Origin of the sequence: Vibrio sp. 1F279 (assembly GCF_041439815.1) — a bacterium.
Lineage (GTDB): Bacteria > Pseudomonadota > Gammaproteobacteria > Enterobacterales > Vibrionaceae > Vibrio > Vibrio tasmaniensis_A.
This window is the reverse complement of sequence record NZ_JBGOOU010000038.1, coordinates 1-45498: the sequence shown is the minus strand read 5'-3', so window position 1 is coordinate 45498 and position 45498 is coordinate 1. Positions and strand designations below refer to the sequence as shown.

Here is a 45498-nt window from a genome sequence, read left to right as displayed (position 1 = left end):
TTACCTCAGCCTTCCAAGCTGATGATGCGGGTTCGATTCCCGCTGCACGCTCCAATTCCTATTTATGTTTCGTTACGTGTTTTCTTCCAGCGATACCCTATTCAAAAAACTTCTCCGCTCGTTAAATCTATAAGCATTAATCCATATAGCTTAAACCCATTTTGTTAAGTCTAACCAACCAACGCTAATTGAGCCGCTAGCGCTATTAACTCCTTAAATCGCTTCGAATTTCTTAAACCTTTCCCATCACATATTGCAGTCTAGCTTTTAACGATTTTCAAAATTGTTCCAATTTAATAATCTTGGTCAATATCTGCAAAAATCATTGTGTTAATGTGCGCGCATTAGCAACAACCAAAAATAATTAAAAATGTTTAAAAGCAATGAGTTAACAATAAACATCGAAGCAATCAATGTCGCACTGTCAAAAGTCGAAAATGCGAACAAAATTCAGCTTAATACGTTGAAAGGTTATGTGAGCAGCGAACCAGAACAGGCCGTGCTTGCGTTTCGTTCTTTGAATGAAGTGGAATCGATCGACGACAAGCTTAAGAAGATCATGTCAGAGCTACCACACCTCAGTGGCGAAGCTCACCACCTACTAGAAACATCGATCCTATTACAGTAGTGGCCAAGAAAGATAAGTCTCAACTAGCGTGATGAACTAAGACTTATCTTTTAGCTTTCTGTTTTTAGTACTTTTCTAGCAGCTATTTCTAGCTCTATTAGATAATGCCTAAAGCGTTATCGACTTCGCCATGCCCGCTTCCGCATGTCCTGGAATATTGCAGGCAAATTCGACTTGATTATCACCGTGGAAATGCCAAAGCATCTGCTTTGCTTTGCCCGGCTTAACTGTAACTGTGCTGCCCGAGTCATGAGCGTGATTACCCATGTTTTTCATCATTTCACGGTGCTCTAACTGCTCTGAAGCAGAACCAATCGAGAATTCGTGATCAATCTTGCCCGTGTTCATAACAACGAACTGCACCACGTCGTTCGGCTCAATATCAACCTTGTTCTTAAAGGTGATTTTCATATCGTCACTTAACAGAACATGAACCACTTTATCCGGCTTTGCGCCTGTCGCAGGCATACCCACTTCAGACATGCCTTCCATATTCATCATTCCATCCATATTCATCATCTTCGAATGGTCCATCTTTCCATCCTTCATCATGCTGTGATCCATTTTTGAATGATCCATCTCTCCACTCTTCATCATCGAATGGTCCATTTCAGCAAAAGCCGTTGCAGTAGTTAACGTCAGTGCAATCGCAATAAGTGTCTTTTTCATGATCGTTCCTTAGATTAATTCAGTTATTTATTTGTTAGTTTCACATGTTCATGTGGTACGCCCTTACTCACTCTGTTTTTGGTCAGTAAGGGCTAATAATCAATACGTTATTTGTTTGGTTCGTTTTGGCTATGCGTAATCTCACGCTGTTTCCAGAGCTTAAAGATTGCAGGCAACACCAGTAGGGTAAGCAATAGTGCAGACGCCATTCCGCCTATCATCGGCGCAGCAATTCGCTGCATCACTTCAGAGCCCGTTCCCTCGCCATACATAATTGGGATGAGGCCAATAATCACAGTAAGTACCGTCATCATCACTGGGCGAACACGCAGTCCTGCGCCCTCACGAATCGCATCCGTTAAGTCTTCACTCTGAAGTGCTTGCTGGTTCTGCTCCGCATCCAATTTTTTGTAGTGCCATGCTTGGTTTAGGTAGACCAACATAATGACGCCTATCTCAACAGCTACCCCGGCAAGGGCGATAAAGCCCACACCCACCGCAATCGAGAAATTGTAATTGAGGACATGCATCAGCCATAGGCCACCAACCATCGCGAGTGGCAATGTCAGCATAATCATCATCACCTCACCAACACGGCGGAAGCTGAGGTAGAGCAACAACATGATGATGGCGATGGTGATTGGCACAACGACACTCAAACGATCCTTCGCACGCTCCATGTATTCGTATTGACCAGACCACGCCAGTGAATAACCCGCAGGTAAGACGATTTGATCTGTAACGACTTTTTGCGCCTCTGCCACGTAAGAGCCAAGGTCGCGACCTTCGATGTCAACGAACACCCAACCATTAGGACGCGCGTTCTCCGTCTTAATCATTGGTGGTCCATCTTCATAGCGAATATCTGCGACATCAGACAAAGCAATTCGCGCTCCATTTGGTGTCACCAACGGCAGGTTCTGCAACTTAACGACAGAATCACGATAGCTTTGTGGATAACGAACATTGATTGGGTAACGCTCTAGCCCCTCAACGGTTTCGCCCACGTTCATGCCGCCAACCGCAGTCGAAATAACCTGTTGCACTTCTTTAATGCTCAAGCCATATCGCGCAGCTGAGCGACGTTTAATGTCTATCGTCACATAACGACCACCCGCAACACGCTCAGCGTAGACAGAAGCCGTACCACTCACGCTATTGAGGATGGGTTCAAGTTGAGAGCCAATATCCTCAATCACGCTCAGATCTGGGCCTGCGATTTTGATGCCGATTGGGGTTTTGATTCCGGTCGCTAACATGTCGATACGGGTTTTGATTGGCATAACCCACGCATTGGTTAAACCTGGGAATTGAATCAGATCATCAAACTCTTTACGCAGAGACTCAGTGGTGACGCCGTCACGCCACTCGTCTCGCGGTTTAAGCTGAATCACGGTTTCAATCATGGTTAACGGTGCAGGATCGGTTGCCGTCTCTGCTCGACCAATTTTGCCCCACGTGGTTTCGACTTCTGGAATGGTTTTGATGAGCTTGTTGGTTTGTTGCAACAACTCTCGAGCCTTACCTATTGAGATACCCGGATACGTGGTTGGCATGTACATCAAATCCCCTTCGTCCAAAGGAGGGATGAATTCACTACCAAGCTTACTGGTTGGGTAATAAGCAGACGCCATTAAGCCAAGTGCGATAACAATCATCACCTTGGGATATTTTAGGCTGAGGTTTAGAAGCGGTTTATACATCGCCACTAGGCTACGGTTTACTGGGTTTTTATGTTCAGGTAGCACGTTACCGCGAATGAAATAACCCATTAACACAGGCACCAGCGTGATTGCCAAACCGGCTGCTGTAGCCATCGCATACGTCTTGGTAAACGCAAGTGGCGAGAACATCTTGCCCTCTTGCCCTTCTAGCGCGAACACAGGCACAAAGCTCAAGGTAATGATAATCAGAGAGAAGAACAGCGGTGCGCCAACTTCTTCAGCTGCCTTACCAATCACCTGCCAACGGTTTTTGTCAGTGAGCGGAGTCCGTTCAATGTGTTTATGAACGTTCTCAATCATCACGATGGCACCATCCACCATGGCGCCAATCGCAATCGCGATCCCGCCAAGAGACATAATGTTGGCGTTAATACCCTGCCAATGCATAACGATGAATGCGCCTAAGATACCGACAGGCAGACTTAGCGCGATAACCAGTGATGATCGGATATGGAACAAGAACAGCGCACACACGACGGCGACCACGATGAACTCTTCAGCCAGCTTCTTCCAAAGGTTTTCAACGGCTGAATCAATCAAAGTAGAACGGTCATAAGTTGCGACAATCTCGACACCATCAGGTAAGCCAGCTTGCAGTTCAGCGAGTTTGGATTTCACCGAGTCGATCACTTCGCTGGCATTTTCACCAAAGCGCATCACGATAACGCCGCCAACCGCTTCTCCTTCACCATTGAGTTCCGAGATACCACGACGCATTTGCGGGCCGAGGTTAATGTCAGCAATGTCACCTAATAGTAGCGGTGTACCTTTGTCTGTCACTTTTAACGGCAGAGATTGAATGTCTTCGATGCTTGTCAGGTAACCCGTCGTACGAACCATGTGCTCGGCTTCGGCAATCTCGACAACAGATGCACCGGTTTCTTGATTACCATCTTGGATTGCCTTGTTGACTTGCTGAAGCGTCAGGTCATATGCACGTAACTTGGCCGGATCAATCTGTACTTGATACTGCTTCACCATGCCGCCAACGGTCGCCACTTCAGACACGCCTTCTACGGTTTGCAACTCATACTTCAAGAACCAATCTTGCAAACTACGAAGTTCCGCTAAGTCGTGCTGACCGGTTTTATCTTGCAACACGTAGCTGTAAACCCAGCCCACACCGGTTGCATCTGGCCCTAGTGTTGGCTTGGCACTCGATGGCAAGTTAGGTGCAACTTGGCTTAAGTACTCCAACACTCGTGAACGCGCCCAGTACATATCAGTATCATCATTGAAGATGATATAGACATAGGAATCACCAAAAAACGAGTAACCACGAACCGTTTCAGCTCCTGGTACGGCTAACATGGCGGTGGTCAATGGATAAGTCACCTGATCTTCGACCACTTGTGGCGCTTGCCCCGGATAACTGGTTTTGATGATCACCTGAACGTCTGACAAATCAGGAATGGCATCGACAGGTGTATTTTTAACACTGTATAAGCCACCAAATACGATAGCGACCGTGGCAACCAGAACCAAGAATCGGTTACTGATGGACCAACGAATGATTGCATTGATCATAACGTGCCCTCACCCGTGCTATTCGTCGGTTCGAGAGATTTGAGCACATAATCAGAACCTTGCTTCGCTACTAGAAACCGAATGCTTTGACCCTCGGTAAACTCGGATAAATCAAGGTCATCACTTGCTTGGAAGTTCATTTCACCCGCCTTCCAATCCCAGTCAGGCACTGGCTTGTGATTTACCGTGACCATTCCGAAGTCTGCCATCAGCATGGTGATGTCTCCCTTTACCCACACTTCGCCCGCCATTTGATGTTCGCTTACCTTGTAGTCAACGACTTCATACTGGCCTGATTCCGTTTTGATCATCTCAAAATCAATAACTTGACCACGCTTAACGTCTCTCATATCTAAGCCTTCAGCGAAGGTAAAGTTCATCACCATGCCCGGCCAATCCCATTCTGGAACGGGTTGATGGTTAATCGTCACCATGCGGCTGCCTTGCATAACATCGGAAATTTCACCGTTCGCCCACACCGTTTCGGCTTCTTCTTCAACACCATTAATGCGTGAAAGATCAGCCGATTGACTCGATTCAGAATCCAACATGAAGTGTGCAGAAGTGACAATGTCCTCACCTTTCTGCAACCCTTGAATCACCTCTATTTTTTCGCCGGCTTCACGACCAACCTCAATACGCGCTGAACGGTATTTTCCATCACCCTCATACAGCACTACTCGTGTCATGCCGCCAGAATGAATCACCGACGATCTTGGGATAGTAAGAACAGATTCATCACTGATCGGTTTCAGTGCAATATTGGCAAACATGTTCGGCTTAAGCTCGCCACGCGGGTTAGAGAACTTCAAACGAACGCGCAAGGTTCGAGTTTTTGGGTCAAGGATTGGGTAAACGTAATCAACATTACCCACCCACTCTTTGCCGGGAATGGCATCTAGCGTCATCACCGCATTGCTGCCTGATGAGATCCAGTGCGCTTGGCGCTCAAACACCTCAGCATCAACCCATACTTCGCCTAGTGGGCCTGCACTGATCACCGCTTGTGCAGGTGAAAGGTAACCACCTTCTCGGATATTCAGACTTGCAATGACACCATCGGCTGGTGCTTTAATTTCAATGGTTTGCGAAGCTTTGCCTTGTCGCGTAATAGCGCGGATTTGCGTCTTATCAACACCCAAGGTAATCAAGCGTTCAGTCGAGCCCTTGATCAAACCTTTACGACCCGTTTTATAAGCACTGATCAACTCTTCTTGTGCTTTAACAATCTCTGGAGAATAGAGTGTGAAAAGCACATCACCTTTGTTTACCTTCTCACCCACTGCGTTGATGTAGAGCTTCTCAACCCAACCAGAAACACGCACGTTGGTTTGCCATAGCGCACTTTCATCAAATGCCACGTAGCCAACCGTTTCAATGCGCGGTGATAGCGCTTCTCGTGTTACTTGTGCGGTTTTAACGCCAAGGTTATTTTCCACGGAAGAATCAATAAACACGGTTCCGGGCTTATCTTTGGCTCCGCCGTTCACATCGTCTGCATACACAGGGATAAGATCCATCCCCATTGGCGATTGGCCCGGCTTATCACGCTGATAATTTGGGTCCATCGGAGCCACCCAATACAAAGGTTCATCCTTGGTTTGTTTACTTACTTCGGCATCTGTACTCGTTGCCATTGCTGACATGTCGTGTGCTGGATTAATTAGAAAATGGTTCACACCAAAACCCAATGCACCACCGACCAATAAAGCGATTGTTGCTACTTTTACTGTACTCATTGTCTATTCCCTTATTGATTGGCTGTGTGTTTAGTTGCGCTTGAGTTGAGTTGTGGTTGGTTTACTTGGTATTCAAAGCCACTGACTAACGCCGCCAGTTTGCTGTTAACGATGTTGAGATCGGTGATCAAACGTTGTTGCTCTAACTTAAGCGCCAGCTCATCGGTCGTTGCTAAAATGACATCGTTAAACTGAGCGGTATTGTTTTGATAGCCCCTCTCAACCGCGCTGATTCGTGCTGCGGTTTGAGGAAGCAAGGACGTTTGATAGCGATCTAATCGCTGGATCAGATTTGATCTGTCCACCAGCAATGCGTTCACTTGCGCGTTCATTTGGGAAAGTAAGGTGTCTTTTTGAGATTTAGCCGCACCAACTTGATACTGAGCAGCCGATAAGTTTTTATCTTGTCGGCTCCCTGTAAACAGCGGGATGTCGACTGTCAGATAAGCACTCACAAGATCAGAAGCTGGTTCACCCGCCATGTTATTGGCTTGACGGTGTGCATACATCACTTCCACCCCAAACTGCGGGGTATAAGCCTGCTCGGCTAACTCAACCTGAGTTTGATTGGAGGAAATACTGACATCGGAGATCTTAACCAAAGGATGGTCAGTCAGTAGCTGGTAGTGCTTAGTTGAATCGATATTGGTCGCTAATTTGCTTTCCAACAACGACCAATCGATTTGGTTAGTTGCACTCAGTGTTCCCTGAGAATCAAGAACCTGAGAGCCTAGCCAATCAGAACCCAACCATTCAGAAAGCTGAGAGATTAAACGGCGCTGAACCTGCTGGTTTGCCTGTAGTTTCTCATCAAGCTTGCTCACTTGAAGCTGAGCATTAAGCAGATCTTGCGCTTCACTTTTACCAATCGAGTAATTGGTTTGTACATAGTTTTCAAGCTCAACCAACAAACGACGATTTTGACGAATCACCGACTCAGCCTTTTGCTGATAACCTAACTCAAGCCAAAGCTGCGTCATGCTATTTGCAACCGTCAATTCTCTTGCTTGTACCTGCAAAGCTAAAGCATCTGCCTGTTGGCCTGCCTTTTTCTGTTGGAGGTTAAGCGTATCGCCACGCTCAAACTGCTGCATCAGCCCTACCGATATATTGGTCATCGGATCTTCGTCGAATTGAAAGCTATCGACAGGCAACCCCCCAAATCCAACTTTCAATTTCGGGTCCATTAAGGTCGAGCTGGCAATGCCCGTTTCTCGCATCGCTTGAGACTGGGCAAAGTACTGTTTGCGATTTCCATCTTCGCTTAAAGCAATCTCAATCAGTGTATTGAGTTGCTGCGTCGAGCTTGATTGGTCATGTGCTGAAATGTGTTGAGCATTTGAAGCTGACGCCGTGGTAGCCGCGAGCGTAGCACTTGAAAACAAGGCTATAGGCAAGGCAGCAGCAACCACTAAGCTCGTGTTCATGACAAACACAGAGGTTGTTGGTTTCATATTCACAATGAATGTCCATATCTAGCGCTAATTAGCGCATAAAAAAGAATGGCTTATCAGATTTATCTTACTGATAGAGCTGTATTTTTAGATATAGATTTATGCGGAAGGTGGGCGTAGCAAAGATTGAGCGCGTGCGACTTTCTGGCCAATCGTGACCGATTGAAAACGAGCTAATGAAAAGGAAAGTTGATCAACGGCTTGAACAGCCTGGATTGGATAGGGACTTGCAGAACACATTGAGGCACAGCAATCGGCACTCGAACAATGGTTACCCATCATCGGACTGCCGTCTTCGCTCATTGAAGACATATCGAATTGAGCCATCAAAGCATGGGCACTCATGTTAGAGTCTTCAGCGTGTACTTCTTCACTCATCACATGACACCCTGCCATTGAATCATTAACCGAAGTATCGCTGTGGTAACAAGCCGACTTGCTCGACCCCATTTCCATCATCATTACTTCAGTCATCAAGGCTGAGGAGCTTGAGGCATAGCTAGACATCAACATCGCAATGATGCTGAAAACAATAATCCAAGTTTTTCGGAATGTGTTTGTCATAGTTTACCTTTGAATTTACAACGCAACTATAAACGTTCCCCTTAGGGTAAGGTCAATGCCATTGTGCCGATATTTACCTGACCGTTGAAAAAGTATTCATCCTCTCTTTCATCAAAATGAGATAATTCTTCGACTTTGCAGTTTTTTCTTTAAAAATTATCCAATTAGCTAGCGAAACCTCTATCTGTGTATTTTACTTAAGATAGTGCAACCACGATTCACGGATGATAAAAATGGCTAACAAAAAAAACGTCGAAACAAACAAGAAAAATACAGAAATCAAAAATAAGAAAAGTAACGAGCTAGAGCAAAAGAAACCAACACAAAAAAAGAAGCGCAGACTGCATTCACATCTAAAAGTGAATATCCCACTTTTTCAGTCACTCATGATGATTTTGCCATCATTGGCTAAACACGCTGCTGCAGAAAGTATAGACAATTCCAGCGACGCAGCAGATCAAGTAACCGCAAATAACGTGACCGAAAAAGATGTCACCGATGACCATAACAAGGCGGACTCATCAGCGGTTGCTCTCCAAGAAGCTCAGACGAGTGACAACGACGTAAACTCAACCTTAAGTGCAAGTCATGCCGCCCATGGTTCGAGCTCTCACTTGGTTCCTTCTCATCATTTATCGACGCTTTCTCACCCGCAAGTCCATTACATTCCTTCGGTATCGATGCCGACTATCTCCTCAGGAAGTAACGGTCAGCCGACTCATTCGAATGCGCCTACGACGCCCGCTTTACCCGTCACCTTTATGCCAGAAGTCATAAAAGGTACGTACGGAGAGCTTCATGTTGATGCAAATGGTCAATACACATTCGTATTGAATCCAAATTCTCCTCAGTACATCCTGTTAAATCAGCACCAACCAGGTACTGACCATTTTGCGTTACATCTATCTAATGGCTCGAGCATCATTGTCCAGATACCAGTAACAGGTAAGCAAGACACGCCAAGTATTTCTGGAGACTTAACTGGCGTTGTCACAGAAGATCACAATATTGATTCACAAGGCTTGTTACATGCGAACGGCAAAATCGATGTCATAGACCCTGACCAAAATGAAAGTTCGGTTACACCGGAAGTTATCTCAGGTAAATATGGTTCATTAACCATCGACGCAGATGGGCATTGGCAGTATCAAGTTGATAACTCTCTTTCGAATGTTCAAGCGTTAACCGCAGCCACCTCATTACACGAAAGCTTCACAATTCACACCAAAGATGGCACACCGCAAACGATCGATATGACGATTGGCGGAAACGACGACAATGCCGTAATTACGGGTGTGGATGCTGGCACGTTAACTGAAGATTTAACGACACAAGTTCAAGGGCAGCTTTCGGTAACAGATTCAGATCTTGGAGAAGATCATTTCCAGGCATCACAAGTAACTAGCAATTTCGGTACGCTAAGCATCACCAAAGACGGTGCGTGGACATACAATTTAGACAACAATAACCCAGTAGTTCAAAGACTTGGCCAAGGTTCAACTGCGACAGACATCGTCACTGTTCACTCTGCCGATGGCACAGCACATCAAGTTACGGTTACGATTAATGGCACCAACGACCATGCGGTAATCACGAGTAGTACAGCAAATTCACCAAGTTCGTTTTTCGCTATCGGGACAAGTAATGGCTCAAGCCAAGTTACTGAAGATAAAGACCTAACGGTTTCAGGCCAACTCAACATCACCGATATCGACTCAAAAGAGGCGCATTTTTCTAATTCCGACCTCAAGGGGACACTGGGTACTTTACACCTTAAAGACAATGGCGATTGGACCTACGATCTAGATAATAAAAATCCACAAGTTCAGGCTCTTGGTCAAGGCTCTGCGACAACAGACATCATAACCATCCACTCCGCCGACGGCACTCCTCATCAAATTGCAATTACCGTTAACGGCACCAATGATAAAGCCGTGATAAGTGGAACCAGTGCCGGCGCGGTAACCGAAGAGTCCCAACTTCAGACCTCGGGCATACTGACTGTTACGGATGTGGATACCGGTGAAGCGCACTTCGCTACTTCATCCACAGGAAGTACCGATATTGCAGGCTCGTTTGGTACGCTTCATCTGACCGATACTGGTTCTTGGACGTACGATCTTGATAACACTAACCCGACCGTTCAAGCATTAGGTAAGGGCTCGACAGCTACTGATACCATCACCGTTCATTCTGCTGATGGCACGCCGCATCAAGTGACTATCACAGTAAATGGCACTAATGACGCAGCTACTGTCAGCAGTGCGACCGTTGCCATCTATGAAACCGACAAAGCGGTAACCACCTCAGGCACACTAACCAGTACTGACGTGGATAACCCAGACAATGCGTTTACGCCGGATTCTATTTCAGGCACCAACGGTGACCTGACTATCGATGCTAATGGTCATTGGGCGTTCACCGCGAACGGTGCGTTTAACCAATTAAACGTCGGCGATAAGGTCGAAGAAACCTTCACGGTGTCGTCTGTTGATGGCACACCGTCCACTATCAAGGTGACAATTAACGGTACTAACGACACCGCAACTGTCAGTAGCGCGACCGTTGCCATCGATGAGACTGACAAAGCAGTAACTACCTCAGGAACCCTAACCAGCACCGATGTGGACAACCCAGACAACACGTTTACTCCGGATTCCATTGCTGGCACCAATGGCGACCTCACCATTGATGCCACAGGCCACTGGGTATTCACTGCCAACAGCGCGTTTAATCAACTAAACGTTGGCGACAAAGTCGAAGAAACCTTTACTGTATCGTCTGTTGATGGCACACCTTCGACCATCAAAATCACTATTAATGGTACCAATGACAAAGCCGTGATAAGCGGAACAAGTGCCGGCGCGGTCACCGAAGAATCTCAACTTCAAACCTCTGGCTCACTGACTGTGACTGATGTTGATGCCGGTCAAGCACACTTCTCCAATACCGATATTGCTGGGACTTTAGGCACCTTACACCTCACTAATTCGGGGACATGGACTTACGACTTAGATAACACCAACCCAACCGTTCAAGCGTTAGGTAAAGGAACAACCGCTACCGATACCATTACTGTTCATTCTGCTGACGGCACACCACATCAAATTACTATTACGGTTAATGGCACTAACGACAAGGCCATCTTTGGCGGTACAAACTCTGGTGCAGTGACTGAAGAATCTCAACTTCAAACCTCTGGTACGTTGACTGTCACTGACGTAGATACCGGCGAAGCACACTTCTCCAACACAGATATCGTAGGCAACATGGGGACGCTGCACCTGACAGATTCTGGTTCTTGGACGTACGCTCTTGACAATACAAACCCTAACGTTCAAGCGCTAGGCAAAGGAGCAACCGCTACCGATACCATCACTGTTCATTCTGCTGATGGCACGCCACATCAAGTGACTATCACAGTAAATGGCACCAATGATACGGCTGTAATTGGCGGTACAAGTGCTGGCGCAGTAACAGAAGAGACACAACTACAAACTACTGGCACATTAACCATTACTGATACCGATAGCGGTGAAGCACACTTTGCTAATACTGATATCCAAGGCTCCTTAGGTACATTACATCTAACAGATAATGGCGCTTGGACCTACGACTTAGATAACACTAACCCAGCAGTTCAAGCGTTAGGTAATGGCGCAACCGCTACTGATACCATTACCGTTCATTCAGCCGATGGCACACCTCATCAAGTCACCATTAAAGTGAACGGCACTAATGATAATGCTGTGGTAGGTGGAGTAGATACTGCAAGTGTCACTGAGAAAGCGGCTGGAGATAATATGTCACCAGATCATGCTCAATCGGGTATGGCGACACTTCGAGTTAGTACACTAAACGCTAATGGACACTTATCTGTGATTGATCCTGACTCTGGTCAGTCTGGCTTTGCTGATAATAATGTGGGGTATAACTATCACGGTACATATGGTGACTTAATTTTAAATCCAAATGGAGATTGGGATTACTATGCCGATGCTGGAAGTCTCAGTCACATTGGTGGAAGGCCCACAACCAGAGGCTCCGCTATCGATAAATTAGGTGAGGGTGAAACACTCACAGACACTATCACCGTTCACACAAAAGATGGAACACCACATAATATAGTCATCACTATCAATGGTAGTAACGACAGGCCTTATTGCTCTTCAGAAGTACAACTCAACGCAGGTACTGAAGATACGAGACAAACCATTACAGCTGCACAACTGTTACAAAATTCAATAGATGTCGATAAAAATGACTCTGGACTGCTTACAGTAGCAAACCTTCATCCAGATCACGGCTCGATTTTAGATAACCAAAATGGTACATACACTTTCACACCAGAAAAAGACTATAACGGTAAAGTTCATTTCACCTATGATGTCAAAGATGCACATGGCGGTGTCACTCATACTGGAGCTACCAGCAGTTTAAGTGCAGTTGCTGATAAAGCGGTTATAAGCGGTAGTGATACCGGAACGATTATTGAAGATCATAATGTGGGTCACAGTTCATTACAGCCTGTCGTTGCATCGGGTTTGCTGAGTGTGACAGATCCTGATGCAGGGCAAGACCATTTTCAGGTCAATCTGTTATTAGGAGAACAGGCGATTCACGATCCCTTTGGTGGTTTTTTACGCATTACACCAAGTGGCGCTTGGGGATATGAAGTAGCCAATAGTCGCTTGCAATCATTAGCTGAAGGTGAAGTAGAAAAAGTTGTATATCGTGTTTATTCTGCAGACCACACTGCTCACGATATAACAATAACGGTGACAGGCACCAATGATCAACCGACCATAACTGCGACGACACTTGCACATGGCACTGAAGATACACATTACCAAATGCAATCTAGTCAGTTTGGATTCAGTGATATCGACACAGGCGATACGTTACATTCCATAGCAATCACAGATCTACCATCAGTAACACAAGGTAAGTTTGTGCTTGATGGACACGATGTTACAACGGGACAACACATCCCTACAGCTGACATCAGTAAGCTTCAGTTCGTTCCTGCGCAAGATTTTAATGGCGATGTTCAGTTTAAATATACTGTTAACGATGGGCATACCGACTCTGCAGAGGCTACCAACACACTTCATATTGATGCGGTGGGAGATAAAGCCGTTATATCAGGTGTGGATACTGGCGATGTTTATGAAAACAGAAACCCTGATATGTCGCCAGACTTTGCCCAGTCAGGTATGGCGCATTTAACTAATAGTATGATTCATGTTGAGGGGCAACTAACAATCATCGATCCAGATACCGGCGAGAATAGTTTTGATTCTAAAGGTATTGGTTATACCTATCATGGAAAATATGGCCATTTGATTCTTAATACAGATGGTAAATGGTTTTATGGTGTTGCGACCGGCACTGCTGATGTAAATGGTGGATTAACAACAAATGTAGGATCGACGATTGATCAACTTGGTGCAAATGAGACACTCACTGATACGATAACGATACAAAGTAAAGACGGTACTACTCATGATATTGTTATCACCATTCATGGCGACAACGACCGTCCATACTGCTCTTCAGAAGTGCAGCTCAACAGCGGTAAAGAAGACCTCGCGCAAACCATCACGGCCACCGAACTCTTAGCAAACACTATAGACGTGGATAGCAACGACCTAGGCAAACTCACCGTTGCGAATCTTCACGCTGATCATGGTTCTATTCAAGATAATCAAGACGGAACATACACTTTTACCCCAACCAAAGACTATAACGGCCAAGTTCATTTTAGCTATGACGTCACAGATGCGCATGGCGGAACGACTCATACGGGGGCGTCTACCACACTCACGGCTACCCCAGACGGCGCCATCATTTCAGAAGTGACAACTGACCACGTCACTGAAGATGGTTCACACAGCAGCCACAATGCAGGGGTTACAACTGAGCTCGCGAATGGAAGACTACAAGTTGTGGATCCAGATAGCGGGGAGAATAAATTCCAATACAGCCAGTTTGGTGAAACAGCAGTTCACGATCCGTTTGGTGGCATGTTACGTATTGATAGCATGGGCAATTGGGGGTACAGCGTTAATAATGCCAATTTGCAACACCTTGCTCAAGGACAAACTGAAACCGTTGTCTACCGTGTTCATAGTTATGATGGAACGACATACGAGTTGCACATAGACGTTGTTGGCACCAATGACGCACCAACCGTTACCCAAGTTGCGCTAAGTAACGGCACTGAAGACACGCATTATCAAATGCAAGCGAGTCAGTTTGGATTTACGGATGTTGATAGTGGCGATACGCTACATTCAGTTGCAATCACAGATCTACCACCAGCAACCCAAGGTAAATTTGTGCTTGATGGACACGATGTTACAGCGGGGCAACACATCCCTACAGCTGACATCAGTAAACTTCAGTTCGTTCCTGCGCAAGATTTTAATGGCGATGTTCAGTTTAAATATACTGTTAACGATGGGCATGATGACTCACAAGAGGCTACTAACACTCTTCATATTGATGCGGTTGGTGACACAGCAGTAATCACTGGAACGACAACTGGCGATGTCGATGAAGGGCATGGTACCTATCATGATCGGTCACCAAACTACGCACAGCTTGGGATGGCTAAATTAACCAATGACCCTTTATATACTGATGGCAAGTTAGAGATTATTGACCCAGACACTGGCGAAGCACAATTTGATACAAAAGGCATAGGCTACTCCTACCATGGCACTTATGGTCAATTAATACTAAATGCCGATGGTAATTGGCATTATAAGGTTACCGTTGGTAGTAACCAACAAAACGTAGCCACAAAGATCGATCAATTAGGCGATGGGCAAGAATTAACAGATACGATTACCATTTATTCTAAAGATGGTACTGCGCAAGACATAGTCATTACCATTCATGGTGATAATGATAGACCTTATATCAGTTCTGAAGTAACACTTTCCACAGGCACAGAAGATACAGCTCTTACTTTCACCAAAGCTGATTTATTAGCCAATACTGTCGACGTGGATGCCAATGACGCAGGTAAGCTTTCCATTGAGAATCTGTTAGTCGATCACGGGTCTGTTGTCGATAACAAAGATGGTACTTATACCTTTACTCCAACCAAAGACTACAACGGCCAAGTGCACTTCACTTATGACGTGACAGATGCTCATGGTGGAACGACTCATACAGGCGCAAACACGTCTCTTGCTGCTGTTAATGATGTCGCCACATTTGCCGGTGACTCCAGCAGCATAAAAGAAGATACAAACATTCACCACAACGCGCATATCACGGGGTCAGCAACTATTCCAGATGCCCTTTCTTGTCATGGGCACCTGATTGTATCTGACGCTGATGGTCATGGCGAAGCTGCATTAGATATCTTAAGGGGCAACCGAAAATATCTCTGGATGGAACCTACGGTCATTTCGACATCACTAGTACTGGGACATGGGTTTATAAAGCAGACAACAAGAGTACGCAGATTCAAGACTTAGACAATGGACAAACACTCACAGATAGCATTGAAGTCACATCAAAAGATGGTACCAAGCATTCAATAACCGTCACGATTAATGGGACCACCGATGATCCTGTTCTACACAGCCTCAGTGATTCTGGTGTTCAACATAGTGGTCCAGTTGAAGGGAATCTACTTACTGGCTCTGGGACGGATCAAGGATTGAGCGGTGCAGCAACAGACACCGATTCCAACGCACATCTGGTGTTGCAAGATATTCAAATAAAAGACCCGGTGTCAGGTTATGTCGCGGTAAGGCCGGGGCAACCACATACTATGGCCGGTATCGGTACACTCGCGATCGAAGCGAATGGTCATTATACCTTCACCCCGGAAGCTGGCTTTACAGGTAAAGTGCCAAGTATGGTTTATCGCGTCGGCGATGATGGCGGTAACCCAATAGGAGACTCTTCTCAAAATTCTCTCTCTATTGAAGTCACCCCTCCCCTGCAACATGCGCCAACGGTTACAGCGCAAACCGTTTCTACAAATGAAGACATCACCAGAACCTTTACAACCAGTGAATTTGGTTACAGTGATCAAGATGGTGACGCCCTGCAGTTCGTGACTATTAGCAGCATACCGAGTCATGGATTATTACTCTTAAACGGTAATGCCGTAACCGCCAACCAGCAAATCAGTAAGGCAGACTTAGACGCAGGTCATTTAACCTTTACGCCAATCAGTAATGAAAACGGTGCAAACTATGCGCAATTTACATTTACTGCAAATGATGGCCATCAAGATTCAGCAAGTGCAACGATGATAGTGGATGTTAATGCCGTCAATGATGCACCTATCGTTGGATCGAGTTTTATTAGTTCTTTAGAAGATAAACCTCATGCGTTCACCACTGCTGACTTTAAATACTCTGATATTGATGGCGATGCGTTAAACCATCTCACGATTACCAATGTCGCCCATGGCGTGCTAACTCTGAATGGCGTAACTGTGAATGTTGGCGATGATGTCAGCGCCTCCGACGTTTCATCACTCATCTTCACCCCAACTCACAACTATTTTAGTTCTGGTGTCAGCGGGTTAGGTGCAGTGCAATTTACAGCAAACGATGGTCACGTTGATTCAAAAGAAGGATCTATATTCATTAACATTGCTAATGTCGCCGACCCCGCAACATTCGGTGGAGATTCCACAGGAGTTGTTCAAGAAGACATAACACTTCAAGCGTCAGGTACGTTGACATCTAGCGATCCAGATGGAACTACAGGCTTTATTGCCGTTCAAGGTGGTGCTGGGATAGTAGGAAGTAAAGGTTATGGGCATGCACACATTGATAGTAATGGTCACTGGACTTACGACCTTGACAACAAACACCCTGTCGTTCAACAGCTTGCTCAAGGTCAGACAGACACTGAAACCATTACGGTTCAATCTGCAGATGGTACGCACCATGACATCGTGGTCACTATTACCGGAACCAACGACGCACCGATTCTCGGCGTTAACCAAACATCATCAACAGCAGGTACATTAACAGAGACAGATGTAGACGTTAATGACACTCATACCTTCTCTATTGTCAGTTCAACAGGTCAATTCGGTTCATTGTCGGTCGACCCAGACACTGGTGACTACATCTACACACCAAATACGTCTATCACAGGAATGAGTTATAACTCTGCCACCAACTCCTATCATGGTGTCGATGTATTCGAAGTAAAAGTCAGTGACGGCCATACTGAAGATTCGAAATTCATCACCTTTGATGCCTCGGGACATGTCACCATGTCACCAACGGGTGGCCTAGTAATATCAACCACAGTGCCTCAACAACCTACGGTTACAACGACACTACCAACCTTGCTAATGATCACCAACGTAGCGCCAACAAACTCGGTGACATTGAATTTGGCATCAACGAGTGACTCGGGTTCGTCGAACACTGACAACCTTACCAACGACACTACGCCAACGATTACCGGACACACTGATATTCCATTCTCGAAAGTCACTATTTACGATGGTTCCACACCCGTTGGACACGCGGTGTCTGATGCCTCTGGCCAATATAGTGTTGCCGTAAGCAGCTTATCGGAAGGCGATCATAATCTATCCGCCAAAGCGTTGGCTCCTTCGTCAGTGCTACCGGCTACCTCTTCGCTTCTTTCCGTCCATATAGATACACAAGTACACGTCGGTATTCAAACAGACCCGATTACCGCCGACAATGTGATTAATGCTCAAGAATCCAGTAGCTCCATTGACATCACCGGATCCGTTTCTGGCGATTTTAATGCAGGTGACATTGTGACTTTAGATGTAAATGGGACACAGCATACTGGCGTGGTCGATGCAAAAGGACACTATTCAATTGCCGTACCTGGCAGTGAGCTCATTGCCGATGCTGACCAAAAAATAGAGACATCAGTAGCGGTAACAGATAGCGCAGGTAATAGCGCTCATGCCACTGCAGATGTTACTTACCAAGTCGATACACAGGTTAGCGTTCCTACGATTACCTTTGAAAACGCAGGGGCAGACAACTTATACAGCAAAGCTGAAATCGCCCGAGGACAAGCAAACACGATCACTGCAACCGTTACGCCTCCTGGTGATGCCAAAATCGGAGAGCATCTTGTCGTTAACGGACAAGATCATGTATTAGATGCTCATACTCTGCAGCATGGAATACAAATTGAAGTTCATCCCGGTTCTAATGTACAAGCAACAATGACTGACGAACACGGTAATACCGCAGGTAGCCAAGGTTTCGCTGCAAGCGCTATTCCTGAACCTATCATTGTCAGACCACCATCGGGAAGCCACCAAGTATCTGGCACGCTTGGGGTTCCACCACTATTACCATCGTTAACTCCGGTACCAACAGCACAAAGCGGTTGGCGAATCCATTTACCTAACGGACAGTACGTCACTAGTCATCATGGCCAATACGGGACATTAACTATTGATCCTCAGACCGGTCATTTACATTATCAAGAGCAAGCCCAAGTTCACACGGGCCCACATGGCAGCGCTTCAGGTATCGGTCAACATGAAGATAAATTTGAAGTAGCATTGCAAGGGTCAAATCAAGATGAAGTGGTCGCCCATGTGAACATCCAGATACTCAGTCATGGGCCAGGAAATAGTGGAAAGCTGACAGTTGGAACTGAAGTGGTTGATATGACAATCACTCCTTTAGTCCATACATCGCACCCTGCTCCACCGCCACCGCCTCCTGTTCAACATGACGAGCCAGACATGGCTTCGCAAGCCGACTTTACGGTCACTCTAAGCGATGATAGTAATCTGGATTTAACCCAGCAGACCCATCAAGAACCCGATCAGAAAACCAGCCAACATGGTGCAGCCGCTTATCTGGATGCATTGGGCATAAAACCCGATGCGACATCGACAACGGTTCACGATCAACCTGCGGATATGGATATCGTACTTGCACAAGTCGACCAACAAGATACAACAACACATGACCAAGCGCACTTGGATATGTCAGACGCGTTGGAACACCATGACGCGAACATCAACCATAACCAAGATGATGATCACCACCACAACGATATCGATGGGTTACCGGACATAGATCCTAACTCATAACTTCAAGTGTAAGGTGCCTAATGCTTAGTGCCTAGTGCCTAGTGCTAGTAACTTACCACTTAAACTCTAGGCAAACACAATCGGGAGCATTAATTGCTCCCGATTGTTTCTCTCTAAAGAACATACAAACTTGAAAAAACGACAATCAAAAAGGGAGCACATGATGTGCTCCCTTTTATACTTTTCTATTTTCTTATTCGTATACTCTCATCGACTAGTTAACGTAGCTACCTTTCACCAAATGCGACGCTCACGTTCGTGTAAATTGGCTTCCACAGGTATTGGAAAACGGACTTCTCACCGGTTGTAATATCTACCTCGCCCGTCATACCTGGCAAGATAGAAAAGCTCTCCGGATTATCACGGAAATAAGGAACATCCACAGAGACGACGACTTCATAATAGATTTCACCGCGTTCACTTTGACTTGTGGTCGGTGAAATACTCTCCACCGCCCCTTTTAGCGCCCCAAAGCGGCTGTAATCAAACGCATCAATCTTGATACGAGTCGGCTGCCCTACACTCACAAAACCAATATCTCTTGGCGACAAACGCGCTTTAAAGTCTGCTTTCCCACCAACAGGAACAATTTCAACCACTGTCCCTCCCGGCTGAATAACACCTCCGTTCTGTGTACTTGGCAGGCTTTGCACCAAACCTTGTAGCGGCGACACTAACATGGTGTTGGTCAGTTTCGCTTGGCTTGAACGTACTCTGGCGTTCAGGGCTGACAAGTCAGAGACGGCTTTAGAACGATCATCGCTCACTTTAGCTTTCGCTTCCGCCAAAAGCTGTATGATTTTTTGGTCATTACTGTCAGCTTGTCTAATCAATACCGACTTCTTACCACGAGCTTCTTCGATTTTCTGTTCGATACTGGCCAATTTTTGTCGCATTTCAAGCACACGTAAGCGTGAAATGTTGCCCGATTTATAACCCTTTTCTAGTATGTTCAACTCTTGCTTAGTCGCATTTAACTCTTTCTCATAACTCGGCAAGGCCTTTTCTACACTACGAAGCTGCTCTGCAATTTGCTCGCTCTCTTTCTCAAGCACCACACGCTTTTGGAAGTAGAGGGCTTTTTGCGCGTTCAGCTGCGCTTTTTGTTGGCTGACGATCTCTGGGTAATCGACCTCAAACTCAGCAAGGTTAGGCTCACGCTGCTCAAGCAGCGCATTCATACGTTCCACACTGGCTAGAAGCGTCACTTGTTGAGACTTTAGCTCTTCAAGGGCGGTACGCTGGAAAGTGGCATCAAACTCAACAAGCGGCTGGCCTTTCTCAACCAACTGCCCTTCTTTAACGAGAATTTGCTTTAACTTCCCGCCAATCGCGCTTTGTAATACTTGCTTCTCGCCTTCTGGAATCACAGCACCTTTGGCTTTGGCGATTTCATCAACTTGAGTGACGACAGACCAAGTGGCAAAAGCAATAACACATAAGGCAACCGACCATGTGGCCAGCGCCAATGTACGAGCCGTATTTTGTGATTCAACAAGTTCACCGTAGCGCTTGCCCTTCTCGATAGATTGTTTAGTCATTAGCGACTCCTTGCTTAGACTTTGATTGTTCTTGTTGGGCTGCATTTTGTTGAGCAGACGCCTCTTGAGTTGACGACTGTAGCTCTTGAGATAACGGTTGCTCAGATAACTGCGGTTCTTGAGAAGCTTGAGGCTCTGAAGGCTGTTCCTGCTTCGAAGACTGCTCCGGCTCTAATGGACCGGCATAAACCACTGCACCTTCATTTAATACCACCACTTTATCGGCAAGCTTGATTAAATCCGGATCGTGGGACGTGTAAATCACCGTTGCTTTTCCTTTTTTCGACTGCACAAATTCACCAAATATACGTTTAGCATTTGGGTGAGCATCAGGCACAGGATTATCCATTAAGAACATTGGGTAGTCATAAACCAGCGCTTTCGCGTCAATGAGGATCTGCGCGACGCTGCCAGACAACATGTCAAAAAGGCTGTCCGGCTGAATACTGCTGATGGAAGTATCGAGCCCACCTGATAATGTCTCGAACCAACGCTTTCCGCCCACCATTTCAATTGCAGAGATCATTTTCTGATCTTCGACTTTGTGACCGTCGTTTAGCCACTCTCGAATACTCAGCGTAAGCAAATCAGGATATGCCGCTCGAATGAAACACCAGTGGCGATAGAGCTGCGGGTCGTATTGAACGAGGTTAACGCCTTCAAGCTCGACCATGCCGTTTTGGATAGGCTGCAAGCCAGACAGCACTTCAATTAATGTTGATTTACCGCTCCCAGAAGGGCCGGTAATCGCGACAATTTCACCGGCTTCAATATCAAAACTCACACCATTCAAGGCCGGGCGACTCTGTTTGGGATAGCGCAGTGTCACTTGGTCTAATTTCAAATTAGGCGCTACCACAGGTAACGGGTGATGCTGGTAACTGAATTCACGCTCAGACGGCTGAGACAAAATACGGTTCACTTGCAGCTTGGATTGATTAAAACTATTAAAACGCATCGCACTGTTTGCCAACACCTGAGCAGGACCCGTCACCTTAGATATCAACATCATTGAAGCAATCAAACCACCAGGGGTCATCACTTGTTCAAAAATAAGTCCTATACCTAACCCCATCACGGCGAGTGTCGACCCCACACCAATGAAATAGTAAATCGAGGTGTACCGGCTCTGGAGAACCGATTGATTAAAGGTCACTGTTGAAGCAAGAAGATTGGCCTTTTTGAAACGTTGAATCCAGTGCTCTGAGAATCCAGCACTGCGAATAAAGGCAAGCTTGGATGACAGCTCATTAGTCATGTTTTGACGATTGGTACCTGCCACTGTCGATTGCATAGAGCGCTTGCTGCTAGAGCGTATCGAGCGTTTTGCTAGCAAGTAATAAAGGATTAAAGAGACGACTGGAACCAGTACCAACCATCCGCCTAAAACACCTATCGCAAGTACAAAAATAAGAATGAATGGTAAGTCAAATAACGCATTTCCTAATGGCCCCGATAGCACACCTGAAATACGCTCTGACAACATCACTTGGTTTTGCTGACTAGAAGAAGCTGTTTGCTGATTTTGAGCATAGCTATTACGAAGCAGACGCTGCACGAGGGATTGAGAAATCTCACGACTTACTCGGTTGGAAACTGAAGCAAACACTCGGCTACGTAATGTTCTCAACCAACCCATCATCACAAACAACAACGCCGCGCCAATGGCGATACCTTGCAACTCATGCCCTGCATCACCACCAATCACATGGTCATAAATCGACATCGTGATGAAGGGAACAGCAAGCGCAAATAAGTTAGTGATAAAGCTGACCAACAACAATTTAGGAATGATGGGACGAAACGCATGTAACCTTTCGCCAACCCAATCAGGAGAGGCCTTCTCTAGTGGTGGCCCTTCGATAACAATACAAAACTGAGGGACATCGGTAATGTCGTCATTGGCATTAAAGGCAACAAATTGCTTGGATTCTAAATGACCAGAGACCAGCTCATGTTCACCAAGTACCAGTAAGACCAATTTATGTTCACCAACTTCATCTAGGTTGGCAACCAAGCGATAAGGCAGTGCAAGTCTGTCGAACAAGGCAAACATATCGTCGATTGATTCAATGCCATTTTCATCGACCCATTGATGTGCGAACAACTGGATATTAGCATTAACTTCCAACTGCTTAAGAACGGAAAGGCTCTCGGTTTCTAAATGATTCATCACCTCTTGTCGACCGCTGGTATCTGCACGGTTGTTCGTACCTGAAGGGTTACCAATATCTAAACGATTCATACGACGGCCTCCTGATTGCTCTCGCTGTCGACCGTAATAGCTCGACTTTCCACTGTAATGATTCGATTAGCAAATTCGCGAAGCTTCGAATGGTAGCTCACCATCAGTATCGTGCGTCCTGCCGTTACTTCTTCTTCCAACACCTTAGCTAGATTCCCAAGGGCGTCTAAATCAAGTGAAGAATCCGGCCTTTCCAACATGATTATGGGTTTATCACTTGCCAATTGAGCCGCGATATTGAGCATTTTCACGTTACCCATACTCAACAAAGAAGCACTCGTATGGCCAATTTGTGTCTCTAGTCCATCGGGTAATCGAGTGATTTCCTTGGTTAAACCCAAACGCTTAGCATAGTCACTGGCACTTTGCGTTTTCTCAGGGTCAAAGCCACACAAGTTATCAAGAATGGTCCCCGACACCAGTTGTCCTTTAACGCCACAGTAGGCTGCAATGTTGGTTACCGATGCGATTGAAACGGCAGCTCCGTTAATGAAGCACTCCCCCGCTTTTAGATCATCAATACCTGCAATCGACGACAATAAATGACTGTTAGTGTGGCGATCCTCACTCTCTAACAATACCAACTCACCTTTATTCAGTGCGACATCTGCATGAGAGAGTTCACCGTATCTTTCAACGGTCGCTTGCTTAATTTCCAACGTCTCAAAGTCAGATAAGTGGTTCTCAACTTGCTCAGAATCTGAAGAGTCCGATAGTGATAAATCACTCAATTTTTCTATTGCCTGATTGGCACTGTGTATTGAATTAAGCTTGATTCTAACCCCAACCAGAGCACTCAAAGGCGCAACCGCTCTGCCAGATAAGATAGAACATGCCGCCAATCCACCAGTGGTTAACTGGCCATCCAACACCCACAAGCTGCCAGTGATCACGAGTAAAACTGACGTGGCTAGTGCAGCAAGCTGAATACATTCTTGGGCGAAGGCGTTCTGTTCTTCTTCTCTCGATTTAGACTGAGAGCGAACATTATTGAGGGATTTAAACTGATTAAAGATTCGAGACTCAACAGCCTGACGTTTGATTCCTTGAATGGTTTGGCTTAGCAAAATCAAAAACGCTTTTCGCTCCTGCTCATCTTGGGAAGCTTCTTCACTTAAGCTTTTAACGCGAATAGAAGATAACCAAACGATTCCGAGAGTAATCAGCCAAACTGCCAAAGGTATCGCCACCAGCTCACCGCCGATGTAAGCCACCAAGCCCAAGAAGATCAAGGCAAAAGGCAAATCAATAAAGCCTGCAATCACACCACCGGAATACCAATCTTTGACTTTGGATACAGAACCAAGCCCCTCTTCCACGCCGCCAACACCAATTTGGCGGAGATGGCCTGATGAAGCCGTTGTTACTCTTTCAACCAAGGTTTGATAGGTCGCTTTCTCGGTATTGCTGGCCGCGGCTGACAAAAGCCAAGTACGCACAAACCGGATCAATGCTTCCATGGCAACAGCCAACGCTGCACCCGCCAACAACAAAGTGGCAGTACCGTAACTTTGGTTAGGTAAAATACGATCGTAAATTTGTAAAACCGTTAACGGAACGGCGAGAGAGAGAAGATTTATGAGTAAAGAAGGCAGTAGGACTTTCCCCACCACCCCTTTGTTTTTCATTGAACTTGCGGGCATACACAATCCTTATCCATGCTTATGAAATAAGATTGGTACACCATGTTGAGTATTGCAAGGTAACGAACTGATTTAACGTGTTTTTCAATATAAATATGACACAGATCTTTCTACACAAATCTATGGCTATACCCGTACCTTAAAAACGCTCCTTACAAACGCTCGTTACAAGCGCTAGTTACAAACAATTGTCGTAATCCGTTATCGCCTGCTTTAACTTTGAAAAGTCTGAGTTACATAAATACGGTTTCAGCGCTTCAAATTTATCTGAGGGCCACTCGTATATTTTGAATGACATGAGTTCGTCAATAACGGACTCATCAAAGCGGTATTTGACGACTTTAGCTGGTGAACCACCGACAATGCTGTATGGAGCGACGTCTTTAGTCACCACACTATTCGCTGCAACTACAGCGCCTTCGCCAATCGTCACACCGGGCATCACCATCGCTCTCATGCCTAACCACACCCCATCTTCAATGTGAGTATCGCCTTTGCCAATGTAGGCGTCGTCGATAACATCCATAAATGGATACAGTGAAAACCAATCAACTCTGTGTGTATGGTTGCCACCCATTAAAATCACGACCTCTGCGCCAATACAGACATAATCACCGATATAGAGTTCGTCGATTTCCCATCGAGGCTCCCACTGGCGGCTGACTTCGTCGCCGTGTAAATAACGCACTACCGATTGTTCAAAACCATTATCCCAGCAATCGCTGTAATAACTGTGTTGACCTTTTACATGAATATTGGGGTTGGTTACGACTTCATGCAGCAACTCGAATTTGGACCAATGCTTCTTTTGCATTTTTACCTCTGAATGATCTATTTAGTTTTATTCGTTAACTATCAAAAATGTTCGACGATGCAAATCCAAGGTGCACAAACTAACGCCCTATAAACACAGGGTTCACTGGGATGAATAGTGAGTATCACGCTTAAATCATAGCAATGTCGCTAAAACTAAAGAGACGTCAGTGGATTCGAGGTTGCTTAAGAAGAGGAAGTAGTTTCAAAGTTTGTCCAGTTTTTATCGATAACTTGGTTGGATAATTTACAGGCGTAGTGTATCTGTTTAGTCGCACCCATTTGACAGGAAGATGTGATTACTAAGGTTTCAAATTTCGTTTCGTAGAATACGGCATGAACAAGAGCCTGCGCGATTACACAGGCTCAAACTTAGACTCGGCTATAAATTTCGGCTCACGCTTGGAGTTGGGCTCAGCGACTACATACGTGCAAGCTGTACTTTTCTGTCTTTATTCACCACGCAAAAATTACCGCGCTTAGTACGACACTTAGAGCATCGTTCGCATTCAACAGGGCTTCTATCCCCTTCCTTCCAGCGCTTAACTAAATGGGGTTCAGAAAGCAGCGGTCTTGAAAGCGCGAAGCACTCAATGCCCGTGTTGTTTGCAATCGCTTCTATAGCATCAAAATCCGTTAGGCCGCCAACCGTGATCACCGGGATATTAACGTCTTGGCTGATCGCGTGACCATACTCATGGAAATAGCCTTCAGCTTGAATGGTAAAACCATCGTGCGACTCGCCAATCATAGTGTCTGCTTTGCCATGAATATTGCCTGACACGACAATGCCATCCACACCCACTTGTTCAAGCTTTTTACAGACAATACGTGTTTCCTCAAAGGTGACGCCACCTTCAAAAAACTCGGATGCCGTGAGCTTAACTAAGATAGGGAAATCATCACCCACCAGCTTACGTGTCGCGGTATAGATCTCTAACAAAAATCTCATGCGGTTTTCTAAGCTACCGCCGTATTCATCTTCACGTTGGTTGTAATAAGGGCTTAGAAATTGGTTAATCAGGTAAGTGTGAGCGGCATGAATTTCAACGCCATCAAAACCTGACTTCTGTGCTCTTAATGACGCTTGAGCAAAGGCATCAACAATGTAGTCGATCTCGCGTTTGGTCATCGCTTTGCCTAGTGTTTGAGTTCCTTTTTCTGGAACCTCACTTGGTGCGTAGATGACTCGTTCACCAAGATCATGTGTGGTTTTGGTGCCACCATAAGCCAACTGCATCACGATTTTAGAGTCGTTGTCGTGCACCAGCTGAGTCAGCTTCTGATACTCTTCGATGAATGAGTCGTTATACATACCCATCATGCCCGCATTCGGCTTTTCTTCTTCAACGATGTTCGCGTAACCCGTCACGATCAGGCCGACTTCACCTTGAGCCAGCTCTTCATAGATAGCGTACAGTTTATCTGTCATATGCCCGTCTTCGGTAGCCATATTTTCCCACGTTGCACTTCTCATGAAGCGGTTCTTTAGTGTCATCTTGCCAATGTGGGTTTCTGTAAACAAAGTGCTCAAGTCTTATCCTCATTAAATCTTTATTATGTTTGCCCATTTTAAAAGACAAAAGAGAACCACTTCTTATTCACAAAGTGACTCTCTTTTGTCCATTACTGAATGGGCGTTGATTTATGCGGATAGTACAGAGAATAAGGCGAGGAAAACTTAATCTAGATTAAGAGAGCAGTACTCTCACATGAGAAAGAGATAGAAAGCAGCAGAAAGAGATAAAAAAGATTGGGAAATAAAATAAAAGAAAGTCGCTCAGTTTTAATAAGCGACTTTGTTCAATTTAATCTGGACTAAGTCAATGGTTCTTACGAGAGGTATCCACCTGCGAATTGCTGCCTGCTAACAGCTATTTAAACTCATAGGTGTAAGATGCACCAACACTGTTGTTCTCTCCAAAATCATCCTCAGCAAAAATTGTGAAGAAATTGAATGATTGAGCATCACTCAATTTATAACTCGCACCAACGCCAGTCCAATAGCCAGAGTAATCGTCAGAACCCATTGAACCACCACCAAAGCCCATGATAGACCATTCATCGGTTATCGTTTTTAAGCCAAACGCTCCGATATAACCACCATGTGTCGAGCTCGGCATCAATACATAATCAGAACCCACATTCTCATCATCGAATACGGCTACTTCACCATCGTTGTAGCTGTAACCAGCCATTGGGAAGATTTGCCAACCGAACGGCTCAATATCGAAATAGCTCAGTGGTATAAATGTGCCAATACTGTAGTTGTTCTTATAAGCATCGTCGTCGTATTCTGAACGGCTAAAGTTGAAGTTGACGATACCCATCGGCAACAGCCATGAACCGCCTAATCGCCACTCTTCGCCGTCCGCATTGACACGAGCGTTGATCATTCGCGCTTCATCTAAACCGATAGAGCCTGAGAACTGCAAATCTTCGTTATAAGCAACGCCCGCTTTGGTCACGATTTTAGTCGGGTCGTCAGGGTGCTTCTCTTCAGCAAAAGCCCCCATCGACCCGAGCGTTGCCGCAGCAACAAATAATAGAGTACGTAATGTCATTAGAAGGTCGCACTAAGGCCAACAAAGTGGATACGGCCATCGAAAGAACCATTGAGCAAGTTGCGCCCTTTAGGTCCATCACGATTCATCTCAACCGAACCTAAGTCCGCGTATTCGTAGAACACATCGATCAAGATATCATCCCAATACGTTGAAGCACCTACCGAGTAGCGATACTGTTCGCCTACAGGGAGATCAACCCACTGCATTGAAGGATCGTCTTGTGGAGAGGTTTCGTAAGAGAAGCCCGCCTTTAAACGCCAGTCAGAGTTCAGCTGGTAGTCAGCACCAACAGCAAATTTCCAAACATCATCCCAGTCACGTTGTAGAGTTTGACTAATTGGGAAGTCCCCATTTTCGTTGGTACCTAGATCCAAAACAGTATTGTCCCATTGGCTCCAACGATGAAACTGGATGCTTGCCAATAAATCTAATTGAGAATTCAATGCATAGCTTGCACTGACATCAACGAGTTCAGGTACATCAATACCAGTATTCAATGAACGTTTACCGCCAGTAAAGACATTCACATCATTGTTAAATTCGTGCTCTAGTTTCGATCGGTAACTCGCACCCAGTTTTAACTTCTCTGTTGGAGTGTACATAACACCAAGGTTATAACCATAAGCCCAGTCAGTATCTTGCTTGGCTATAAAAAGAGAAGATGACTGTTGTAATGCAGCCCAACTCAATTGAATACCTGCGCCAACAGACCATTGGTCATTCAGCTTATAACTCAGTGATGGATTCACTTGCATTGCGGTCAGAGTAATTTCTTCTAGAAGGGCAGCACCTGCCCAATCGCTACCGTAATCAAGGCTTGAGCCACCAACAGCGCCAAGTGCGATACCAAGGTGCAGTTGGTCTGTTACTTGATGCGCGTGGAAAGCACCAAATGAAGGCAACACTGAATGGCCTTTACCATCACCGCTAGAGTCTTGGTTGTCTTGATATTTCATCTCAAGGTCAAACGCCATGGTATTGATAGTCGTTTTGCTTTCGCCCATGTGAGACATGGTTGCTGGGTTGGTCCACATCGCAGCAGCTGAACGAGAGTAAACACCGTCACCTGCGCCAGTTGTACCGGCATTGGCGACGACAGCTTCTTGTAAAAATAGACCACTTGCGAAAGCATTTAAACTTGTAAAAATTGCGGTGGCAGCTAGCGAGTAAGTAAAAGTTTTGTTCATCAGATTGCTCATTTAGCCTTAGACATTAAATTGATCTAAGGTTACCGCAAAGACCTATAAACAATGGGAATACCCGTTATTACTTTACAAGCGCTATTTGAACTTTCTAGCGACGTATGGACGCGGCTTGTCTCGATGAATTTCACGTTGAGCAGCAATTGCTCTGTTCTTACCTAGCCCTACCTTTATTTGATACCAAGTCTCGTAAAATAAGGCGAACCCAGGACTGGACCACCAAGTCTTGTTGTAGAGTTTCTTATTAGCTGCGACGACATCTGGCGAACGATTCGCGCACTCAAGTGCCAACGCATAAGCTTCAGCGTAAGGATCTTCGGCGATTTTAGTCACCAAGCCATATTCCTTAGCTGCTTGGCTGTCGATCACTTTGGCCGTCATTGCCATTTCTAAGGTGTGATCTTTACGCATCAGCTCGCGAAATGCGATGGCGCCTCCCATGTCAGGAATCAATCCCCACTTCGCTTCCAATATCGAGAAGTTCGCATCTGGGCTAGCGATTCTAAAATCGCCACCACTGGCTAATTGAAGCCCACCTCCCCAACAACGCCCGTGAATCGCAAAAATGACAGGGCAAGGGATCTCTCGCCAACCAATAGAAAAATACTGAGCCGCATTTGGCAACGTCGGCAACCATTTGAACAAAAGCTTCATCGCTCCAACTTTACTGTTCAATAACGATTTAACATCGAGCCCTGAACAAAAATCCGTACCATTACCTTTCACTATCACAGCGCGAATCTCGTTATTCTTTTTGAGTTCTCTGATCATATTATTGACGCCTTCAAACATCGCCATATCAATAGCGTTGAGCTTATCGGGTCTATTCAGCACAACGGTGGCAATTTGCTTTTCATCAATGGAACAAGTGATACGATCGAGGTTTGGCATGGTGGCTACCTTATGAGTGGTCAGACCTTTAGATTATACATTTTATTAACATATGCCAAACTTGCACATTAAGAAGCGAGACCTGTGTTGCTTAACACCTCCCCCTTACACAAACGACATCAATAAAAAAGCAGTGATGGTTCGCTCCATTCACTGCTTTTCATTCGTAGCTTTTATTGCCAATAGCTTTGATTGCCAGTAGCTTTGATAATCAAGGGCTCTCTGTTTTGACAGAACCTATGTTCTTCGAGATTTCAGTAACAAGAATATGAAGTAACTGCCACCAATAATTGAAACTAACGTCCCTGCCGCAAGCTGCGCCGGAAACACCACCACTTGACCTAACCAGTCTGCAAATAGCATGAGTGCAGCACCAATTAAAAACGACAAGATGATCTGCTCTTGAACCAAGCGAGCCCCCACCATTGCAGCGATATGCGGAGCTAACAAGCCGACAAACGCGACAGGTCCCATGGTTGTTGTCACGACCGAACATAAAATCGCGACAATGCACAACAATGCCACGTAAGCGATATTGATATTCAACCCTCTGGCTCTCGCGAACTGACGTCCGGTCGCAATTAAGGTCACCCAACGACTCAGCAGCAGAGCCACACCAATACAAACGGTTATCACTATGGCCATAATCGCTGCTGACTCGGGTTCCACACGATAGGTAGAGCCTGCCAACCACGCCAATAAGGTGTATTTCCCTTCTCCTACTCGCGTTAAAGAGAATTGCACTAAAGCCTCTAACACTGCAGTCAACGAGATACCTGTAAGTATTAGGATAGACGGCGCAAACTGGTGCTTCTTGCCAAGGAATAGCAACAAACAGAGTGCAATCGCACTACCTAAGAAAGCAATCCAAGGGCTCAATGAGTGAATCGAATATCCCATAAACAGGCTACTGAAAATCAACGCCAAAACTGCACCCGCCGAAACCCCAAGAATGTCCGGGCTTGCGAGCGGGTTATAGACCAATCTTTGTAAAATCACACCCGCCACCGCTAAGCCGCCACCAGCGAATATCGCGGTTAACATTCTCGGCCAACGAATAGACCATTCAAATGCATCTGGAATAACAAAGTAGCTCATATCAGAAGAAGGCTGAGACAATGTACTCAACGCCAACAGCCCCAAGATCATTGTGCCCAACAAGAAGTAAGCCAAAGGTGAAATAAACTTTGGTCCTTTAGGCATCGAGAAAAACAGCTGATCTTGAGCAGACATTTGCTTTCTCGCAATAATAATCAACGCAGGAGCACCAATCACAGCAGTTGCCGTTCCTGTTGGAATCATATCCAAAGACCATTGCGCTAAGAAGATCGCCAAGCTGTCGGTCACACAAAGCAACAGTGCACCTAACACGCAGCTTACTATGAGTTCCGATTTTGCCTTTAGAAAGCCTAGATGCCTTGCGATATTAGGAGCAATCAAGCCAATAAAGCTGATCACGCCCACTGAGGTAATCGACACAGAAACTAACCAAACTCCAATCGCCATTAATACAAAGAAGGTCATGCCGATGTTAAGACCACGCGCAGCAGCCCCTTCTGTACCGATTGAAAGCAAAGTCAGAATTCGCGGAGCTAAGAAGAATATGGCCAAAATCGGCAGTAGTTTAGGCATCAACCAAAGCACTTGTTCCCAACCATTTTGCCCTAGATCGCCCGCTCCCCAAACAAACAAGTTCTGCGCATACTGATCGTTGAGCAGAATAATCGCTGTCGCAAATGCCCCTAGCAATAAGTTGACCGCCATACCCGCCAATACAATGGGTAAACCGCTCATGTTTTTGATGCCGACAATCGAAACAATCAGCCCCATCGCGAGCAGCGCACCGATCAGCGCGAACCAAACTGAATACTGAGCGACCAACATCGGTGCAACCACATTAAGAATAACCAGACCAAGCCAAGCGCCTGATGATGTACCTAAAGTTAACGGAGACATCATTCTGTTCTGCGTCAGCTGTTGAAACAGGCTACCTATGGTGCCGAGTATTCCGCCAACCAAGATCGCCATGGCTAAGCGAGGCAAGTTGACATAGATTAACGCCATCAACTCGAATGAATCATCAACCATTGAATTGAATGTCGCGCTGTCACTGATCAGTGAAACTTGCTGGAGCAGCTCACCAATAGGGCCAAATTCAGATTGCCCTAACCATAAATGAACAAGGGAAGCGAAAAACAGCGCTGCCCCCATCACCAAACCACTGGATTTCATTACTGCTCCGCTAAGGTCAACAGCGATTGCGCCATAGCTTCCGCGTTGTACAAAATCGACATGGCACCACCGTAGCTCCAACTTGCTGCCACTGGGCTAAATTGACCATTACGAACAAAGGGCATGCTCTTCCAGACTGGAGAGCGGTCTAGTTTGTCTTGATATGGGAAAGGTTCAAAATAAAGCGCAATGCCCTTCTTAACGTTCTTAAGCTCTGTCATTCGTTTTTGACTGATGCCCCACTGGCTTACAGGAAGATCCATCGCATTTTCAAAACCAAGCTTTTCAAGTGCATATTGTGGAATCGAATTATCGCCGTAGATAAACACCGATGTGGTACTCGCAAAACGGAAAGAAGTAACTTTTGGCTTGTCACCCGTATACGCTTTGTCTAACTCAGCTTTTAGAGCAGCGATACGTTCATCCATCACTGCCAATTTGTTGTTCGCTTGTTCTTCTTTGCCAAGCAATTGACCTATCTTTTTGAAGTTCTCGATAGCAGCCGCTGCATTGCTGTGTTGTTCACTGTACGCTTGGTAGTAAAGCACGGGCGCAATTTCAGAGAGTCGATCCTGAAGATCTTTCTGCGGTGAAGCGATGAGAATCACATCAGGGTTTAGCTTCTTCAAAGCAGAAAAATTGGGCTCAGTTCGAGTACCAATGTCCGCCACGCCTTCTGGAATCGCAGGTTGAACAACCCAATCGGTATAACCTGCAATATCAGGCACCGCTACTGGTGTGATACCGAGTTCAATCACTTGTTCAGCAATGTCCCAGTTTAACGCAGCCACTCTAACGGGCTGAGCTTCAAGAGTTTTTACGCCCTCACTGTCTTCAACTTGAAAATTGGCCATCGCATTAAACGATAAAGCGCTCGCTAATACAGTTACCACTAGCTTTATATTCAAGCTCTTTACTTTAGAAACATGGGAAGCTATTCGTTGTAAATTCATATTGTTGCCTACTCAATCTAAATTCTATATTTATTCAAACGACAAAAGCAGCCCAGTAAAGGCTGCTTTAAATTGATAACCCTAACTTAGTTAGAATTCGTAATTAACATTAAATTCTACAGTTTGCTCTTGACCGTACCAGCAATAGCTCTCATTCCAACAAGTGTAATACTCTTCATTGAATATGTTATTTGCAACGACATTAGCTGTTGCGTTCTTAAGCGAGCTGTTAACCTCGCCTAAGTCATAACCTAGAGACAAATCAACTAAAGTATATGATGGTACTTGGCCTTTATTTTTGTCTGACGTATCGTTTAGAACCGTTTCTCCCACATAACGCACGCCACCGCCGACTCTAAGACCACTCATTGCACCACTACGTACAAAATAGTTAGCCCAAACATTTGCAGTATGATCTGGTACAAATACTGGTGTTTGTCCGATATTTGATGCGTTTCTATCTTCAGTAATTTCCATATCTGTGTATGTGTAGTTCGCTAACACATCCAAGTTATCAGTGACTTGTGCTCGTCCTTCTAACTCAATACCTTGTGAGCGAATCTCACCAACTGAAGTCCATGGTGAAGCTCCATCAGGACGAACGCCCACATTTTTTTTGTTCACTTGGAACAGAGCCATCGAGCCTGAAATCATATTCTCATATGAGTCATACTTAAGGCCCAACTCGACTTGTTCACCGGTTTCAGGATCTAGGTTGTTACCGTTAGCATCTAACTTTACACTCGGTTCAAAACTGGTAGCAAAGTTAGCAAATGGAGATAAACCATTATCAAATTTGTACAAAGCACCTAAGCGGTATGAGAAATTAGTATCATCAGTATCCGTTTTACTTGGTGCACCACCAAATACTGATACTTTTGTCGTTGTTTCGACTTTGTCAAAACGACCACCAGCAATGAACACCCAATTATCAATCAACATCTGGTCTTGGAAATAGAAACCAAGCTGACTCACTTCAATGTCGTTATTTTGATAATACGTTTTTGTAAAATCATTCGGATTCAGCTTATTGTTATTTGGATTGTAAAGGTTGATGCTATCAACACCTGCGAAAGCGTCGTAGGCTACATCACCCTCTGTGTTTCGATAATCCACACCAAAAAGTAAATAGTGATCCAATGAGCCAGTCGACACTAAGCCCGATAGTTGGTTATCAACACTAATACCCGTAGAACTTTCATCGGTGCTATATGCCGAACGAGCTAATGAGCCAGTTGAAGCATCAAAATTGCCACTGCTAGTACTTTCTTGATAAAAGTCAGTTTTCATATAACGGAAATTCTGAAGAAATGCCCAATTTGAGTTGAAATCATGGTTAAATTTATAACCAGTAATCAAGAAATCACGTTTGATGGTGTTGTAATTAACATCCCCGGCAAATGTCGAAGGTGAGACTTTTCCTGATTCAATCGCCGCTAATGGAAGTGTCACGTTCTGACCTAGTGCAGGGTCATTCTGATAATAAAGATTGAAGTTAATAAAGGTTTTATCAGACACATACCAATCGATTGATGGCGCAATCACATAGCGCTCTTCCTCAACGCCGTCTACTTGCGTATCTTTCTTACGACCCAGAGCAACCAAGCGATAAGCAACGTTGTCACTCAAAGCACCCGTTGTATCAATTGAAGCTTCAACTAAGTTATCTAAACCCGTTGCTAAGCCAACTTTCGTCGACTCTTCGAACTTAGGCGCTTTTGCAATGATATTAACCATGCCTCCTGGTGGCATTGACCCGTAAAGAACCGATGTTGGACCTTTAAATATTTCCAAACGCTCCATCGCAATAGGATCAATCTGAGGTTGTACGTTCCATCCAGGAAGGATTGGCAACATCATTCCGTCATAATAGTTATTCGTAGAGTCAAAACCGCGAATTTTAACCCAATCACTAAGAACCACTGCACCACCTTTATTCTCGGTTGATACACCTGGTGCATAACGAAGAGCTTGCATTACAGACTTAACACCACGTTGTTCCATCTGTTCGCTTTCGATAACGTTAAGTGTTTGCGGCGTTTCTTCTGGCGCTAAAACGGTTTTCGTTGCTGTATTACGGTAGGCTTTACCCATGACAGTGATAGTTTCTACATTCGAATCTGCCGAAGTAGTGGTATCTTCCGCGAATACTTGCGCTGAAAACGCAGTCAGCAACGCGACTGCCAATGATGAATACTTAAAACGAGTGTGAGTGGTCATGATTCCCTCGGTACCAATGCTTAATTGTAAATAGTAATAAATCTCATTTGCATTGTATATATCTAGAGAAGGGATAATTAACAATTTGGTGCAAATTCAAAAAGAACTTGGCCTATTTTGAGTAAAACTAGGTCAATTGCTGATTAAACACACAATTGATCTAGTAACATTTGACCTAGTAGCGTTTGACCTTGTAACACAAAGGCTTTTGAGAAGGGGGGAGAAAGTCGGAGAGCTGAAATATGACTACGATTTAATAATAGGAACCCAGTACTCCATTTCCGCATCAGAAGCATGAGCTTGATAACCAAATGGGTACATCTCAAGTTCATAACCATCAACGCCACGATAACCTGAATTTGGAAGCCAATTAAGCACGAACCAACTTAGAGTATGGGGTAGATGCTCTATAGGACCACGGTGCTTCACTACAGCATAGGTTTGCTTCGGAATCGTCAGCACCTCTAACTTATCAGAGATAATACTAGGCAGTTGCGGGATGGAGATCTCGTCATGAAGCTCAACGCCCGCCCAATAGTAAATATTGGTTCCGTCAAAACAAGACTGAGTCAGGTCAACAACGCCAATAAACTGGAGCATGTTGGCGTCAGGGATTTCAACCTCACCTTCTAAACGTGACCATAGCTGAGGGACTTTCTGCGCGAAGTCTTGCGTGAGTGAAAACAAGCCACTGATTTCTGATGTCATTCCTTTCACTAAGAAAGGCTCTCTTTCATCAATGCGTACTTCCACAAAGCTTAACGCCCTATTTTCTGAATTACTCACCGTTTCTGATACTTGTATCGGCTTTTTTAACCCTACTCTTTTGCCTGCTTTTCTATACTGACTTGGGCTTACCCCAAACATTTGCTTAAACGAACGGCTAAAGCTTATTTCTGAATTGAATCCGAGACCAAGCGCAATATCGATAACACGATCTTTTCCATCAAGCAGCTCTTCGGCAGCCTGACTTAACTTTAACTCTCTCACATAGTTCGCCACGGTAAGCCCGGTTTCGGCTTGAAACACTCTTTGCAGCTGCCAACGAGACCAACAGCTTTGCGTCGCTAAATCTTCTAGCGATAACGCAGAGCTAAGATTCGCATGGATATAAGCCAGAACGCGGCTGATACGGTCAAATGCAGGTGTGTTCATATTCAAGCTTTCATCTTCTCTATTTTTGACTAGGGCGTGTTGGGTTCAACAATACTTTTATCACTTAAAGTGGCTTTAATCACTGAAAAAAGGACAGCCCACCCAAACTTTATAAATTTCAAAAACGTAAAAAGCACCGAGTAGATGCTCCATTTTGTATGGTTATCCTCGACTATGTTCGTTATGATAACGCAACTGATTCTCATTTATTGATTTAAGATGCTTCCCCAACTGCACAATATTATAACTCGTCGGAAAGCCCCGTCTCTACATCAAAAAATCTTCGCTTACTCAAAACAAGTGACCCCTTATTTAAGCGGAAGCTTTGGTGCACTTAATAACAAGAGCATTGCGGTAACAAATGAGAATAGCCATAAAGAGCTCAAACGAGTTTACGATGGTCTTTCGCAAAGCCACCCAGAAGCAGGCAAAGCGTATTGGTTAACGCGAACCTGGGATCTCGTGTGTTGGCAGCCTATCTATGTGACTTTCATTTCTATCTATGGGCTTCATTCATTGCCCGACATCAAGAATATCGGTCAATTTAGATACAAAGAGTTCATTACTGGCTACCGCTTCTTTAATGGTGATCATCAACATGGTTCACCAGAAGAGCTGATTCCCGATGCTGGTGAAGCCATTCTTGCACTGACTGAGTTTTATCGAAGCCAGATCAGTGAATGGACACGTATTCGCCCAGGATTTACCAATCATTTATTGGCCGATCTATTGTTAGGCAGTTTGATAAAACTTCAGCAACACGAACCAAGCCTGACCAACGATTACATTATTGCGCAAGCTAAGCTTTGGTTAGAAGCATGCCAGTTGTCTGAAAATCATTTAGACAGCCTTAAAGTGGACTCTAGTTCGGGGATGTTAAAACTGATCAGAATCAGCTGCTGCCTGGTTTATAAGTGCGATTCAAGAAAGTACTGTGATAATTGCCCTAGGCATCCAGACAACAAAAAAATCGCTTAGTCACGCCATTTATTACAGCTACTACACCTATTAAAGTTCAATACGACGAGCCTTCTCCATTGAGCTTCGCTACTGACCTAATTACAGGACTGACATGTTTCAGCTTTCAAACATCAAAGTTATTCGTGATGAACGAACCATTCTCTCAATCGAAGACCTCGCGATTCCGACCAATGAACTGACAGTCGTTCTTGGCCATAATGGTTCGGGTAAATCTACACTCGTTAATTTACTCTCAGGGCAGATGTCGCCGGATCACGGCAGCGTGGAACTAGACGGCGCTTCCCTCTCTTCATTCAAAAGCAAAGATTTAGCGAAAAAAATTGCTTATCTACCGCAAAAGTTCCCCGCTTCTGCTGGCTTAACCGTAGAAGAGTTGGTTCGTTTAGGACGTTTCCCATGGAGAGGCGCGCTAGGCCGTTGGAATTCAGAAGATAAGTCGATTATCCAACAAGCGATGGAAAGAACCGGTGTCACTGAATTCTCGCAAGCCTTGGCGGATGATTTATCTGGAGGAGAGCGTCAACGCGCGTGGGTATCGATGTTGTTGGCTCAGCAATCACCACTGCTAATCCTTGATGAACCAACTTCGGCACTGGATGTGCATCATCAGTTTCAGCTCATGGGTTTACTGTCTGAACTCAACAAAACGGAAAATGTTGGGGTGATCGTCATTTTGCACGATTTGAATCTCGCACTGCGTTACGCGACACACATCGTTGCACTGAAAAAAGGTCAGATTGCTTTTGAAGGCAGTGCGGATAAGTTACTTAATGAACAAGCGCTATCAGCTTTGTATGAGTCTCCGATTCGACTGATCGATCATCCAGTTCCAGCCAAGACAGCAGCAAGTGAGAAGGTTGCAGTCGTCTGTGAATAGCTCGGGAATTTCAGCTTAAGTCTAAGCTCTAAGCTCTAAGCTCTAAGCATAAAGAAGGCCATTGAAGTCTCAGAACTTTAATGGCCTTTTCGTTTTTCACTCGCTAGCTAAATAATTAAATAATTAACTAGCTCAGCTGCGACTCTCTCGCTTCTTGACTACTGAAACCACGTAAAATATTAATCAGGGTAATAAGAGTGAAAAACATGATGACAAGCGATAGATGCCACGCTTCTCCTAGCCCTAGTTGAACTAGCCCCATACTCACCATTGAAGACACCACCATCTGCCCGCCGCCAGACATCGCAGCCGCCGCGCCAGCGTTCTTCTTATAAGGCAACATCACCAACGCCTGAGCACAAGGCAACGCAATACCATTGCCAAGAATCATCAAGAACTGGCCAAGCATGAGATACAAAGGTTCAAGTGGGCAAAAGAAAAGCCAAAACGCCGCAGAGATGTGCAATACAGGGGTACATAACAGAGTTTTCTTGTTACCCAATATGGGGCGAATACGGTTACATAAACTTGTTCCACCCAACATGCCCAAAGCAGGAATGACCGCCCACATCGCGTATTCATCAGACGTCATGCCAATCTGATTTTGCATAATAAATGGCATCACTGATACGGTAGTGATCATCAAACTAAAGTTAAGCCAGCCAATACTCGCAAAACTCATAAAATAGCGAGAAGTTAGCAACTCTTTGTATTGAGAAACCATTTTCTTTGGCGAAGGAATAGCGGAGATCTGAGTGACGGTTTCCTTAAACGTGAACGCCAAAACCACCCAAGCTAATGAGACATAGCCCAGTAGCGATATGAACACCATGATCCAGCCAAAATGGAAGTTAATAAAGCCGCCGATTACGGGCGCAATCAAAGGTGTAATAGACGCGACCATCGCAATGTAGGACATAGCTAAAGGTAAATCTGCCCCACTGAATCTATCCCGCGTGGAAGCACGAGCAAGTACAGCGCAACAACCCGTTCCTAAGCCTTGCAGAAAACGCCCCATCACCATGCTAGTAAATGAATGGCTAAAGAAGATGATCATTAATAGCCCAAGCATCGCAATCAACAAACCACTTAACAGCACCTTCTTACGCCCTAGAGCATCGGAAATTGGACCATAGATAAACTGAGAAGGTCCAAAACCTAACAAATAGACACTCACCAGAAGCTGAGCTTGCTCTAGCGAAACATCAAAGTCTTTCGCGATCCATGGTAATGATGGAAATACCAGCCCCATACTGAGTTGGCCGATGCTGATGACCAAACACGCAAGTAGGATCGATTTAAAGTCAAATCGACGACTCATGATGTAAAGTATCCAATATAACAGCTGTTTTGAGATCGGGTGGTTTGAGAATCGATAGCTTGGGTATCAACCTGACAACATACAGACAGAGAAAACAGCGAAGATGTTGCAAGGGTAGTATTCATTATGCTCCGAAGGAATCGAATAGAGAATGGCAGGCTAAACATACGTGAGCTTGCTTACTCATACAACACTGGTTGAACTAAATAAATGAATAGTCACTTTTCAGTAACCCAACCTTTGCACCTGTCGACCACAAGCTAAACTAATACCACGTCATGAAAACAAAGGACTCCCATGAACAATCATCATCGTATTATTTCCTGTGCTTTGGCACTCATCGCATCGAGTCCAATATCCTCTGCTTTTGCATGGCAAGTAGAGAAGATCACCGACGGACTCGTGATCCCTTGGGGGTTGGCTTATATCAACGATAACTCCATGCTAGTAACAGAAAAAGCTGGCGTCATTAAACAGGTTGATTTAAAGACGGGTGAGCAAAGCACACTGTTCAGGCTGCCCAATGTTTGGGCGAAAGGCCAAGGTGGTCTGTTGGATATCGCGCTCTCCCCTTTTGAAATCGGAAAGTTCTACGTCACTTACAGTAAAGACGTCGATGGTGAAGGCGTAACGACACTGGCTTCTGCTAATTACAGCAATAATGAAGTTACCAATTGGACAGACGTGTTTGTATCTAAATCCAGAACGGACACCGGACGTCACTTTGGTAGCCGTATCACTTTTGACGAGAGCCACCTGTATTTTTCAATCGGCGACCGTGGTGATCGAGACAACGGCCAAGACACCATGACTCACGCCGGATCAATATTACGATTGAATGCTGATGGAAGCACACCAAGCGATAACCCATTCTCGGATAACAGCAAGGTGCTCAATGAGATTTGGAGCTATGGCCATCGTAATCCACAAGGCTTGTATTACGACTTCCCGACCCAGAAGCTGTGGTCGATTGAACATGGTCCGCGAGGCGGTGACGAAATCAACTTAATAAAAGCAGGTGCCAACTACGGGTGGCCTGTCACATCACACGGAAAAGAGTATTGGGGCCCAATTAGCGTAGGCGAGTCTGAAACTAAGGATGGCATTGAAGCGCCTAAAAAAGTCTACGTTCCTTCAATCGCTCCGGGGAGCTTGATTGTTTACCAAGGGGATAAATACCCAGAGTTAAAAGGAAAGCTGCTGGCTGGCGCACTTAAGCTTACCCACATCAATATTGTGACAGTCAATGGACAAGGTGATGCAATCAAGGAAGAACGTATTTTAGAAGATTTAGGCGAGAGGATAAGAGACATTGAAACTTCACCAAGCGGCGACATCTTTTTCAGTACCGATAATGGCAACCTGTATCGCTTGAAAAAGTAGTCAAAACCTCGTTCCAATAGAAACATGATACTTACAGTGAAATTTATAAATATAAGCCGTTAAAATTAGGTTCAGGCACCAATTAGCGGCTTAATAATTTGGAAAATAAATGTGCCAAAACAGTGCAATTACTCCAAATTCGTCATCAATTTCGACCACCTTTTTCACAAAAACTACAACAAATCACCATACAACTGTAACTCCATGATATTTAAGGAATGCAAAGTTTGACTACCCCCAAGTTTCTGCAACCTTTCACTATGGATTCGATTGACTATCCCCTAATTTGATTTAGACTTCATCTCGGCTAGAAAGAAAGTTCTTTGTATATAAACATTTCGTTGGATTACTAGTAACCCCGTTGTGTTGTACGCAATAGCAATAAACTTTTCCGCGCTATCAGTGCCACAATTGGCTCAAAATAAAAATTTAATTTTAGGATATCATCATGTCTAACACAGTTACTGGTAAAGTAAAATGGTTCAACGAAACTAAAGGCTTCGGCTTCATCGAGCAAGAAAACGGCCCAGACGTATTTGCACACTTCTCTGCAATCACAGGCGACGGTTTCAAAACTCTTGCTGAAGGCCAACAAGTTGAGTTCACTGTATCTCAAGGTCAAAAAGGCCCACAAGCTGACAGCATCAAAGTACTTTAATTTAGTATTTTAAAGCTTTCTAAAAATAGCCAGCCTCTGCTGGCTATTTTTTTACCCGCTATTCAGAGATTTAAGGTAACAAGACGCCCTACTACCGATGAAATAGACCTGTTGAAAGAAGCACTAGAAGAGCGCGAGCAGCGCAGAGAAAACAAAATCCCCTACTCGATGCTTCTAGACTTCAGCATCCTGAGCTGTATGAGAGTCAGCGAAGTGTGTGGTATTCGGTGGGAAGACTTGAACGAAGAACTTAAAACAGTGATCGTACGTGACCGAAAAGACCCACGTAAGAAAGAAGGCAACCATATGGTCGTCCCTCTACTTGGTGAAGCATTCGACATTGTAATGAGGCAAAAGCGTAAGGGAGAGTTGATATTCCCTTACAACCCACGCTCAGTTGGACGAGGTTTTGTTGAAGTGTGTCAGAAGGTTGGGGTTGATAACCTACGCTATCATGACCTACGCCGTGAAGGTGCAAGCCGCTTGTTCGAAAAAGGCTTTACCATTGAGGAAGTTGCGCAAGTAACTGGGCATAGGAACCTAAATACCTTGTGGCAGGTTTATACCCAATTATTCCCGCATAAATTACATGACCGTAAAATATAAAAGCAATTAATGGTTTGTAGTAAAAAGTGTTCACTCAAAGGGACCTATTTGCGACCACAAGTCCCCTTTTACCAATAGTGAACAAAAGACCAGCAAAAAACTAAACCTATCAAGATTCTGGGCGGAAACGTTTTAGATTTGTTGCTCTAAGCCGGTTCTGTCAAATTAGAAAAAGTACCTTGATGCCATAGTCGTTTGTCAAATAGCTAAGCGATCTTACTCAATTCATATTTTAGAGCGTCAGATGCTTCAACAAAATATCTTGCTTGACTCTTTAGGTTAAATATTGTGCTCTTCTCATCAGGGTGTCCCAGAAGCATAAACAGATTATCTAAGTGCGCAATCATACTTTGAAACTTTGTCGATGCTTCTTTGCATTCATAAGATGACAACCCAATAAACAGTCCTTTTTCATAAATCTCATGAGCTATGGGCTTGTTTTTTTTTCGATAAACTGACATAGATCCTGAAATGGCACATCAGTCTCTGAGTACAACTTAAACATTTGCTCTAACTCAGAAAACAACAATGACGATTTAACATGTGTCTCATCAACTAATTGAATAAACGTTTCTTTGGGTATTTCATTTTGATGATTGTATTGAGCTGTTGTTAAGTACATAGAATTCCAGTCAACATTTACACCACCACCGATATCTTGCCCATTTTGAGAGCAAGGTCGGAAGTGTTCTTCAAGACCGCGATCTATCCACTCTGATTTACAAAGATAGTTATTATTGCGTTCATCTTGAGGGGTCGGATAAATAAATAACCAAACAACGTCTGCGGGCTTATTTTTCCAAGCTTCTCTTGTGTGAGCACTTCGGTGGTACTCACACATTTTAATATCTTCGGTCAAAGCTCGAATTATTGTTAGTAACTCAGCCTGACTATGCTCTTTAGACAATGTGACTCGCGCAGAGTATCGCTTTGCACCACCATGACTGTTATCTGATGTTTTAGAAACAGTGTAATCTGGGATGATTTCAACTAGATTTGCAAGACGACGTAAGTCGTTGTTCATACCAACATTTACTTCTTGGTGAAAAGGTACAGACACTTTCCAAGCTTTACCTGTGTAGCTAATTGTATGTTTAGTTATTGATTGCCAGTAGGCAATATCATTTTCGATATCACATAAAACGATTACAACAGGTAGCGAATGATTAAGCCAATATTCTAAGTGCTCCATTTCTCCACGAAAGACGTACCCATCTTTTGAAGTTTCCTTAAACCAAGATGCACCTGATTTAATTTGCAACGCAATTAATTTTCCTGAAGCTTGATTCTCATCAACGAGTTCAACCTGAGCGTCTATCCCACAATCAACAATTGGCTGTTCACGAAAAATGTATCCACACCTTTCGAAGAGTAAACCTACGGTTTGAACCCCGACACGATCCGTTTGAGAGCTGCGAGTATATTTCATTACTTAATTATTCCACAGATGTTGAAAAGTCGTTTAACGCCCACTTAAGTGGTGAGTAAATGTGTGCCAAAATTGTAGCGAAGCGAAAATGGCACGCGTTTACGAATCCATCTTGGAGCGTTTGTTAGTTTATTGTGCGCACATAGTCTCCAAACGAAGACTTTAAATTCTTCATAGTGTTTTTACAAAACTCTATGTCTATATCTTTCCATTATTGACAATACCGCTTGGCCATTGTGATGAGGCCAACATGCTCAACTTCGAAGGCTTGACCATCCGCATGGCCAAGCATTTGATCCCTGCCCGTTTTAAAAGTTCGACCGTTTCATCAAAACGGCTTTCATCTAAATTTTTAATTGCGAAATGAGCCCAAGCGTTGGAATCTGATCAAATGTTTGTTTAGCGCTACTCGCCACGGCCTACGTATATTGCAAATGACATGACAACTAAGATTAGGGTCGTAAACACTTGACCATATGTCACATAGGAAAGAACGATATTAGCTCTCTCATAGGCGCTTGAAACGTTGGTCAATGTACCCACACCAAACGACTTCAGTAGTGATTGAGCACCCAATAACACGGAGCCCCACCCATGCTGTTGTGTAGTAGGCGATACGAAATAGACTGACGCGTATAGAAAGTAAAGTTCTACATAACTTGAAAGTGCAAGCCTAATTCTACGCTGAGCATTCAGCCAAGACTGGTGTGATTTCTTATAAATCACATCCATTAGAAATGCGTAACCAATTTCAACTGAGCGTGAAAAGCATCGTATCAAGATTAAAAAGAGAAAGAAAAAATGTACGTTTAACTTTGTCGACGCGATGACCAGTACTAAAAATGTGAATATAGATATACAGAGATTCCATGAGTTGAACCTCTGTATAAGCTTACCTTTAACCCGTTCTCCATTTATTTTCGCATGCTCCTTAAAAAAGTGAGACAGGTAAAAATCTGGAGATACGACCATATATAAGCAGCCTTGTTGAGTGCCACTCTTTGAAATTGCCTTGCTAACTACTAACTCATAGGCCAAGAACTTCACGACGAATGTAACGCACCAATATATAATAACGGCACATACAAATAGCCAACTGCTCATTGTGATACTACCTAACCAATCTAAAATAATACTGCCTATATCCATTTCTGACCTCTAAGTTTACTATGCGCTATAATGCCGCATTAGGTAATGAGAAACACCACCAAACCTATACCACCAAAAATACAAAACCCACGATGGCATCAAAAGTGCCAATCGTTGGGAATCACACTTAAATGCTTTGTATGTCTTATTAGATACAGATATTCTCGAAGTGTTTTGAACCGTAAGCGCGTCATGAACCCCGCATTCTAATTAACCGGCACGAAGAATAAGATCA

General features: G+C 44.7%; 26 protein-coding genes and 2 pseudogenes. 9 read left to right on the top strand and 19 right to left on the bottom strand.

The window, feature by feature from the left end:
- Positions 1-370 precede the first annotated feature (370 nt).
- The gene (locus tag ACED60_RS21430; RefSeq protein ID WP_016788617.1) at positions 371-628 is read left to right on the top strand and encodes a hypothetical protein; all 258 of its coding nucleotides are present in this window, start codon (positions 371-373) and stop codon (positions 626-628) included.
- A 108-nt stretch (positions 629-736) separates the two neighbouring features.
- Here ACED60_RS21430 and ACED60_RS21425 read toward each other — a convergent pair whose 3' ends face one another.
- From ACED60_RS21425 to ACED60_RS21405, 5 genes are all read right to left on the bottom strand, one after another.
- Positions 737-1297 carry a cupredoxin family protein gene (locus tag ACED60_RS21425; protein ID WP_017102894.1) on the bottom strand — a complete coding sequence of 187 codons (561 nt, stop codon included), beginning with the start codon at positions 1295-1297 and terminating at the stop codon, positions 737-739.
- A 107-nt stretch (positions 1298-1404) separates the two neighbouring features.
- Positions 1405-4548: an efflux RND transporter permease subunit gene (locus ACED60_RS21420; protein ID WP_371728436.1), complete on the bottom strand. Its 3144-nt coding sequence runs from the start codon at positions 4546-4548 to the stop codon at positions 1405-1407.
- Positions 4545-6287, bottom strand: a complete 1743-nt coding sequence (locus ACED60_RS21415; RefSeq protein ID WP_371728435.1) for an efflux RND transporter periplasmic adaptor subunit — start codon at positions 6285-6287, stop codon at positions 4545-4547. The genes ACED60_RS21420 and ACED60_RS21415 overlap by 4 nt, the downstream gene beginning before the upstream one ends.
- Positions 6288-6298: 11 nt before the next feature.
- Positions 6299-7741, bottom strand: a complete 1443-nt coding sequence (locus tag ACED60_RS21410; RefSeq protein WP_122046296.1) for a TolC family protein — start codon at positions 7739-7741, stop codon at positions 6299-6301.
- A 99-nt stretch (positions 7742-7840) separates the two neighbouring features.
- The gene (locus ACED60_RS21405) at positions 7841-8305 is read right to left on the bottom strand and encodes a hypothetical protein (protein WP_017059270.1); all 465 of its coding nucleotides are present in this window, start codon (positions 8303-8305) and stop codon (positions 7841-7843) included.
- A gap of 233 nt (positions 8306-8538) precedes the next feature.
- On the opposite strand from ACED60_RS21405, the gene ACED60_RS21400 reads away from it, so the two are divergent.
- The 3 genes and pseudogenes from ACED60_RS21400 (at position 8539) to ACED60_RS21390 (ending at position 19397) form a co-directional block, all read left to right on the top strand.
- Entirely contained in the window at positions 8539-15798 is a 7260-nt protein-coding gene (locus ACED60_RS21400; protein WP_371728434.1) for a VCBS domain-containing protein, read from the top strand.
- Positions 15762-15848: pseudogene (locus ACED60_RS21395) on the top strand (VCBS domain-containing protein); the annotation flags it as partial. The gene ACED60_RS21400 and the pseudogene ACED60_RS21395, both read left to right, overlap by 37 nt.
- A 135-nt stretch (positions 15849-15983) precedes the next feature.
- Positions 15984-19397 carry a VCBS domain-containing protein gene (locus tag ACED60_RS21390; RefSeq protein WP_371728433.1) on the top strand — a complete coding sequence of 1138 codons (3414 nt, stop codon included), beginning with the start codon at positions 15984-15986 and terminating at the stop codon, positions 19395-19397.
- 227 nt (positions 19398-19624) lie between these two features.
- Here the strand turns inward: ACED60_RS21390 and ACED60_RS21385 are convergent, their stop codons facing one another.
- From ACED60_RS21385 to ACED60_RS21330, 12 genes are all read right to left on the bottom strand, one after another.
- Positions 19625-20938 carry an HlyD family type I secretion periplasmic adaptor subunit gene (locus ACED60_RS21385; RefSeq protein ID WP_048614198.1) on the bottom strand — a complete coding sequence of 438 codons (1314 nt, stop codon included), beginning with the start codon at positions 20936-20938 and terminating at the stop codon, positions 19625-19627.
- A complete protein-coding gene (locus tag ACED60_RS21380) occupies positions 20931-23183 on the bottom strand; it encodes a peptidase domain-containing ABC transporter (RefSeq protein WP_371728432.1) in 2253 nt (750 codons plus the stop codon). Before ACED60_RS21380 ends, ACED60_RS21385 begins: the two co-directional genes overlap by 8 nt.
- The gene (locus ACED60_RS21375) at positions 23180-24826 is read right to left on the bottom strand and encodes an ABC transporter transmembrane domain-containing protein (RefSeq protein ID WP_371728431.1); all 1647 of its coding nucleotides are present in this window, start codon (positions 24824-24826) and stop codon (positions 23180-23182) included. The genes ACED60_RS21380 and ACED60_RS21375 overlap by 4 nt, the downstream gene beginning before the upstream one ends.
- A gap of 178 nt (positions 24827-25004) precedes the next feature.
- On the bottom strand, positions 25005-25640 hold the full coding sequence (locus ACED60_RS21370; protein ID WP_017082045.1) for a CatB-related O-acetyltransferase: 636 nt from the start codon (positions 25638-25640) through the stop codon (positions 25005-25007).
- Between the two features lie 420 nt (positions 25641-26060).
- Positions 26061-27173: an NADH:flavin oxidoreductase gene (locus ACED60_RS21365; protein WP_371728430.1), complete on the bottom strand. Its 1113-nt coding sequence runs from the start codon at positions 27171-27173 to the stop codon at positions 26061-26063.
- 340 nt (positions 27174-27513) lie between these two features.
- Positions 27514-28203: a hypothetical protein gene (locus ACED60_RS21360; protein ID WP_371728429.1), complete on the bottom strand. Its 690-nt coding sequence runs from the start codon at positions 28201-28203 to the stop codon at positions 27514-27516.
- On the bottom strand, positions 28203-29393 hold the full coding sequence (locus ACED60_RS21355) for an OmpP1/FadL family transporter (RefSeq protein WP_009845535.1): 1191 nt from the start codon (positions 29391-29393) through the stop codon (positions 28203-28205). The genes ACED60_RS21360 and ACED60_RS21355 overlap by 1 nt, the downstream gene beginning before the upstream one ends.
- Positions 29394-29486: 93 nt before the next feature.
- Positions 29487-30299: a crotonase/enoyl-CoA hydratase family protein gene (locus ACED60_RS21350; protein WP_371728428.1), complete on the bottom strand. Its 813-nt coding sequence runs from the start codon at positions 30297-30299 to the stop codon at positions 29487-29489.
- Between the two features lie 237 nt (positions 30300-30536).
- Complete coding sequence (gene fhuB / locus ACED60_RS21345) at positions 30537-32531, bottom strand: Fe(3+)-hydroxamate ABC transporter permease FhuB (protein WP_371728427.1); 1995 nt, start codon at positions 32529-32531, stop codon at positions 30537-30539.
- Positions 32531-33484 carry an iron-siderophore ABC transporter substrate-binding protein gene (locus tag ACED60_RS21340; protein WP_371728426.1) on the bottom strand — a complete coding sequence of 318 codons (954 nt, stop codon included), beginning with the start codon at positions 33482-33484 and terminating at the stop codon, positions 32531-32533. The genes fhuB and ACED60_RS21340 overlap by 1 nt, the downstream gene beginning before the upstream one ends.
- 90 nt (positions 33485-33574) lie before the next feature.
- Positions 33575-35704 carry a TonB-dependent siderophore receptor gene (locus tag ACED60_RS21335; RefSeq protein ID WP_371728425.1) on the bottom strand — a complete coding sequence of 710 codons (2130 nt, stop codon included), beginning with the start codon at positions 35702-35704 and terminating at the stop codon, positions 33575-33577.
- Between the two features lie 246 nt (positions 35705-35950).
- Positions 35951-36859 carry an AraC family transcriptional regulator gene (locus tag ACED60_RS21330; RefSeq protein ID WP_017103741.1) on the bottom strand — a complete coding sequence of 303 codons (909 nt, stop codon included), beginning with the start codon at positions 36857-36859 and terminating at the stop codon, positions 35951-35953.
- A 219-nt stretch (positions 36860-37078) separates the two neighbouring features.
- Between ACED60_RS21330 and ACED60_RS21325 the strand changes: the two genes are divergently transcribed.
- Positions 37079-37837, top strand: a complete 759-nt coding sequence (locus ACED60_RS21325; RefSeq protein ID WP_012600441.1) for a siderophore ferric iron reductase — start codon at positions 37079-37081, stop codon at positions 37835-37837.
- A 94-nt stretch (positions 37838-37931) separates the two neighbouring features.
- The gene (locus ACED60_RS21320) at positions 37932-38717 is read left to right on the top strand and encodes an ABC transporter ATP-binding protein (RefSeq protein ID WP_371728424.1); all 786 of its coding nucleotides are present in this window, start codon (positions 37932-37934) and stop codon (positions 38715-38717) included.
- 127 nt (positions 38718-38844) lie between these two features.
- Here ACED60_RS21320 and ACED60_RS21315 read toward each other — a convergent pair whose 3' ends face one another.
- Entirely contained in the window at positions 38845-40038 is a 1194-nt protein-coding gene (locus ACED60_RS21315) for a multidrug effflux MFS transporter (RefSeq protein ID WP_371728423.1), read from the bottom strand.
- A 297-nt stretch (positions 40039-40335) separates the two neighbouring features.
- On the opposite strand from ACED60_RS21315, the gene ACED60_RS21310 reads away from it, so the two are divergent.
- The 3 genes and pseudogenes from ACED60_RS21310 to ACED60_RS21300 all read left to right on the top strand — a co-directional run.
- Complete coding sequence (locus ACED60_RS21310) at positions 40336-41421, top strand: PQQ-dependent sugar dehydrogenase (protein WP_371728422.1); 1086 nt, start codon at positions 40336-40338, stop codon at positions 41419-41421.
- A 448-nt stretch (positions 41422-41869) separates the two neighbouring features.
- Positions 41870-42079, top strand: coding sequence for a cold-shock protein (locus ACED60_RS21305; protein WP_004731543.1), 210 nt, complete (start codon positions 41870-41872; stop codon positions 42077-42079).
- 72 nt (positions 42080-42151) lie between these two features.
- Positions 42152-42685 (top strand): annotated as a pseudogene (locus ACED60_RS21300) (site-specific integrase); the annotation flags it as partial.
- A gap of 427 nt (positions 42686-43112) precedes the next feature.
- On the opposite strand, the gene ACED60_RS21295 reads toward ACED60_RS21300, so the two are convergent.
- Positions 43113-44114 (bottom strand): DUF4365 domain-containing protein, encoded by a 1002-nt coding sequence (locus ACED60_RS21295; protein WP_371728421.1) that lies wholly within the window; start codon positions 44112-44114, stop codon positions 43113-43115.
- Positions 44115-45498: the final 1384 nt, after the last annotated feature.

Coding starts and splice junctions, on each gene's coding strand:
- ACED60_RS21430 (WP_016788617.1), top strand. CDS start 371: ATGTTTAAAAGCAATGAGTTAACAATAAACATCGAAGCAATCAATGTC.
- ACED60_RS21425 (WP_017102894.1), bottom strand. CDS start 1,297: ATGAAAAAGACACTTATTGCGATTGCACTGACGTTAACTACTGCAACG.
- ACED60_RS21420 (WP_371728436.1), bottom strand. CDS start 4,548: ATGATCAATGCAATCATTCGTTGGTCCATCAGTAACCGATTCTTGGTT.
- ACED60_RS21415 (WP_371728435.1), bottom strand. CDS start 6,287: ATGAGTACAGTAAAAGTAGCAACAATCGCTTTATTGGTCGGTGGTGCA.
- ACED60_RS21410 (WP_122046296.1), bottom strand. CDS start 7,741: ATGAAACCAACAACCTCTGTGTTTGTCATGAACACGAGCTTAGTGGTT.
- ACED60_RS21405 (WP_017059270.1), bottom strand. CDS start 8,305: ATGACAAACACATTCCGAAAAACTTGGATTATTGTTTTCAGCATCATT.
- ACED60_RS21400 (WP_371728434.1), top strand. CDS start 8,539: ATGGCTAACAAAAAAAACGTCGAAACAAACAAGAAAAATACAGAAATC.
- ACED60_RS21385 (WP_048614198.1), bottom strand. CDS start 20,938: ATGACTAAACAATCTATCGAGAAGGGCAAGCGCTACGGTGAACTTGTT.
- ACED60_RS21380 (WP_371728432.1), bottom strand. CDS start 23,183: ATGAATCGTTTAGATATTGGTAACCCTTCAGGTACGAACAACCGTGCA.
- ACED60_RS21375 (WP_371728431.1), bottom strand. CDS start 24,826: ATGCCCGCAAGTTCAATGAAAAACAAAGGGGTGGTGGGGAAAGTCCTA.
- ACED60_RS21370 (WP_017082045.1), bottom strand. CDS start 25,640: ATGCAAAAGAAGCATTGGTCCAAATTCGAGTTGCTGCATGAAGTCGTA.
- ACED60_RS21360 (WP_371728429.1), bottom strand. CDS start 28,203: ATGACATTACGTACTCTATTATTTGTTGCTGCGGCAACGCTCGGGTCG.
- ACED60_RS21355 (WP_009845535.1), bottom strand. CDS start 29,393: ATGAACAAAACTTTTACTTACTCGCTAGCTGCCACCGCAATTTTTACA.
- ACED60_RS21350 (WP_371728428.1), bottom strand. CDS start 30,299: ATGCCAAACCTCGATCGTATCACTTGTTCCATTGATGAAAAGCAAATT.
- fhuB (WP_371728427.1), bottom strand. CDS start 32,531: ATGAAATCCAGTGGTTTGGTGATGGGGGCAGCGCTGTTTTTCGCTTCC.
- ACED60_RS21340 (WP_371728426.1), bottom strand. CDS start 33,484: ATGAATTTACAACGAATAGCTTCCCATGTTTCTAAAGTAAAGAGCTTG.
- ACED60_RS21335 (WP_371728425.1), bottom strand. CDS start 35,704: ATGACCACTCACACTCGTTTTAAGTATTCATCATTGGCAGTCGCGTTG.
- ACED60_RS21330 (WP_017103741.1), bottom strand. CDS start 36,859: ATGAACACACCTGCATTTGACCGTATCAGCCGCGTTCTGGCTTATATC.
- ACED60_RS21325 (WP_012600441.1), top strand. CDS start 37,079: ATGCTTCCCCAACTGCACAATATTATAACTCGTCGGAAAGCCCCGTCT.
- ACED60_RS21320 (WP_371728424.1), top strand. CDS start 37,932: ATGTTTCAGCTTTCAAACATCAAAGTTATTCGTGATGAACGAACCATT.
- ACED60_RS21315 (WP_371728423.1), bottom strand. CDS start 40,038: ATGAGTCGTCGATTTGACTTTAAATCGATCCTACTTGCGTGTTTGGTC.
- ACED60_RS21310 (WP_371728422.1), top strand. CDS start 40,336: ATGAACAATCATCATCGTATTATTTCCTGTGCTTTGGCACTCATCGCA.
- ACED60_RS21305 (WP_004731543.1), top strand. CDS start 41,870: ATGTCTAACACAGTTACTGGTAAAGTAAAATGGTTCAACGAAACTAAA.
- ACED60_RS21295 (WP_371728421.1), bottom strand. CDS start 44,114: ATGAAATATACTCGCAGCTCTCAAACGGATCGTGTCGGGGTTCAAACC.